General features: G+C 65.0%; 48 protein-coding genes. 13 read left to right on the top strand and 35 right to left on the bottom strand.

What is annotated here, in order from left to right; all coding sequences use genetic code 11:
- Positions 1-152 precede the first annotated feature (152 nt).
- Genes ACE3QM_RS17715 through ACE3QM_RS17700 form a run of 4 tightly spaced genes read right to left on the bottom strand, consistent with a single transcriptional unit; the run spans position 153 to position 3,978 of the window.
- Positions 153-1,229: a sulfate/molybdate ABC transporter ATP-binding protein gene (locus ACE3QM_RS17715; protein ID WP_374423717.1), complete on the bottom strand. Its 1,077-nt coding sequence runs from the start codon at positions 1,227-1,229 to the stop codon at positions 153-155.
- Positions 1,226-2,122 carry a sulfate ABC transporter permease subunit CysW gene (cysW, locus tag ACE3QM_RS17710; RefSeq protein WP_048408326.1) on the bottom strand — a complete coding sequence of 299 codons (897 nt, stop codon included), beginning with the start codon at positions 2,120-2,122 and terminating at the stop codon, positions 1,226-1,228. The genes ACE3QM_RS17715 and cysW overlap by 4 nt, the downstream gene beginning before the upstream one ends.
- 1 nt (position 2,123) lies before the next feature.
- Positions 2,124-2,978 carry a sulfate ABC transporter permease subunit CysT gene (cysT, locus tag ACE3QM_RS17705; RefSeq protein ID WP_048408327.1) on the bottom strand — a complete coding sequence of 285 codons (855 nt, stop codon included), beginning with the start codon at positions 2,976-2,978 and terminating at the stop codon, positions 2,124-2,126.
- A gap of 7 nt (positions 2,979-2,985) precedes the next feature.
- Complete coding sequence (locus ACE3QM_RS17700) at positions 2,986-3,978, bottom strand: sulfate ABC transporter substrate-binding protein (RefSeq protein WP_048408328.1); 993 nt, start codon at positions 3,976-3,978, stop codon at positions 2,986-2,988.
- Between the two features lie 233 nt (positions 3,979-4,211).
- Between ACE3QM_RS17700 and ACE3QM_RS17695 the strand changes: the two genes are divergently transcribed.
- The 7 genes from ACE3QM_RS17695 (at position 4,212) to ACE3QM_RS17665 (ending at position 12,476) form a co-directional block, all read left to right on the top strand.
- Complete coding sequence (locus tag ACE3QM_RS17695; RefSeq protein WP_048408329.1) at positions 4,212-5,471, top strand: glutamate-5-semialdehyde dehydrogenase; 1,260 nt, start codon at positions 4,212-4,214, stop codon at positions 5,469-5,471.
- A gap of 115 nt (positions 5,472-5,586) precedes the next feature.
- Positions 5,587-6,063: a WbuC family cupin fold metalloprotein gene (locus ACE3QM_RS17690; protein ID WP_374423713.1), complete on the top strand. Its 477-nt coding sequence runs from the start codon at positions 5,587-5,589 to the stop codon at positions 6,061-6,063.
- Positions 6,064-6,158: 95 nt separating this feature from the next.
- Positions 6,159-6,581, top strand: coding sequence for a DUF2214 family protein (locus tag ACE3QM_RS17685; RefSeq protein WP_374423711.1), 423 nt, complete (start codon positions 6,159-6,161; stop codon positions 6,579-6,581).
- A 104-nt stretch (positions 6,582-6,685) separates the two neighbouring features.
- On the top strand, positions 6,686-7,069 hold the full coding sequence (locus ACE3QM_RS17680) for a hypothetical protein (RefSeq protein ID WP_048408331.1): 384 nt from the start codon (positions 6,686-6,688) through the stop codon (positions 7,067-7,069).
- A gap of 423 nt (positions 7,070-7,492) precedes the next feature.
- Positions 7,493-8,884 carry a DUF2252 domain-containing protein gene (locus ACE3QM_RS17675; protein WP_231462165.1) on the top strand — a complete coding sequence of 464 codons (1,392 nt, stop codon included), beginning with the start codon at positions 7,493-7,495 and terminating at the stop codon, positions 8,882-8,884.
- A 352-nt stretch (positions 8,885-9,236) separates the two neighbouring features.
- Positions 9,237-10,844, top strand: a complete 1,608-nt coding sequence (locus ACE3QM_RS17670; protein WP_048408333.1) for a methyl-accepting chemotaxis protein — start codon at positions 9,237-9,239, stop codon at positions 10,842-10,844.
- A gap of 282 nt (positions 10,845-11,126) precedes the next feature.
- Positions 11,127-12,476: a glutamine synthetase family protein gene (locus ACE3QM_RS17665; protein ID WP_374423708.1), complete on the top strand. Its 1,350-nt coding sequence runs from the start codon at positions 11,127-11,129 to the stop codon at positions 12,474-12,476.
- A 67-nt stretch (positions 12,477-12,543) separates the two neighbouring features.
- Here the strand turns inward: ACE3QM_RS17665 and ACE3QM_RS17660 are convergent, their stop codons facing one another.
- Complete coding sequence (locus ACE3QM_RS17660) at positions 12,544-12,864, bottom strand: hypothetical protein (protein ID WP_048408429.1); 321 nt, start codon at positions 12,862-12,864, stop codon at positions 12,544-12,546.
- A gap of 306 nt (positions 12,865-13,170) precedes the next feature.
- Here ACE3QM_RS17660 and ACE3QM_RS17655 point away from each other — a divergent pair, with 306 nt between their 5' ends.
- On the top strand, positions 13,171-13,647 hold the full coding sequence (locus ACE3QM_RS17655; protein WP_374423705.1) for a universal stress protein: 477 nt from the start codon (positions 13,171-13,173) through the stop codon (positions 13,645-13,647).
- Positions 13,648-13,710: 63 nt separating this feature from the next.
- Here ACE3QM_RS17655 and ACE3QM_RS17650 read toward each other — a convergent pair whose 3' ends face one another.
- On the bottom strand, positions 13,711-14,457 hold the full coding sequence (locus tag ACE3QM_RS17650; protein WP_374423703.1) for a TlyA family RNA methyltransferase: 747 nt from the start codon (positions 14,455-14,457) through the stop codon (positions 13,711-13,713).
- A gap of 172 nt (positions 14,458-14,629) precedes the next feature.
- Here ACE3QM_RS17650 and ACE3QM_RS17645 point away from each other — a divergent pair, with 172 nt between their 5' ends.
- Complete coding sequence (locus tag ACE3QM_RS17645; RefSeq protein ID WP_231462162.1) at positions 14,630-15,271, top strand: YceH family protein; 642 nt, start codon at positions 14,630-14,632, stop codon at positions 15,269-15,271.
- Positions 15,272-15,363: 92 nt separating this feature from the next.
- A complete protein-coding gene (locus ACE3QM_RS17640) occupies positions 15,364-15,897 on the top strand; it encodes a YfaZ family outer membrane protein (RefSeq protein WP_048408338.1) in 534 nt (177 codons plus the stop codon).
- 57 nt (positions 15,898-15,954) lie between these two features.
- Here ACE3QM_RS17640 and ACE3QM_RS17635 read toward each other — a convergent pair whose 3' ends face one another.
- Positions 15,955-16,326: a cupin domain-containing protein gene (locus ACE3QM_RS17635; RefSeq protein ID WP_374423701.1), complete on the bottom strand. Its 372-nt coding sequence runs from the start codon at positions 16,324-16,326 to the stop codon at positions 15,955-15,957.
- 69 nt (positions 16,327-16,395) lie between these two features.
- Complete coding sequence (locus ACE3QM_RS17630) at positions 16,396-17,568, bottom strand: MFS transporter (protein ID WP_374423699.1); 1,173 nt, start codon at positions 17,566-17,568, stop codon at positions 16,396-16,398.
- 95 nt (positions 17,569-17,663) lie between these two features.
- Here ACE3QM_RS17630 and ACE3QM_RS17625 point away from each other — a divergent pair, with 95 nt between their 5' ends.
- The gene (locus ACE3QM_RS17625) at positions 17,664-18,440 is read left to right on the top strand and encodes a helix-turn-helix domain-containing protein (RefSeq protein ID WP_374423697.1); all 777 of its coding nucleotides are present in this window, start codon (positions 17,664-17,666) and stop codon (positions 18,438-18,440) included.
- Between the two features lie 26 nt (positions 18,441-18,466).
- On the opposite strand, the gene ACE3QM_RS17620 is transcribed toward ACE3QM_RS17625, so the two are convergent.
- From ACE3QM_RS17620 to dsdA, 4 genes are all read right to left on the bottom strand, one after another.
- Positions 18,467-20,491: a M13 family metallopeptidase gene (locus ACE3QM_RS17620; protein ID WP_374423695.1), complete on the bottom strand. Its 2,025-nt coding sequence runs from the start codon at positions 20,489-20,491 to the stop codon at positions 18,467-18,469.
- A 195-nt stretch (positions 20,492-20,686) separates the two neighbouring features.
- Positions 20,687-21,388 (bottom strand): glutathione S-transferase family protein, encoded by a 702-nt coding sequence (locus ACE3QM_RS17615; RefSeq protein ID WP_374423692.1) that lies wholly within the window; start codon positions 21,386-21,388, stop codon positions 20,687-20,689.
- 102 nt (positions 21,389-21,490) lie between these two features.
- On the bottom strand, positions 21,491-22,417 hold the full coding sequence (gene dsdC / locus ACE3QM_RS17610) for a DNA-binding transcriptional regulator DsdC (RefSeq protein ID WP_374423690.1): 927 nt from the start codon (positions 22,415-22,417) through the stop codon (positions 21,491-21,493).
- Between the two features lie 14 nt (positions 22,418-22,431).
- On the bottom strand, positions 22,432-23,790 hold the full coding sequence (gene dsdA, locus ACE3QM_RS17605; RefSeq protein WP_374423688.1) for a D-serine ammonia-lyase: 1,359 nt from the start codon (positions 23,788-23,790) through the stop codon (positions 22,432-22,434).
- A 169-nt stretch (positions 23,791-23,959) separates the two neighbouring features.
- Here dsdA and ACE3QM_RS17600 point away from each other — a divergent pair, with 169 nt between their 5' ends.
- Positions 23,960-24,913: a bile acid:sodium symporter family protein gene (locus tag ACE3QM_RS17600; RefSeq protein ID WP_374423685.1), complete on the top strand. Its 954-nt coding sequence runs from the start codon at positions 23,960-23,962 to the stop codon at positions 24,911-24,913.
- Positions 24,914-24,934: 21 nt separating this feature from the next.
- On the opposite strand, the gene ACE3QM_RS17595 is transcribed toward ACE3QM_RS17600, so the two are convergent.
- The 23 genes from ACE3QM_RS17595 to gatC form a co-directional block, all read right to left on the bottom strand.
- The gene (locus tag ACE3QM_RS17595) at positions 24,935-25,216 is read right to left on the bottom strand and encodes a type II toxin-antitoxin system RelE/ParE family toxin (RefSeq protein ID WP_374423683.1); all 282 of its coding nucleotides are present in this window, start codon (positions 25,214-25,216) and stop codon (positions 24,935-24,937) included.
- On the bottom strand, positions 25,217-25,447 hold the full coding sequence (locus ACE3QM_RS17590) for a CopG family ribbon-helix-helix protein (protein WP_048408346.1): 231 nt from the start codon (positions 25,445-25,447) through the stop codon (positions 25,217-25,219). It lies immediately after the preceding gene.
- A 75-nt stretch (positions 25,448-25,522) separates the two neighbouring features.
- A complete protein-coding gene (gene moaC / locus ACE3QM_RS17585) occupies positions 25,523-26,002 on the bottom strand; it encodes a cyclic pyranopterin monophosphate synthase MoaC (protein ID WP_231461618.1) in 480 nt (159 codons plus the stop codon).
- 23 nt (positions 26,003-26,025) lie between these two features.
- Positions 26,026-26,208 carry a hypothetical protein gene (locus ACE3QM_RS17580; protein ID WP_019102328.1) on the bottom strand — a complete coding sequence of 61 codons (183 nt, stop codon included), beginning with the start codon at positions 26,206-26,208 and terminating at the stop codon, positions 26,026-26,028.
- Between the two features lie 2 nt (positions 26,209-26,210).
- The gene (gene lpxC / locus ACE3QM_RS17575) at positions 26,211-27,122 is read right to left on the bottom strand and encodes a UDP-3-O-acyl-N-acetylglucosamine deacetylase (protein ID WP_048408432.1); all 912 of its coding nucleotides are present in this window, start codon (positions 27,120-27,122) and stop codon (positions 26,211-26,213) included.
- Between the two features lie 111 nt (positions 27,123-27,233).
- Positions 27,234-28,424, bottom strand: a complete 1,191-nt coding sequence (ftsZ, locus tag ACE3QM_RS17570; RefSeq protein WP_048408349.1) for a cell division protein FtsZ — start codon at positions 28,422-28,424, stop codon at positions 27,234-27,236.
- A 130-nt stretch (positions 28,425-28,554) separates the two neighbouring features.
- Positions 28,555-29,766 carry a cell division protein FtsA gene (gene ftsA / locus ACE3QM_RS17565; protein WP_197081372.1) on the bottom strand — a complete coding sequence of 404 codons (1,212 nt, stop codon included), beginning with the start codon at positions 29,764-29,766 and terminating at the stop codon, positions 28,555-28,557.
- Between the two features lie 46 nt (positions 29,767-29,812).
- Positions 29,813-30,538: a cell division protein FtsQ/DivIB gene (locus ACE3QM_RS17560; RefSeq protein ID WP_231461617.1), complete on the bottom strand. Its 726-nt coding sequence runs from the start codon at positions 30,536-30,538 to the stop codon at positions 29,813-29,815.
- Positions 30,528-31,439, bottom strand: coding sequence for a D-alanine--D-alanine ligase (locus ACE3QM_RS17555; RefSeq protein ID WP_374423719.1), 912 nt, complete (start codon positions 31,437-31,439; stop codon positions 30,528-30,530). Before ACE3QM_RS17555 ends, ACE3QM_RS17560 begins: the two co-directional genes overlap by 11 nt.
- A 23-nt stretch (positions 31,440-31,462) precedes the next feature.
- Positions 31,463-32,854 carry a UDP-N-acetylmuramate--L-alanine ligase gene (gene murC / locus ACE3QM_RS17550; protein WP_048408352.1) on the bottom strand — a complete coding sequence of 464 codons (1,392 nt, stop codon included), beginning with the start codon at positions 32,852-32,854 and terminating at the stop codon, positions 31,463-31,465.
- Between the two features lie 37 nt (positions 32,855-32,891).
- Positions 32,892-33,974, bottom strand: coding sequence for an undecaprenyldiphospho-muramoylpentapeptide beta-N-acetylglucosaminyltransferase (gene murG / locus ACE3QM_RS17545; protein ID WP_374423679.1), 1,083 nt, complete (start codon positions 33,972-33,974; stop codon positions 32,892-32,894).
- Positions 33,975-33,979: 5 nt separating this feature from the next.
- Positions 33,980-35,137, bottom strand: a complete 1,158-nt coding sequence (gene ftsW / locus ACE3QM_RS17540) for a putative lipid II flippase FtsW (RefSeq protein ID WP_048408353.1) — start codon at positions 35,135-35,137, stop codon at positions 33,980-33,982.
- Complete coding sequence (gene murD, locus ACE3QM_RS17535) at positions 35,134-36,513, bottom strand: UDP-N-acetylmuramoyl-L-alanine--D-glutamate ligase (RefSeq protein WP_374423676.1); 1,380 nt, start codon at positions 36,511-36,513, stop codon at positions 35,134-35,136. The genes ftsW and murD overlap by 4 nt, the downstream gene beginning before the upstream one ends.
- Before the next feature lie 8 nt (positions 36,514-36,521).
- Positions 36,522-37,607, bottom strand: a complete 1,086-nt coding sequence (gene mraY / locus ACE3QM_RS17530; protein ID WP_048408355.1) for a phospho-N-acetylmuramoyl-pentapeptide-transferase — start codon at positions 37,605-37,607, stop codon at positions 36,522-36,524.
- A gap of 1 nt (position 37,608) precedes the next feature.
- A complete protein-coding gene (murF, locus tag ACE3QM_RS17525) occupies positions 37,609-38,970 on the bottom strand; it encodes a UDP-N-acetylmuramoyl-tripeptide--D-alanyl-D-alanine ligase (RefSeq protein WP_374423673.1) in 1,362 nt (453 codons plus the stop codon).
- On the bottom strand, positions 38,967-40,448 hold the full coding sequence (locus tag ACE3QM_RS17520; RefSeq protein WP_374423671.1) for a UDP-N-acetylmuramoyl-L-alanyl-D-glutamate--2,6-diaminopimelate ligase: 1,482 nt from the start codon (positions 40,446-40,448) through the stop codon (positions 38,967-38,969). The genes murF and ACE3QM_RS17520 overlap by 4 nt, the downstream gene beginning before the upstream one ends.
- 7 nt (positions 40,449-40,455) lie before the next feature.
- A complete protein-coding gene (locus ACE3QM_RS17515) occupies positions 40,456-42,204 on the bottom strand; it encodes a penicillin-binding protein 2 (protein WP_048408358.1) in 1,749 nt (582 codons plus the stop codon).
- The gene (ftsL, locus tag ACE3QM_RS17510; protein ID WP_048408359.1) at positions 42,204-42,476 is read right to left on the bottom strand and encodes a cell division protein FtsL; all 273 of its coding nucleotides are present in this window, start codon (positions 42,474-42,476) and stop codon (positions 42,204-42,206) included. Before ftsL ends, ACE3QM_RS17515 begins: the two co-directional genes overlap by 1 nt.
- Positions 42,473-43,435, bottom strand: a complete 963-nt coding sequence (rsmH, locus tag ACE3QM_RS17505) for a 16S rRNA (cytosine(1402)-N(4))-methyltransferase RsmH (protein WP_374423668.1) — start codon at positions 43,433-43,435, stop codon at positions 42,473-42,475. Before rsmH ends, ftsL begins: the two co-directional genes overlap by 4 nt.
- The gene (gene mraZ / locus ACE3QM_RS17500; protein ID WP_043635472.1) at positions 43,432-43,878 is read right to left on the bottom strand and encodes a division/cell wall cluster transcriptional repressor MraZ; all 447 of its coding nucleotides are present in this window, start codon (positions 43,876-43,878) and stop codon (positions 43,432-43,434) included. The genes rsmH and mraZ overlap by 4 nt, the downstream gene beginning before the upstream one ends.
- Positions 43,879-44,408: 530 nt before the next feature.
- Positions 44,409-45,836: an Asp-tRNA(Asn)/Glu-tRNA(Gln) amidotransferase subunit GatB gene (gene gatB, locus ACE3QM_RS17495; protein ID WP_374423665.1), complete on the bottom strand. Its 1,428-nt coding sequence runs from the start codon at positions 45,834-45,836 to the stop codon at positions 44,409-44,411.
- Between the two features lie 144 nt (positions 45,837-45,980).
- Complete coding sequence (gene gatA, locus ACE3QM_RS17490; RefSeq protein ID WP_374423663.1) at positions 45,981-47,432, bottom strand: Asp-tRNA(Asn)/Glu-tRNA(Gln) amidotransferase subunit GatA; 1,452 nt, start codon at positions 47,430-47,432, stop codon at positions 45,981-45,983.
- Positions 47,433-47,545: 113 nt separating this feature from the next.
- The gene (gene gatC, locus ACE3QM_RS17485; RefSeq protein ID WP_048408435.1) at positions 47,546-47,833 is read right to left on the bottom strand and encodes an Asp-tRNA(Asn)/Glu-tRNA(Gln) amidotransferase subunit GatC; all 288 of its coding nucleotides are present in this window, start codon (positions 47,831-47,833) and stop codon (positions 47,546-47,548) included.
- 298 nt (positions 47,834-48,131) lie between these two features.
- Between gatC and ACE3QM_RS17480 the strand changes: the two genes are divergently transcribed.
- On the top strand, positions 48,132-48,663 hold a 532-nt coding region (locus tag ACE3QM_RS17480; protein WP_374423660.1), incomplete at its 3' end, for a rod shape-determining protein.

Here is a 48,663-nt window from a genome sequence, read left to right as displayed (position 1 = left end):
GCTCGGTTTCAACGCCGTATCGCCGACGCGCAGCAGATCGTAAACAGGTTCTTAGCAAAGGCCATAAAAAAACACCGTTCCCCCTTATCGGGACGAACGGTGCTTTTCTCTTTCCAACGAAACGGACTCAGCGCCAACGCTGGCCGCAACACTCAAATCACGTAATCCTGACCTTCCGGCTTGGCAAACACCGACAACTTCTTCGGCGTCACATACAGGCTGTCGCCAGGCACTACCGCCAACTCGCGGTAACGCTCCTTGCTCACCGCCGCCTCAATGCTCCGGCCGTCGGCCTGCACCAGCTCCACCCGCACGATGGGCCCCACCGCGTGGATATGCTCCACCCTGCCCTGCGCCAGCGCGCCGTCGGCCTGACGCGACAGGTCCAGATCATGCGGGCGCACATAGGCCACCGCCTCGTCGCCGCTGGCCAGGCTCAGCCCTTCCAGCGCATGGGCGTAGCCGCCGATCTGCAGCTGACCGCGCTCGATGCGGCCGTGGAACAAATTCACATCGCCCAGGAACTGGGTGACGAAGGGCGTGGCCGGGTTTTCGTAGATATCGTCCGGGCGGCCCACTTGCTCGATGTGGCCGTGGTCCATCACCACCACCCGGTCCGACACTTCCAGCGCTTCTTCCTGATCGTGGGTGACGAACACGCTGGTGATGTGCATATCGTTGTGCAGATCGCGCAGCCAGCGGCGCAGGTCCTTGCGCACCTTGGCGTCCAGCGCGCCGAAGGGTTCGTCCAGCAACAGCACCTTGGGCTCCACCGCCAGCGAGCGCGCCAGCGCGATGCGCTGACGCTGGCCGCCGGACAGCTGGCCGGGATAGGCGTCCGCCAGCCAGTCCAGCTGCACCATTTTCAGCAGCTGCATCACTTTGTCGCGGATCTCGTCCTTGCCGGGCCGGCTCTTGCGCGGCTTGACGCTGAGGCCGAAGGCCACGTTGTCGAACACCGTCATGTGACGGAACAGCGCGTAATGCTGGAACACGAAGCCCACTTCGCGCTCGGCCACATGGGTGTGGGTGGCGTCGGCGCCGGAAAACAGCACTTGCCCGGCATCCGGCCGTTCCAGGCCGGCGATGATGCGCAGCAAGGTGGTCTTGCCGCAGCCGGACGGCCCCAGCAGCGCCAGCAGTTCGCCGGCTTCCACGTTGAGGCTGACATTGTCCAGCGCGACGAAGTCGCCGAACTGTTTGCGGATATTGCGGATTTCTATGCTCATGCGGGCTGGTCCTTGGCTATGGCGCGGCCGGCGGCGGCCAGGCGAGCGGCCGCGCTGCGTTCCGCGGCGGCGTCGCTCTGTCGCGCCATCCGCCACTCCACCAGGCTCTTGACGCCCAGGGTGACCAGGGCGAGGAAGGCCAAGAGCGAAGCGCAGGCGAAGGCGCCGACGAAGTTGTACTCGTTGTACAGGATTTCCACATGCAGCGGAATGGTATTGGTCTGGCCGCGGATATGGCCGGACACCACGCTGACCGCGCCGAATTCCCCCATCGCGCGGGCATTGGTCAGAATCACGCCGTAGAGCAGGCCCCATTTGACATTGGGCAGGGTCACGCGCCAGAAGGTCTGCCAGCCGGAGGCGCCCAGAACCAGCGCCGCCTGCTCCTCGTCCGCGCCCTGGGCCTGCATCAGCGGGATCAGTTCGCGGGCCACGAAGGGGAAGGTGACGAAGACGGTGGCCAGCACGATGCCGGGCACGGCGAAGATCACTTGCAGGCCGTGCTGCTGCAACCAGCCGCCCAGCGCGGTGTTGACGCCGAACAAAAGCACGTACATCAGGCCGGCCACCACCGGCGACACCGCGAACGGCAGGTCGATCAGCGTGGTCAGGAAGCTCTTGCCGCGGAATTCGAAACGGGCGATGGCCCAGGCCGCCGCCACGCCGAACACCAGGTTCAGCGGCACGGCGATGACGGCGGCGGTCAGCGTCAGCTTGATCGCCGCCCAGGCGTCCGGCTCCACCAGCGCGGCCAGGTACAAGTCCCAGCCCTTGCGGAAGGCTTCCCAGAACACCGCCAGCAGCGGCACCAGCAGGAACAGGAACAGGAAGGCCAGTGCCAGGCCGGTCAGCAGATAGCGCACCGTGCGCGATTCAGTGGTCAGGCTTTGCATGTTATTTACCCGCGCCGTGGCGGCGCGCGGCCCACCATTGGATGAGGTTGATGGCGAACAGGAACAGGAAGGAGATGGCCAGCATCACCAGCGCCACCGCCACCGCGCCGTTCTGGTCGAACTGGTCCAGCTTGGCGGCGATGATCAGCGGGGCGATCTCCGACACCATCGGGATATTGCCGGCGATGAAGATCACCGAGCCGTATTCGCCGGTGGCGCGGGCGAAGGCCATCGCGCCGCCGGTGATCAAGGCCGGCAGCGCCGCCGGGAAGATCACGCGCCGGAAAATGTCCCAGCGCCCGGCGCCCAGGCAGGTGGCGGCTTCTTCCAGCTCGCGCTCCAGGTCTTCCAGCACCGGCTGCACCGTGCGCACCACGAAGGGCAGGCCGATGAAGGTCAGCGCCACGATGATGCCCAGCGGGGTGAACGACACTTTGAGGCCCAGCGGCTCCAGGTATTGGCCTATCCAGCCATTGGGCGCGTACAGCGTGGTCAGCGCGATGCCTGCCACCGCGGTGGGCAGCGCGAACGGCAGGTCCACCAGCGCGTCTATCAGCCGCTTGCCGGGAAAGCGGTAGCGCACCAGCACCCAGGCCACCAGGAAACCGAACAGCAGATTGATCAGCGCGGCGATGCCGGCGGAAACGAAGGACAGGCGGATGGCGGCGGCCACGCGCTCATGGGCCACCGCGTCGACGAAGGCCGCCCAGCCCATGCCGTGCGCCGACCACAGCAGCGCGGCGAAGGGCAGCAGCACGATCAGGCCCAGCCAGAACAAGGTGATGCCGAAGGACAGGCCGAAGCCGGGCAGCACCGAGTGGCGCTTATTGATCAGATTGAAGCCGCTGGCCGCCATCACGCGCTCATTTCTTGCTGAAGATCTGGTCGAAGCTGCCGCCGTCGGCGAAGTGCTTCTGATTGACCGCGGCCCAGGAGCCGAACACGCTGGCCACGGTGAAGGTTTTCACCGCCGGGAAGCGGGCGGCGAACTGCTTGGCCACCGCCGGATCTTGCGGACGCAGGTAGTTGTCGGCGGCCAGCTTCTGGCCTTCCGGGCTCCACAGGTATTGCAGATAGGCTTCCGCCTGCTTGCGGCTGCCCTTGCGGTCCACCACCTTGTCCACCACCGACACCGGGTTCTCGGCCAGCACCGACACGCTGGGGTAAACCACTTCGAAGCCGCCGCGGCCGAATTCGCGGGCGATCATTTCCGCCTCGTTCTCGAAGGTCACCAGCACGTCGCCGATCTGGCGCTGCATGAAGGTGGTGGTGGCGGCGCGGCCGCCGCCGTCCAGCACCGGCACGTTCTTGAAGATCTTGCCCACCAGCTCGCGGGCCTTGGCTTCGTTGCCGCCCGGCTGTTTCAACGCATAGCCCCAGGCCGCCAGATAGCTGTAGCGGCCGTTGCCGGAAGTCTTGGGATTGGGGATCACCACTTTCAAGCCCGGCTTGGCCAGGTCGCTCCAGTCGCGCACTTGCTGCGGATTGCCCTTGCGCACCAGGAACACGATGGTGGAGGTGAACGGCACCGCGTGGTTGGGCAGGCGGCTGGCCCAGTTGGCCGGCACCAGGCCCTTGCTCGCCAGCAGGTCGATATCGGTGGCCTGGTTCATGGTGATCACGTCGGCGGCCAGGCCGTTGGCCACCGCCAGCGCCTGCTTGCTGGAGCCGCCATGCGACTGTTGCAGGGTGACGGTTTCGCCGGTCTTGGCCTTATAGGCTTTCTGGAAGGCCGGGTTGTAGTCCTTGTAGAAGTCGCGCATCACGTCATAGGACACATTGAGCAGGGTGGCATCGGCCAGCGCGGAGCCGGACGCGGCCAGCAGCAGGGCGGCCAGGGCGAGACGGAGCTTCATGGACAGACCTTTTCTTAATGGATGATCGGCGATGTTCCCGACTATACCCAAGGACTGTTATATCCATAAATAATATTGTGAAATACCCTTATCCCTCAATCATCTAATAAAACCGCCTTATTCCCCGCGCATCCGCGCGCTCCCCGGCGCCATGCGCTCCATGCTGGCTCCCCTTCCCGCTTTGGTTTACTCTCAGAGTCAACTCTCTATTCTGGCTCTTGGAAGTTTCCACGATGAACGTCAAAGACTATATGCAACAGGCGGGCAAGGCCGCCCGCAAGGCCAGCCGCGAGCTGGCCCGCGCCGATACCGCGCAGAAGAACCGCGCGCTGCTGGCGATGGCGGACGCCATCCTGCGCGAGCAGGCGCAGCTGCTGGCCGCCAACGCCCAGGACATGGAAGCGGCGCGCAAGGCCGGCCTGGAGCCGGCGCTGCTGGACCGGCTGGCGCTGAACGAAAAAACCATCGCCGGCATGGCCGAAGGCCTGCGCCAGATCGCCGCGCTGCCGGACCCGGTGGGCGAGGTCAGCGAAATGGCCTATCGCCCGTCCGGCATTCAGTTGGGCAAGATGCGGGTACCGCTGGGCGTGGTGGGCATCATTTACGAGGCGCGGCCCAATGTCACCGCCGACGCCGCCGGCCTGTGCCTGAAATCCGGCAACGCCGCGCTGCTGCGCGGCGGCTCCGAGGCCTTCCACAGCAATCAGGCCATCGCCGCCTGCGTGCACGAGGGCTTGCGCGAAGCCGGCCTGCCGCCGGAGGCGGTGCAGGTGCTGGCCACCACCGACCGCGCCGCGGTGGGCGAGCTGATCACCATGCCGCAATACGTGGACGTGATCGTGCCGCGCGGCGGCAAGGGCCTGATCGCCCGCATCAGCGCCGAGGCGCGGGTGCCGGTGATCAAGCATCTGGACGGCAACTGCCATGTCTACATCGACGATACCGCCAGCCCGGACAAGGCTTTCGACATCGCCTTGAACGCCAAGACCCACCGCTACGGCACGTGCAACACCATGGAAACCCTGCTGGTGCACACCGCCTTCGCGGAATTCATCCTGCCGCGCCTGGCCGAGGCTTATTGGGAAAAAGGCGTGGAACTGCGCGGCTGCGAGCGCACCCGCGCCATCCTGGGCGACAAGGTATGGCCGGCCAGCGATGAGGACTGGGCCAGCGAATACCTGGCGCCCATCCTGGCCGTCAAGGTGGTCAAGGACCTGGACGACGCCATCGAGCACATCAATCACTGGGGCAGCCACCACACCGACGCCATCGTGTCCGAGGACTACGGCCGCACCCGCCGCTTCCTGCGCGAGGTGGATTCCGCCAGCGTGATGGTCAACGCCTCCACCCGCTTCGCCGACGGTTTCGAATACGGCCTGGGCGCGGAAATCGGCATTTCCACCGACAAGATCCACGCGCGCGGCCCGGTGGGCCTGACCGGCCTGACCAGCCAGAAGTGGATCGTGCTGGGCGACGGCCAGATCCGCTCCTGATCCCCCCGCATCGAAGGCCGCTTGCTTGACCGGCTTTCGCTACGCCGCCGGCCTCGCTGCCGGCGGCGTTTTCATTGATAATCCGCGCTATCACATCTTTCTCATGGCAACCCCGATGCTGACCCTGAAGCAACAAGACCTGGCCGAATTGTCGGCCAAAGCCGCCTGTGCGCCGCGCTTGCGCGCCAACCATAACTTCCACCAGCAACTGGAAGACCCGATCCAGCGCCTGGCCATCGCCATGGAGCCGGACACCTATGTCCGTCCGCACCGCCACGACCACAGCTGGGAGATGCTGATCGCCCTCAGCGGCGCCTTCGAGGTGATCGTGTTCGACGAGGCCGGCGTGGTGCAAAGCCGCCACCGCCTGGGCGAAGACGGCGCCAAGGTGTTCGAAATGCCGGCCAATACCTGGCACTCGGTGGTGTCCTTGCTGCCGGGCAGCGTGGTGTTCGAAGTCAAGCACGGCCCCTACCTGCCCTTGCAGCCACAGAACCAGGCGGCCTGGTCGCCGGCGGAAGGCGCGGAGCAGGTGCCTGCAATGCTGGATTTCCTGCGCCGCGCCCAGCCAGGCCAGCGCTTCGGCGACTGAGCCCGCGCGCGCTCAAGCGGCCGACCGAATAAGCTTGCCAGCCGCTGCGCCCCTGTTTACCGTGTAGGGCATCTCTTGGGGGCGGGAGGCAAACCATGTTTTGGCATTGGCTGCTGGCAAGCTTGCATCTACTGGCGCTGGGCGCCGGCCTGGCCGCGCTCTGGAGCCGCGCCGGCCTGCTGCGCCAGCAGCAGTTCCCCAACCAGACCCCGCAATTGTTCCGCAGCCATCGCTGGTGGCTGCTGGCGCTGGCGCTGTGGACCGTCAGCGGCCTCGGCCTGCTGTCGCTGGACCCCGCCCGCCTGCAACAACCGCTGTTCCTGCTCAAACTGCTGACCCTGGCGCCGCTGCTGCTGCTGGAGATTCGCGCCTCGCGCGGCCTGCTGCGCTGGCAAAGCCAGCTGCGTATCCAGCGCAGCCTGGAACTGCGCGGTGCCGACTCGCTGGCGCGCAGCAGTTATTGGCAAATCTGGCTGCTGCTCGCCATCGTCGGCGAATCCGTGGCGCTGCACGGCTGAGCCGCTGTCTCAAACTCCTTAACACCTGCAACTGGCCTGACTAGAACTTGCGCGCGGCACCGCGTTTCCAAGCTTGGTACCGTAGTCCTTCCCGCAAGAAAGCCATGCCCAATCTGATCGAACACTGCAAATCCCTATTACTCCAAGCCACGCTGGGCGTCGCACTGAGTTGCGCCGTGATGCCGGCCCTCGCCAGTCTGAACGACCCCGTCGCCACGCTGAAATCCAAGGCCGAGCCGCCAGCGGTGGCGCGCTGCCTGGAGGACAGCATGCGTAAACTGCGCATTCCCAGCGAATACATCGAGCGCGAGCGTGGCGCCAACGGTGGCGAAGTCGTGCGTCTGACCAACCCCGCCACCAATAAGGACGGCCTGGAAATCAAGATCAAACCGGATGGCGACGCCAGCAAACTGACGGTGAACACCCATGGCCTCAGCTATAGCAAGGCTTGGCGTAAATTGGTCAATAGCTGCGCCCAATCCGGCTAAGAGCCTGTTTACGATCTCGCGAGCTAAGGCGAGACAAGGCGAAAATGGCTGAGAAAGCGGAATGTACAAGCGGTACATGAGCATTTCGAAGACGTTTTCAACGCCGTATCGCCGACGCGCAGCAGATCGTAAACAGGTTCTAAGCCCCCGCGCTGTGGATAGCGCTGGCGGCCAGGCCAGTGCTTGTGGATGTTGTGGACAGTCTGTGCACAAAGCTGTGGATAAATGACGTAAATAGCGAAAAACCGCCTGTCACGCCAAGGACTAGCCTCCGAAGCGCCCTGTGCATAACTTAAATGGACCTGCCCTGCTTGTGTGCAATGTGGATGAACAGGGGACAACTCTGTGGATAAGCACGAGTTCCATGACAAATCCGCCGCAGCGGTTAAACTGGACAAAAAACCTCTGTCGCCAGGAGTCCGCATGGCCAATTACCACCCCAAGTATGAACTGCACTACGCCGCCGGCAAGGCGCTGCGCCAGGCCTGCTCCCGCACCCTGCAAGCGGAAAACCGTCTCAGCGCGCCGCGCGACGTGGTCGCGATGGTGGAGCAGACCTCGCAAGGCCGCGTGCCCGGCCTGATTCCGCTGCGCTATAGCCGGATGCAGGTGTCGCCGTTTACTTTCTTCCGCGGCTTCGCGATGATCCAAGCCGCCGATCTGGCCGCCAATCCCAGCAGCGGCCTGAACTTGCAGATCTGCGGCGACGCCCATCTGATGAACTACGGCTTCTTCGCCTCGCCGGAGCGGCAGCTGATCTTCGACATCAACGACTTCGACGAAACCCACCACGGCCCGTGGGAATGGGATTTGAAGCGGCTGGCCGTCAGCCTGGTGCTGGCCGCGCGCGGCCAGGGCTTCAGCGAAAGCCAGGCCCGGGACATGGTGTGCCGCGCCAGCGAGGTCTACCGCCGCCGTGTCAACGAGTACGCGCGCATGGGACAGCTGGAGCTGTGGTACACCAAGGTGGGCTTCGAGCAATTGCTGGAACGCGCGCCCACCGACGCCATTCGCCAGCAAATGCTCAAGCTGTCGGACAAGGCCAGGCATCAGACCCAGGAAAAACTGCTGCCCAAGATGACTGAGCTGGAAGACGGCACGCTGCGGCTGCGCGACAACCCGCCGGTGATCTTCCATCTGCACGACAAGAACACGCTGCTGGACAACGACGACAGCTGGCTGTCCACCAGCGATGCCGAGGCCCTGGTCAAGCCGATGCTGGACAACTACATCACCACCTTGAAAGAAGACCGCCGCCAGTTGCTGGAGCGCTTCCGGTTGGTGGATTGCGCGTTCAAGGTGGTGGGCGTGGGCAGCGTGGGCACCCGCTGTCTGGTGATGCTGTTGCAAGACAATTTCGACCAGCCGCTGTTCCTGCAATTGAAAGAAGCACGGCCCTCGGTGCTGGAGCCCTACACCCAGGCCTGCGTGCACGGCCATCAGGGCAAGCGCGTGGTGTTCGGCCAGCGCCTGATGCAGGCGGCCAGCGATTTGTTCCTGGGTTGGACCACCGGCCCCGCCGGCCGCCATTTCTATGTGCGCCAGTTGCGCGACATGAAAGCGGCACCGTCGCTGGAGGCCTTCACCGCGCCGGAGGCGCTGACCGCTTACGGCCAGGCCTGCGCCTGGGCGCTGGCGCGCGCGCACTCCAAATCCGGCGGCCAAGCCGCCAAACTGGCCGGCTATGTCGGCGACAGCGACAAGCTGGACCAAGCCATCGCCAGCTACGCGCTGGCCTACGCCGACCAGGTGGAAGCGGATTACCAGGTATTCAAGGCCGCCATCGCCAGCGGCCGCCTGCAGGCCCACGACTAAGAACGTGTTTACGCTCTCGCGAGCCAAGGCGAGACAAGGCGAAAACAGCTGAAGAAGCGGAGTGTACAAATGGTACTGAGCATTCTGAAGGTGCTTTCAACGCCGTATCGCCGACACGCGGCTGATCATAAACAGGTTTAAGCCCAAACCCTCGCAAGCGCGCCGCCAGCCCCCCGCTGGCGGCGCGCTTTATTTCGTATTAATACCAATTAATACCAAACCCTTGATCTTGTTGCTTGTAATGTCATAAAACCATACTAGAACAGGCGATAATGCCGGTCCTCTATTTGCCGCCGGCAAAAGCAGGGCCTATAGCCCAAAATTACACATCCACCTTCGAAAAGCGAACATCATGCGGGTCAATACCAGACTGTTCATCATCATGGCGGCCAGCCTGCTGGCCTTGCTCAGCATCGCGACCGTGGCGCTGCTGTCCACCCGCGCCACCCTGGGCCAGGAAAAGCGCGAGCAAATCACCCACCTGCTACGCATGGCCGAAGGCACCATGAGCCACTTCCAGAAACTGGAGGAAAAAGGGCTGCCGCGCGCGGAGGCCCAGAAACAGGCCATCGCCGCCCTCAATGCGCTCAAGGTGGACGATATCTATTTCTTCGGCCGCAATCCGCAGAACGTGGTGATGTTCCACCCAAGCAAGGACCGGGTGGGCAAGGTGGACATGGGCAGCACGCTGCCGGACGGCCGCACCACGGTGGCGGTGTATGAAGAAGCGCTGCAGAAGGACCATTACGGCCTGGTGACGATCCAGACCTCGCGCAAGGGCAGCAAGGAAGAGTTTCCCAAGCTCAACGGCGTGGTGCGCTTCGAGCCCTGGGGCTGGATGGTGGGCACCGGCATCTTCATCGATGACATCGACCAGTTGTTCTGGAGCCAGGCGCGCACGCTGCTGATCATCGCCGTCATCGGCATGATCACGCTGGCGGCGCTGATCTTCCTGGTGTCGCGCAGCATCATGCAATCGCTGGGCGGCGATCCCAATTACGCGGCGCAAGTGGTCAAGGCCATCGCCGACGGCGATCTGGGCACCGACATCGCGGTGCAGGGCCCGCCGCACAGCCTGCTGGCGGCGATGCGTGAGATGCAGTTGAAGCTGCGCCAGATGATAGAGGAAATCCGCCTGGCCGCCTCCAACATCAACCAGGCCAGCCGTCAGCTTTCCAGCGATATGGACAAGGTGCACGACGTGTCCGGCGTCGCCAGCTCTTCCACCAGTTCCGCCGCCGCCGCCATCGAGCAGCTGTCGGTGAGCATCGATCACGTCACCGCCAGCGCCCGCGACACCGAATCCGGCTCGCGCGACACCGTGGAGCTGGCGCGCCAGGGCGAGGCGCTGGCCGCTCAGGCGGCCGACGGCATCCGCAATATCGCCGGCCAGGTGCATAACGCCAGCGATATGGTGGGCAAGCTGGCTGAACGCACGCGCAATATCAGCGGCATCGCCGAAACCATACGCGACATCGCCAACCAGACCAATCTGCTGGCGCTGAACGCGGCGATCGAGGCGGCGCGCGCCGGCGAGATGGGCCGCGGCTTCGCGGTGGTGGCCGACGAAGTGCGCAAGCTGGCGGAACGCACCGCCACCGCCACCGATGAGATTTCCACCATCGTGCAGGCGGTGGTCAGCGAAACCGGCAGCGTGTCCAGCCAGATGGACGACATCCGCCCGGCGGTGGAAGGCGGCGTCGAACAGGTGCAGCAGGCGGCCCAGACGCTGGACGCCATCAGCAAACAGGCCAGCCAGGCGCTGGAACATGTGCACAATGTGGTGGTGGCGATGGGCGAGCAGAGCCAGGCCGGCACCAATATCGCCGGCAACGTCGAGCAAGTGGCCGGCGTGGTGGAAGAAACCCAGAACTCGGTCAGCAACGCGGTGCAAGCGGTGCGCGCCATCGACCAGCAGGCCGATACCCTGCAGCAGACCGTGGGCCGTTTCCGCCTATAAACGTTCTCCCGCCTCGCATCCCCAAGCCCCGGTCCGCCGGGGCTTTTTGCTGCGCCAAGAGCGTGTTTACGATCTCGCGCGCTTGGGCGCGACTAGGCGTTGCGGCGGGGAAAACCGAGCGCGCGCACCGCAGCTGAGCATCTCGAACGCCGGGCTTGCTCTCCCGCCCCTCCCTGATGGCATAATGGCCGCAGAGCAAACGCTCCAAAAAATAAAACAAAGCCACGGACAGACAGACCCAAACATGCAAACAATAATGCGCAAGCGCATCGGGAGAGACTCATGTCCCAGGCCACCATCCCGGCGGAACTCGCCGAATGGCTGATCCAGCAGAATGTTCGTGACGTAGAACTGGCGTTCGCCGACGTGCACGGTTTTGCCCGCGGCAAGACCCTGCCGGCCAAGGCCTTCATCAAGGGGCAGCCGCTGCGCATCGCGCGCGCGGTGCCCATCCAAAGCTGCGTTGGAGAATTCCCGGACTACCGCTACTACGGCGAGCACGATCCGGACGTGACCCTGGTCCCCGACTTCGCCACCCTGCGCCAGGTGCCGTGGGCCACCACGCCGCGCGCCAGCGTGATCTGCGATTGCGTGGACCACGACGGCAGCCTGGCGCCGCTGGCGCCGCGCTCGGCCCTCAAAGCGGTGCTGGCGCGCTACGCCGCGCGCGGCTGGACGCCGGTGGTGGCGCCGGAGCTGGAGTTCTACATCTTCGCCGCCCACGGCGACCCGCAACAGCCGTTTCAGCCGCCGACGCTGCGCAGCGGCCGCCGCGAGGCCGGCTTCGACTCCTTCAGCTTTTCCTCGCTCAACGATCTGGAAGCCTATTTCGACGACCTGTACCGCGCCTGCGAAATGCTGGGCATCGCCACCGATACCTTTGTCCACGAGATGGGCCCCAGCCAGTTCGAGATCAACCTCAAGCACGGCGATGCGCTGGCGCTGGCCGACCAGACCTTTCTGTTCAAGACCGCGCTCAAGGAAATAGGCAACCGCCACGGCCTCAGCGTGGTGTGCATGGCCAAGCCGCTGCCGGGTCAGCCAGGCAGCTCGATGCATTTGCACCAGAGCGTGGTGGACTCGCACGGCGACAATGTGTTCAGCCGCGCCGACGGCGAGGCATCCGAAGAGTTTCACGGCTTCATCGCCGGCCTGCAGCGCTATCTGCCGGAACTGATGCCGCTATTCTGCCCCAGCCCCAATTCCTACCGCCGCTTCGTCAAGGGCATGGCCGCGCCGGTCAATCTGAGCTGGGGTCTGGATAACCGTTCGGTGGGCCTGCGGGTGCCGGTGTCCGGTCCGGAAGGGCGCCGCGTGGAAAACCGGCTGCCCGGCTGCGACGCCAATCCCTATCTGTCGCTGGCCGCCAGCCTGGGCGCCGGCCTGCTCGGCATGGAAGGCCGGCTGCGGCCCAGCGAGCCCGCCTGCGGCAATGTGTTCAAGAGCGAGCGCGCCAGCCTGCCGAGCACGCTGGACGCCGCCTGCGAGGCGATGGCCGCCGGCGAAGCCGCCAAGCAGTTGTTCGGCGCCGAATTCAGCGCCGCCTATCTGGCGGTGAAGGAGGTGGAGCTGACTCACTACCATAGCCAGATTACGCCGTGGGAGCGTCAATACCTGGGCCTGCTGGCCTGAAAACCCGTTGACCAATGCCAACAGGCCCGCTGACGCGGGCCTGTTTGATTGCCTCGCGCCAAGCGCCTCAGTTGCGGCTCAGCAGCAGCCGCCGCGCCAGCAACTCTATCGCTTCTTCGCGGCTGACCGGCACGCTACCGCGGTATTGTTCCGCCACGATCCACTTCTCCACCGCGGCGCGGTCGCCGCGCGCGGCTTTCAGCAAGACCCCGAACGCCACCCCGGTGGTGTGCTCGGGCGGCTCCACGCTGCGGATCTGGGTGTTCAGCGCATACACCTTGTCCTCGGCGCGCGCGCGTTTTTCCGGACGCGGTCCGCGGCGCGAATACAGCACCCAGGCCAGCAAAGCCAGCAGACAGCCGCCGATGATCAATAGAAATACCGCCATTCCCATCAAACCTTTAATCAGATAATCGAATTGTAAAACGCCGTCCCGCCCCATCGTCAACGGCCGCGCGCCAAGCGGCGGCGCGGCTGGGACCGCGGCTTGCTTCAAGTCAAACCCCAACCAGGCAAACTTGGCCTATATCGCCGGCCGCGATATGCTGTCCCAATAAGAGCGGCTAACCAAGCCCTGATGCTGCGTTGCGCCGGCTTGCCGCACTCGAGTGCTGCCTGCGTCGGAGCGCCTTGCCTGAGGTTTTGTTAGCGGCGCCAAGCCCCATCGTCTCACTGCCACAAAGGACATAAGAACATGTACCAACACATCATCGCCGCGCTGGACGGCAGCAGCAATTCCGATAAGGCGCTACAAGAAGCCATCCGCATCGCCAAGTTCTGCAAAGCCAGCCTGACCCTGTTCCATATCGCCAGCCTGCGCGACCTGGCGGTGGAAGGCGTCGGCCTGCTCGGCACCCATGAGCTGCACGACCAAGCCTTCCGCGACGGCAACCGTGTGCTGGAGCAGGCGCGCAAGCAAGCGGTCGAAGCCGGCGTCGCCCAAGTGCAGATCCACATGGCGGAAAGCTGGGACGGCGGCACCGATATGGCGGAACTGCTGGTGCGCTACGCTGACAGCCACCAGGCCGGCTTGATCGTGCTCGGCACCCATGGCCGCAGCGGCATCGCGCATCTGCTGTTGGGCAGCTTCGCCCAGAACCTGCTGCGCCGCGCCAACTGTCCGGTGATGGTGTTGCGCAGCGAGCAGAGCGAATTCGGCCAAGTCGAATGATAGACGCCGCGCGCGGGTTTGGCGATGCCCTTGTCATCCGACATCGCCCCGCGCCGGCAGGTATCAGCGCTTGAGCGCGTAGACGAAAAATTCGCGGTTGCCGTCGCCGCCGGTGATCGGGCTGTCAAACCACTTCAGCACTTCGAAGCCCTGTTCCCCCACCGCTTGGCGGATCTTGTCCTGCACCCGCGGGTACAAGCTCTCGTCACGGACGATGCCGCCCTTGGCCAAGCCCTCGCGGCCCACTTCGAACTGCGGCTTCACCAGGCTGAGCAAATGCCCGCCCGGGCGGATCAGCGGCAAGGCCGATGGCAGTACCAGGGTCAGCGAGATGAAGGACACATCGCACACCATCAGATCGAAGGGCAGGCCGTCGTTGGCCGCCAGCAAGGCGGCATGGTCCAGCGCCCTGGCGTTCACCCCTTCGAAATAGCGTATCCGCTCATCGGCGCGCAGCCGCGCATGCAATTGATCGTGGCCGACATCCACGCCCACCACCCGCTGCGCGCCCTGCTGCAACAAGCAATCACTGAAACCGCCGGTGGACTGGCCCACGTCCAGCGCCAGCGCGCCGCGCGGGTTGAAACCGGAAACCTCCAGCGCGCCCAGCATCTTCAAGCCACCGCGCGACACGAAGCGGTCGGCCGGGTCGGCGGCGATGTCGAAACGGCTGTCCGGCGCGCACTTCTGGCTGGGCTTGCTCACCGGCGCGCCATCGCAACGGACCCGTCCGGCGGCGATCAGATTCTGCGCCGCCGTGCGCGACGCCGCCAGCCCCAGTTCCACCAGCAATACATCCACTCGCGTCATCGCTCCCTCCCACGCAAAGCCAAAAACCGCACAGACTGGCAAGCGCTCCGCCCGCTGTCAAGCCGTGGCCATGATCTCACCGTGCGGTCATGGCGCCAACCGCGCTAGAATCGCTACATGCCAATCCGGCCCGCCGTCGCTCCAGGCGCCGGCAGCCTCTAGCGGAGACATGATGGATACACATCAACTGGAAGCGCGCGAAGTGCGCGCGCTGGGCGCCCTGGTGGAAAAACAGGCGCTGACCCCGGACGCCTATCCGATGACCCTGAACGGTCTGGCCTCGGCCTGCAATCAACTGACCAGCCGCGAACCGGTGATGCAGTTGTCCGAAGCCGACCTCAGCGCGGCGCTGGACAGCCTGATCGCCAGGAAACTGGTGGCCGAGCGGCTGCCGGCCGGCAGCCGGGTGGCCAAGTACGAGCACAGGCTCAATTATGAATGGAATATAGAAGGCGCGCGGCTGGCGGCGCTGGCGCTATTGATGCTGCGCGGGCCGCAGACCGCGGCGGAGATCCGCACCCGCTCCGGCCGCATCTACGGCTTCAGCGGCGTGGAGGAAGTGGAAACCGCGCTCAATGCGCTGGCCGACAAATATCCGCCGCTGGTGCTGAAACTGGAACGCCAGCCCGGCGAGCGCGAAGCGCGCTGGGCCCATTTGCTCAGCGGCGAGCCGCAGCTGTTGCCCAGTGCCGTCGACAATGGTTGCGGGGTGATCGAGGTGGGCATTGCCGGCCGCGTCGCCGCGCTGGAAGCGGAAGTGGCCGCCCTCAAGACCCGGCTGCTGGAGCTGGAAAATCTGCTGGCCAGTGAATAATTCACCTGCGAATATTTGCTTGCGCGCAGAACTTGTTATTTAAATAGCGGTCACTTCCCTTATTGTCGAACTCACCCAAGAGAAGTGACCCTATGAAAATCCTGTCCTTCAGCGCCGCAGCGCTGCTCGCGCTGACCGCCACCGCCCACGCCGCCGATTACAACTTCATCGCCGGCAAGGATTTCCAACAGTTCAGCCGCACTCCGCAAGGCGCCGGCCTGGGCCTGTCCATCGATTACCTGAACAGCGACCACAACGGCAATGCCGGCGGCGCCGGCCTGGAGTTTGCGTTTCCGCTGGGCCCGGTGACCCTGGCCGCCGGCGGCAAGTTGATGGGGCTCAACCCCAGCAGCGGCTCCGGCACCGCCGCCCTGCTCGGCGGCCGCGCCAATATCCAGCTGGCGCCCAAGGTCAGCCTCTACGGCCAGGCCTATTACGGCGGCGACAGCATGGCCAGCGGCAGCGTCAAGAATGTCAGCGACCTCGCCGCCGGCGTGCGCTGGAACCCTATCGGCCCCTTCACCGTGGAAGCCGGCTACCGTTATTTCGATATCGAGCGCAAGAATAGCGACCGCAACCGCCGCCTGGCGGACGGCATGTATATCGGCGCCGGTTTCACCTTTTAAACCAGCACTGCGCCACGAAAAACAGCCCCGCATTGCGGGGCTGTTGTTTGTTGCGGCTCATTCGGCGCGGCTCGCTTCGAACACCGCGTAAGTCTTGCACGCCGGCTCCAGCACCTGCCAGGTGCCGACGAAGCCGGCGGGAATCACGAAGTGATCGCCCTGCGTCAACTCCACGCTGTGCCCGGCCTCGTCGCTGACGCGCACCCGGCCCTGCAGCAGCGTGCAGAACTCATGCTCGCTATAACGCACTTTCCAGCAGCCCAGCCCGCCGCTCCAGATGCCGGCGTGGAACTGACCGCTGGGATCGGAATAGTGGTTGGCCACAGTTTGCCGGCATTCGCCGGCGACGCGGCGATCCTCGGCCGCCACAAAAGATTCCACCGCCACATCGTGGCGCTGGAACACAATGATATCGCTGGCCTGCTTCATCGCTCTACCCTCCATTTCTGTTTGATATTTTTAACACAATGCCATGAAGCAGACAGGATATTCAACTCCCTACCGATTCAATCGCCGCGCCGCCGGCCACATCGCCGCGCACAGCAACACCATCGCCAAGGGCTGGTACCAGGCATGCGGCTGATACGCCGCGCCAAGCAAGCCCAGGCCGCCGGCGATCAGCAGGTAGTACATCAAGCCCAACACCGCGCCGGCTGTGCCCTGCACCTGGCGGTAATCCCGCAAGGCCCCGGCCAGCAGCGGCGGAATCGCGCAGCCGAAGGCCGCGGAAATCGCCAACTGGCTGGCCAGCAGCACGCCGGCCGCCAGCGCCGGCCACAAACCCGGCCAGGCGCTGAACATCTGGACCAGGGCCGCCGCGCCGGCGGCGATCAAGGCCAGCCGTGGCAAGTGCTCGGCGCCGCCGCGCGCCGCCAGCCGGCGGTTGACCGCGCCGCCGAACAAACCGCCGACGGCCACCAACAAGCCGCTGACGCCGAACAACCAGGCCGGCATGCCCAGCAATTGCAGCGTGAACGGCGCCAGCGTGTAAAAGCCGAACAGCAGCAGATTGAAGCCAGCCACCAGCCATACCGTGGCCAGCACCCGCGGATCTCGCGCCATGCTGGCCGCCACCGCGCCCAAGGCGGCCGGCGGCGGCAGGTCCGCCGGTCGGGTCTCGCCGACAAAACGCCACGACAGCGTCAGCAGCAGCAAGGCCAGCGCGCCCAATGCGGAGAACACGCCCAGATGGCCGAAACCGGCCACCAGCAAAGCGCCCAGCGGCGGGCCCAGCGCCGGCGACAAGGACAGCACCGCGCTGACCGTGGCGAACACCGCCAGCAGCGCCGGTCCCTGGTAACGGTCGCGCAGCATGGTTTGCACCACCACCGAGCCGGCGCTGGCGCCGAAGGCCAGCAATAGCCTGGCCAGCAGCAGCACGGTGAAATCGCGGCTCAGCCAGGCCAAGCCCGCCCCGGCGCCGTAACACAGCAAGGCCGCCAGCAAGGCCGGCCGCCGTCCGTATAGATCTGCGCAACGTCCCCAGCACACCACCCCGAAGGCGAAGGCCAGGAAATACACGCTCATCGTCAACTGCGCCTGGCCGGCGCTGACGCGGTAAGCCTGGGCGATCTCGGTCAAGGCCGGCGCGTAAATGGTTTCACTCAATTGCGGAAAACCCAGCAATAAAATCAGCAGCGCCAGCGGCGCCGCCCGGATCGCGGTTTTCATTTCGTCCTCCCTAAAACAATTGAGCACGGATTGTAGGAGGATGAAAGCCCGTCTATTATCGATGGATAGCCATAAAACATTGAGAATCGGACAAGATGCCGCGCTACCTGCCCGCCACGGCGCCGGACCCGGACCAGCTCGCCGATCCCATCGTCGGCATGGCCATAGACGCGCCGGCGCCGCATGACTCCGGCCTGCACCGTCACCGGCGCGCGCAACTGATGTACGCGGTCAGCGGCGTGCTGCAGATCCGCATCGGCCACACCCGCTGCGTGCTGCCGCCGACGATGGCGGCCTGGATTCCCTCCGGGCTGTGGCACCAGGCCGAAACCGGCAAGCCTTTCGCCTATCGCAGCCTGTATTTCGACCCCGCGGTCTACCCCGCGCTGCCGCAACGGCCGCAGGTCATCGCCGTCGGCCCGCTGCTGCGCGAGTTGATCGTGCGGGTGGCGGAATGGCCGCTGACGCCGCTGGAGCCGGCGCGGCAGCGACTGGTGGAGGTGTTGCTGGACGAGGCCGGCCGCGCGCCGGAGCAGGCGCTGAGCCTGCCCTTGCCGCAGGATAGGCGGCTACTGCGCATTGCCGAGCAGCTATTGCAACAGCCCGGCGACGAGGCCACGCTGGAGCAGTTGGCCGCCCAGGCCGGCGCCAGCGCGCGCACCGTCAATCGGCTGTTCCAGCAACAGACCGGACTCAGCTTCAGCGCCTGGCGGCGGCAATTGAAAATGATGGAGGCCAGCCGGCTGCTGGCCGAGGGGGAAAGTGTCAGCCGGGTGGCGGCGGAATTGGGCTATGCGCAGGACAGCGCCTTCATCGCCATGTTCCGCCGCCATGCCGGGCTCACGCCCGGCCGGCTCAAGCGCTCAGTCTGAGCAACGCTTCACGCTCCGCTAACGGCTCACCACCACAGATGAAAACGCTGCTTGGGCGATAGATACATCTTGTCGCCCGGCTTGACGCCGAAGGCCTGGTAGAAGGGCTCCATATTGCTGGCGGTGCCGATGGGCCGCCACAGGTCCGGCGTGTGCGGGTCCGACACCAGCTGCTTGAGCGTGGCTTCGTCGCGGCTCTTGCTGCGCCAGGATTGGGCGAAGGCGATGAAGAAGCGCTGATCGCCGCTCATGCCGTCCAGCACCGGCGCGTCCTTGCCGGCCAGCGCCAGATGATAGGCCTTGTACGCCACTTCCAGGCCGGCGTTGTCGGCGATGTTCTCGCCCAGGGTCAGCTCGCCGTTGACATGATGGCCGGGCACCGGCTGGTAGCGGCCGTACTGCTTGACCAGCTTGCGCGTGGCCGCCTTGAAGCGCGCCTTGTCGCTGGCGGTCCACCAGTTGCGCATATTGCCGTCGCCGTCGAACTGGCTGCCCTGATCGTCGAAGCCATGGCTGATTTCGTGGCCTATGGTGGCGCCTATGCTGCCGTAGTTGACCGCCGGATCAAAGCCGGGGTCGAAATACGGCGCTTGCAGAATCGCGGCCGGGAACACGATCTCGTTATTCGCCGGGTTGTAATAGGCATTCACCGTCTGCGGCGTCATGCTCCATTCCTTGCGATCCACCGGCTGGCCCAGCTTGCCGCTCATATAGCGGTAATTGAAGCTCGCGATGCGCCGCACATTGCCGACCAGGTCGTCCGGCGCCAGCTGCAGGCCGCCGTAATCGCGCCACTTGTCCGGATAGCCTATCTTCAGCGTGTACTTGGACAGCTTGATATGGGCCTGGCGCTTGGTGGCGGCGCTCATCCAGTCCAGGGTGTCGATGGACTGGTCGTAGGCCTGCAGCAGATTGCGCACCAGTTCGTCGGCCTGGCGCTTGGCCTCCGGCGTGAAGTAGCGCGCCACATAGAGCTTGCCCAGCGCCTCGCCCAGGCCGTTTTCCACCATGCCCACACCGCGTTTCCAGCGTGGCCGGTTCTGTTTGCGGCCTTCCAGGGTCTTGCCGTAGAAATCGAAATGGGCGTCGACAAAGGCCGGCGTCAGGCTGGGCGCATAGGCGTCCAACGTGCGCGCCAGCAGATAATTACGCAGCGTGGCCGCCGGCGTGGCCCGCAATAGCGGCGCCAGCTTGAGCAGATAGCTGGGCTGGTCCAGGTTCAGATGCTCGGCCGCGCCCAGGCCGGCATCGCTCAGCAAGGCCGGCCAATCGTAGCCGGGCTGCCGGCGCGCCAGTTCGGCCCGGCTCAGCTTGTTATAGGTTTTCTGGATATCGCGGTTCTCGACATTGGTCCACTGGATTTTCGCCAGCCGAGTCTCGAAGGCCAGCACGTCGCGGGCGCGGCTTTGCGGCTGGTCCAGTTCCGCCAGCGTGAACAGCCGTTCCAGATAGGCCTGATAAGCTTGGCGCGCGGCGGCGAAGTCGGCGGACTTGCCCAGGTAGTAGTCCTGGTCCATCGCCAGGCCGGACTGGCCGACACCGGCCAGGTAGGCGGCGGAATTCTTGGAATCCTGGCTCACGTAGAAGCGGAACGGCGTATCCACCGGCTGATCCTGCAAGCGGCCCATATAGCGCACCGCCTCCGCCGCCGAGCCCAGGCCGGCCACCGCCCGCAGCGATTCGCGCAGCGGCTCCAGCCCGCGCCGGACAATGGCGTCCTCGTCCATGAAGCTGCGGTATAGCGCGGAGATCTGCCCCGCTTCCGCGCCGCCGTCCGTACGCTGGCCGGCCTGTTCGATCAACTGGCGCAGCCGTTCCAGATTGCGGTCCACCAAGGTTTCCGCCACGCCCGCCGAGGAGCGCTCGGCCGGAATCACCGTGTTCTGGATCCAGCGGCCATTGGCGTGCAGCGACAGATTATCCTGCACCCGCACCGCCGGATCGATGCCGTTCAAATCAATGCCGTAGCGGCCATAATCCGGCGCGGCGTCGGCCCAGGCGCCGGCCGCGCACAATGAAGCCGCCAAGGGCAGCAGTCTGCTCATCTTCATGTTTTCCCCTTTGTTTTTGTCTTAGAGCCTGTTCAAAGTCTCGCGAGCTAAGGCGAGACAAGGCGAAAACGAGCGAAAAAGCGGAATGTACTCGTGGTACATGAGCATTTTGAGCTTGTCCTCACCGTGCAACGCTTCACGACGCGCAGCAGATCGTAAACAGGTTCTTACCGCGGCGCTGTGGGCCCAGCCAGCCTATCCACTGTAAAACTCGGCCCTCAGTCTTTCCGCATAGGCCACCAGATTCGGCCTTGCCAGCATCAGCGCCCGCGACGGGGTTTCCCCCATCGCGTCGGTCAGCGCGCTGCTGACGAAGGCGTAGACGCTGGCGTCTATCCAGGTGGCGGTGTCGCCCATGAAATAACGCTGCTCGCCCAACAAGGCTGACAGCGCCGCCACGTCCGCCTCCAGCAGCCGCAGGCGCTCCGCCACGCTGAAACGGCCCATGCCCTGCCCCTGCAGATTGGCGCGCACCTTGCGCCGCACCAGCCTCGTCACCAAGCCGCGCAGCAAGGCCGGCACGCCCTTGAAGAACACGCTGGGACCGCGCTCGAAATACGCGTCCACCATCCAGCGCTCATGCACGATGCCCCAGTAGAAATGCTCGCCCAGCATGCAATCCACGCTCCAGGCCAGCGCCTTCTGCTCCTCGCTGAGGCCAGCGTCCAGCGTGATGCCGTGCTTGTCCGCCAGGTGCAGGCGGATCAGCGTGGAGTCCGGCACGATCTGGCCATCGTCGTCGATGCAGGGCAGCTTGCCCTTGGGCGCCTTGCGCATATCGCCGCGCTCGCGGCGGTAAGGCAGGCCGGACAGCTTCAACAGCAAATCCGCCTTCACCACGAAGGGGCTGGGGTCCATCAGGCCCAGGGCCGGGCCGAACTGGTACAGGGTGATCATCAAGCGCCTCCGGCAATCTTCATGACATTGAACTGGAGCAGACTAGCATGCCGCCGGGAACCCGCGCGAGAGGCCGGGAATGAAAAGAGGAAGTCGGGCCGCCTAATCCGCCGCGCAAGCCCGTAGCCAGTCCATCACCGCGCGCACCCGCGGCGATGGCGCCTGCGGCGGGCGCACCAGGTAATAAGCTTGCGGCCCCAAGGGTTGAAACGGCCCCAGCGGCAGCATCAGTTCGCCGCGATCCAACAACGCTTGCACCAGCCGCCGCCGCCCCAGCGCCACGCCGGCGTGATGCGCGGCCGCCTGCGCGCACAGCTCGGAGCGGTCGAAGCTGATGCCCCGCGCCGGCAGCGCCACGCCATGACACCGCGCCCACTCCCGCCATTCGGCATCGTGAGCCGCCCGCTCCCAGGCCTGGGCGTCGTGCAAGAGCAGGCATGCGGCCAAGGCCGCCGGATTGTCGCGCAGGCCGTGCCTGTCCGCGTACTCCGGGCTGCACACCGGCGCCACTTGCTCATCCATCAGGCGCTGCGCGTCCAGGCCGGGAAACTCGCCGGCCGAGTAATACAGCGCCAGGTCGATATTCCAGCTGCGAAAATCCACCATTTCGTTGCCGCTGCGGATGTCCAGCGCGATGCGCGGATGACGCGCGGCGAAGTCCGCCAGCCGCGGCGCCAGCCAGCATTGCGCCAGCGAGGGCCGCGCGTACAAGGCCACCGCGCCGGCCGGCTCGGCTTCCTCCTGCGGATTCAGCGCGGCCTCCAGCTGAGCTTGACCGGCCAGCCAGGCCTGATAGATGCGTGCGCCGTCCTCGCTCAGCCTCAGGCTGCGGGTCAACCGTAGGAACAGGCGGGTGCCCAGCGCCCGTTCCAGCCGGGCGATGCGATGGCTGACCGCGCTGGCGCTCAGACACAGCTCTGCCGCGGCGCGGGCGAAGCTCAGATGCCGCGCCGCCGCCGCGAAGGTGTGCAGATTGGACCATTGCGCGCCGTCCAGGCGGACACCGGCGCGCGGAGGAAGATTCAGCATATCGCCAGCATCGTTCACGCCGTCAGCCGTCGCCGGCCTTCCGCCAGATAGGCGTCCATTTCCGCCGGCGGCACCATGCCGCCGCCGGTGCCCCACACCAGATGGCTGGCGCGCGCCAGCCGCTCCGGGCTCAAGCCCAGCCGCTGGCGGTAACCCTGGGTCTCGCTCAACACCCGCAGCGGCCCCGGCATGCCGGCCAGCGCCGACGGCTCCAGCCGCAAGCCCTGCTCGCGCTCCAGCAAGGCCAGCAAGCGGTAGAGCTCGGCATCGTCCACCGTGTAATAGCCGTCTATCAACCGCTGCATCGCGCGGCCGACGAAGCCGGACGGGCGGCCCACCGCCAGGCCGTCGGCGGCGGTCAGATTGTCGATGCCGAAATCCTGCACCGCCACCTCATCATGCAGTCCGGTGTAAACGCCCAACAACATGCAGGGCGCGTGGGTGGGTTCGGCGAACAGGCAATGCACCGCGTCGCCGAAAGCCAGCTTGAGGCCGAAAGCAACCCCGCCCGGCCCGCCGCCGACGCCGCAGGGCAGATACACCAGCAGCGGGTGTTCCGCGTCCACCCGGACGCCCTGCTCCGCCAACTGGCCGCGCAGACGCTCCGCCGCCACCGCGTAACCAAGGAATAGATTGACCGAATTCTCGTCGTCGACGAAATGACAGCGCGGATCGGACGCCGCCTGTTTGCGGCCTTCGGCCACCGCCACGCTGTAATCGGACGGATACTCGACCACCTCGACCCCATGGCTGCGCAGCAAATCCTTCTTCCACTGCCGCGCGTCCGCCGACATATGCACGCTGGCCTGGAAGCCCAGCTTGGCGCTGATGATGCCTATGGACAGGCCCAGGTTGCCGGTGGAGCCCACCGCCACCCGGTAGCCGCCGAAGAAGGCCCGCGCCTCGGCGCTGTCCAGCCCGGCGTAGTCGTCCCCCTCCCGCAGCAGGCCATGACTCAGCGCCAAGCTTTCCGCGTGCTTCAATACCTCGTAAATGCCGCCGCGCGCCTTGATGGAGCCGGAAATCGGCAACAGATTATCCGCCTTCAGCCACAGGCCGCCGCCGTCCGCCAACCCGGCCTCGGCCCACAAGGCCGCGCGCATCGCCGGCAGCGGCAGCAGCGGCGATTCGATGATGCCGCCGCTGGCGGCCGCGTCCTGAAACACCCGCGCCAGATAGGGCGCGAAACGGCGCAAACGCGCATCGGCGTCCGCGACATCGGCCCGGCTCAAGCCCACGTCGGCCAGCGCTTCCGCCGCCGGCGCCAGCGCGGGGTTGAACCAGCTCAAAGGCCGCAAGGCCATCAAGGACGTCAATAAGGGGTGGCTGGCCTGCCAGTCGGCCACGGTCTTGCCGGCAATCGTCGCTTGCATCGCGCGCTCCATGGAATCGAAGACCCGATTAAACCGCGCCGCGCCGCCGCTGGCAAAAGACGATTGCGCAGCCGACGGCTGACGCTGGATCAGCCATGCGCGCGCGGACTTGCCAGACACCGGGGCGCATCGCCTATGATGGGCGCATCGTCCGCCGCCAGGAGTCGCCGTGCTCGCCACAATCACCCGCCTGTTCCCGCTATGGGCCCTGCTGCTGTCCGCCGTCGCTTACCAGCGGCCGGCGGCGTTCACCCCGCTGCTGCCGCATACCGGGCTGCTGCTGGCGGTAATCATGTTCGCGATGGGGCTGACGCTGACGCTGGACGATTTCAAGCGGGTGCTGAGCCGGCCGGCGCCGGTGCTGGCCGGCCTGGGTCTGCACTATCTGGTGATGCCGCTGGCGGCCTGGGCGCTGGCGCGGCTGTTCCAGATGCCGCCGCAGCTGGCCATCGGCATGATTCTGGTGGGCAGCGTCGCCAGCGGCACCGCGTCGAATGTGATCATCTATCTATCGCGCGGCGACGTGGCGCTGTCGGTCACCATTTCCTCGCTGTCGACGCTGGTCGGCGTGGTGGCCACGCCGCTGCTGACCCGGCTGTACGTGGACGCGGCGATCAAGGTGGAAGTGGCGGCGATGCTGCTGAGCATTCTGCAGATCGTCATCCTGCCGATAGGCCTGGGCCTGCTGGCCCATCGCTTCTTCACGCCCCAGGTCCGCCGGCTGGAGCCGCTGCTGCCGCTGTTGTCGATGCTGGCCATCGTCGCGCTGATCGCCGCCATCGTCGCCGGCAGCAAGAACCACATCGCCACGGTGGGCTGGCTGACCATTCTGGCGGTGATGCTGCACAACGCCATCGGCCTGTTGGGCGGGTATTGGGGAGGACGCTTGCTGGGCTTCGACGAATCGGTGTGCCGCACGCTGGCGATCGAGGTGGGCATGCAGAACTCCGGCCTGGCCGCCCAGCTGGGCAAGGCCTACTTCAGCCCGCTGGCGGCCTTGCCCGGCGCGCTGTTCTCGGTCTGGCACAATATTTCCGGCTCGCTCTTGGCCGGCTATTGGCGGGACAAGCCAACCGAACGTAGGCGTCAAGCGTCGCGGGCCGGCGCGGAGCAAACGCCGTAAACTTCCAACCAGCGCCAATACTCACCAACGTTTGGGCGGCCGACGGCGGGTATGGAATATGCGGAGAATTTGAACCTGATCGTCCTTGACCCGATAGGGAATCAGGTAGGGGTAGCCTTCCAGCACCAGTTCGCGCGTGCCAGGGACGCGTCCAGGTCTGCCTGTCTCGGGAAAATCCGCCAGATGCTTGGTTGCGGCTCTGACCGCCCTCACCAGGGCGGCCGCGGCGGGGTTTTCCTCGGCGATGAACTCTGCCTCTTGCTGGAGATTTTGCAGCGCGCTCCGCAGCCAGACGAGCCGCACTTATGCTCCATGCTTGGCGAAGAATGCGCTCACTTCGTCGGAGGAAGCGAAATCGCCGGCATCCGCTTCCTTCAAGCCCGCCTCAATAGCCTGCACCTGCCAAGCCTCACGCTCCAGATAATCGCCGATGGCTTGCGTCACCAGGAATGATTTGCTGCGACCGGTCGCATGCGCCAAAGCTTCGAGTTGCTGGGCGACATCATCGGCCACTCTCACGGACATGACACTCATGGCAACTCCTCCTGAAACCACAATGTATACACAGCATACAAGGTAAGGCTCTTGTTTGCCGCCCTGCGTGGACCGTCAGCCTTCCACCCGCCAATGCCCGCTCTTGCCGCCCTCTTTCTCCAGCAGCCGCACGCCCTCGATGACCATGCCGCGATCCACCGCCTTGCACATATCGTAAATGGTCAGCAGGCCGACATTGGCGGCGGTCAGCGCTTCCATTTCCACCCCGGTCTGGCCGCTACATTCCGCGGTGACTTCGATGCGCACGGCGCTATCGGCCTCCAGTAGTTCGAAGTCCACCGCCACGCGGGTCAGCGCGATCGGATGGCAGAGCGGGATCAGGTCCGCGGCCTTCTTGGACGCCATGATCGCGGCGATGCGGGCGATGCCGAGCACATCGCCTTTTTTATGGCCGCCATCCTTCACCAGCGCGAAGGTGGCGGGCAGCATGCGGATGCGGCCTTCGGCCACCGCGCGGCGGCGGCTGTGCGCCTTGGCGCCGACGTCGACCATATGGGCCTGGCCGCCGGCGTCGAAATGAGTCAATTCGGACATGGGTTCATCACTCCTCCGGCCTGCTAGGACAGCAGCCGGTAAATCAGCCAGAAGGCGCTGACCAGCACCACCAGGCCGCCGCTCCAGCGGGCGATGCGGCCGAGGTAGCGCAGGTAGAGCGGATTGCGGGTCAATAGATAACAGACGCCTGCCCAGCCCAGCAGCAGGATGGTGACGAGCAGCCACAGGCGCCAGAAACCAAACACCGCTAGGCCACCTCCGGCAGCCGGTGGAAGCTGGACGGCGCGTCCAGCGGGTCGTCGTAGCTGACGTATTCCCACGCTTCCGGCGTCTCCAGCAGCTTGCGCAACAGCTTGTTGTTCATCGCGTGGCCGGATTTGTGGCCGGAGAAGGCGGCGATCAACGGGTGGCCGATGATGTAGAGGTCGCCGATGGCGTCCAGGATTTTGTGGCGAACGAATTCATCGGGGAAACGCAGGCCTTCCGGATTCAGCACGTATTCGTCGTCGATGACGATGGCGTTGTCCAGGCTGCCGCCGCGGCCCAGGCCGTGGTTGCGCATGTACTCCACCTCGTGCATGAAGCCGAAGGTGCGCGCGCGGCTGATCTCGTCGGTATAGGAATGGCGCGCGAAATCCACCGCCACCGTCTGCGGCGCCAGATTGAAGGCCGGATGGTTGAAGTCTATGGACAACGTGACCTTGAAGCCCTCGTGCGGCTCCAGCTTCACCCACACGCCGCGCTCTTCCACCTCCACCGTCTGGGTGACGCGGATGAAGCGCTTCTTGGCGCCCTGCTCGACCACGCCCGCGGTCTGCAGCAGGTAAATGAAAGGGGCGGCGGATCCGTCCATGATGGGGATCTCCGCCGCCGTGACCTCAATCACGAGGTTGTCGATGCCAAAGCCCGCCAGGGCCGACATCAAATGCTCGATCGTGCCGACACGCACGCCGGTGTCTGTCACCAGCGTGGAGGAGAGTCGCGTGTCGTTGACGAGCGATGGATCCACCTTCACCTCCACCGGCTCGGGCAAGTCGGTGCGGCGAAAGACGATCCCGGTGTCGGGCGCGGCCGGCAGCAGGGTGAGCTTCACCCGCTCGCCGGAGTGCAAACCCACACCCGTGGCGCTTATCGCTTGTTTCAGCGTGCGCTGCAATATCATGTCGGGCATCTCGAACAAATGGGAATGCCCGATTCTAGCACAGTCAAAAACCGCACTTTATTGATTGATTTGCAGTACGAAATAGCTTTCTTCTATAGCGGCTCCGCCTCAGTCCGCCTGCTTGCGCAGGAAGGCCGGGATGTCATAGCTTTCGCTCACTTCCGGGTTGGAGAAGTCCATGGACGGCGCGGCGCGGCGACGGCCCTGGCGCATGATGGCCGGGGTATCGAAGTCGTCGTAGCTGACCACTTCCACCGCGCGGTCGTCGGTGCCGGTCTTGACGATCTTGATGTATTCCGGACGCTCCTCGGTATTGCGCGCGGTCTTCTTCTGGCCCAGGCCGGTGGCGATCAGGGTCACGCGGATGGTGTCTTCCGGCATGTCTTCCACTTCGGCGGTGCCGAACTTGATCTGCGCGTCTTCATCCGCGTACTGGCGCACGATGCCCATGATTTCGCGATACTCGCTCATCTTCAGGCAGCCAGGCGCGGTGGAGATGTTGACCAGCACGCCGCGCGCGCCTTCCAGCGTGATGTTGTCCAGCAACGGGCTGGCCACGGCCTGCTCGGCGGCCACGCGAGCGCGGTCGATGCCGGAGGCGTAGGCGGAACCCATCATCGCCAGGCCCATTTCGCTCATCACGGTGCGCACGTCGGCGAAGTCGACGTTGATCAGGCCCGGGCAAGTGATCACTTCGGCGATGCCGGCCACCGCGCCCTTGAGCACGTCGTCGGCGGCGCGGAAGGCTTCGCGCATGGTCACGTCGTCGCCCAGCACTTCCATCAGTTTTTCATTGGGGATCACGATCAGCGAATCAACGTGCTTTTTCAGATCCTCGATGCCGTTCTGCGCCACTTTCATGCGCTTGCCTTCGTGCTCGAACGGACGAGTGACCACGCCCACGGTCAGGATGCCCATTTCCTTGGCCACTTCGGCGACAACGGGCGCCGCGCCGGTACCGGTGCCACCGCCCATGCCGGCGGTGACGAACACCATATTGGAGCCGCGCAGCATCTCGGCGATGCGTTCGCGGTCTTCCAGCGCCGCGCTGCGGCCCACTTCCGGGTTGGCGCCCGCGCCCAGGCCACGGGTCAGGTTGTTGCCCAGCTGCAGTTTCTGCGGCGACTTGTTGCGCAGCAGCGATTGGGCGTCGGTGTTGGCGCAGATGAATTCCACGCCGTGCACATTGCCTTCAATCATATTGTCGATGGCGTTGCAACCGCCGCCGCCGACGCCGATGACTTTGATGATCGCCACATTGGCGGTTTCTTGCATAACTTCGAAGACCATTCCGCTCATTTTTCTCTCCTCAATAAAGATGAGCTACCTACTTCAGATACATCTGCCCGATCGCTATCGTGGCCAGCGAGTGCGCCGGCCGCGTAGCGCTTAGTACAATGTTCACGATCCGCGGATCGTCAACAAACTCTTAAAAATTGCCAGCAAACCACGCCTTCATGCGCGTGAACATCTGGCCCACACCCGCCGTCTCCACCTTGGGGCCGGCATGCGTTTGAATCTGGTCCTTGCCGTACAACAGCAGGCCGACGCCGGTGGAGAAGCGCGGGGTCTTCACCACTTCCGCCAGGCCGCCCACATACTTGGGCACGCCGACGCGCACCGGCATGTGGAATACTTCTTCCGCCAGCTCCACCATGCCCGGCATCAGGCTGGCGCCGCCGGTGAGCACGATGCCGGAGGACAGCAAATCCTCGAAACCGCTGCGGCGCAGTTCCTGCTGCACCAGCTGGAACAACTCTTCCACCCGCGGCTCCACCACTTCGGCCAGCGTGGCGCGCGACATCTGCCGCGGCCCGCGCTCGCCCACGCCCGGCACTTCTATCATCTGGCTGGGGTCGGCCATCGCCACCAGCGCCACCGCGTGCTGGATCTTGATGTCCTCGGCTTCCTTGGTCGGGGTGCGCAAGGCCATGGCGATGTCGTTGGTGATCTGGTCGCCGGCGATCGGAATCACCGCGGTGTGGCGGATCGCGCCATTGGCGTAGACCGCGATATCGGTGGTGCCGCCGCCGATGTCGATCAGGCAAACGCCCAGGTCTTTTTCGTCTTCCGACAGCACCGCGATGGCGGAAGCCATCGGCTGCAGCACCAGGTCGGACACTTCCAGGCCGCAGCGGCGCACGCACTTGGTCACGTTCTGCGCGGCGGACACCGCGCCGGTGACGATGTGCACCTTGGCTTCCAGCCGCACGCCGCTCATGCCCAGCGGCTCGCGCACGCCTTCCTGGCCGTCGATGCTGTATTCCTGGGTCAGGATGTGCAGCACCTGATGGTCCGGCGGAATGGTCACCGCGCGCGCGGTTTCAATCACGCGGTCGATGTCCATCTTGGTGACTTCGCGATCCTTGATCGCCACCATGCCGTGCGAGTTCACGCTCTTGATGTGACTGCCGGCGATGCCGGCGAACACCTCGTGAATCTTGCAGTCGGCCATCAGTTCCGCCTCTTCCAGCGCGCGCTGGATGGCCTGCACCGTGGATTCGATGTTCACCACCATGCCGCGCTTCAAACCGCGCGACGGGGTGTGGCCCATGCCGACGATATTGAGTTGGCCGTCCTCCAGGACTTCTGCGACGATCGCCACAATCTTGGATGTGCCGATGTCGAGGCCAACCAGCATGTTCTTGCTTTCCTTTGGTTTGCTCACCTGTCGCTCCAACTGCTAATTACTTGTTTCCCTTGGCCGGCGGCGCCTTGTAATCGGGCATCCGCACGGCGAATCCATTCGGGTAGCGCATATCAACGTACTCAATGGAGTACGGCAGCGCCGCCAATTTGCTCTTCCAGTACTGGGCGAAGCGGCGGGCGCGCGGACTCACGTCGTTGCGTCCCAGCTCCAGCTGCACCTGGTTGTCCAGCCCCACTTTCCAGGCGCGGCGGCTGGACAGCCACAGCGCCGCCGGCTTGACACTCGCCGGCGCCAGATCCTGGCGCAGCCCTCCCAGCATTTCGCTCATGTCCTTCTCTGCCCCCGCCGGCCCGTAAAACACCGGCAGGTCCTGGTCGCTGGCGGCGTCGAACCGCTCTCCTCGGGTATTGACCAGGCCGTTCTCTCCCCAGCGCGCAAGCGCCACATGCTCTTCCACCGAGATGTCCAGCGCGTCCGGCCAGCGCCGCCGCACCTGGGCATCCCGCACCCACGGCAATTTGCCGAAGGCCGCCCGCGTCTTGTCGATGTCCAGCGTGAAGAAGGTGCCGGACAACTCGTGCTCGGCAATGAACTTCAGCTGTTCCGGCGTCACGCGTTTCATGTCGCCGCGAATCTGGATCTTCTTCACCGGAAACACCGGCGCGTGCGTCAACCAGAACCCTCCTGCGTACAGCAACATCAGCGCGGTGGCGGCCAGCATCAAGTTGGCCAGGCCTCTAAGCAGCTGATGGTTATCCCACATGCACCATATCCAGAACCTTGAGGCACAAGTCCTCGTAACTGATGCCCATCGCCCGCGCCGCCATCGGCACCAGGCTGTGGCTGGTCATGCCCGGATTGGTGTTGGCTTCCAGCAGGTAAATGCCGCCGGCCTCGTCCATCAGGAAATCCACTCGGCCCCAGCCGCGGCCGCCCAGCACGCGGAATGCGGCCAGCGACAATTCGCGCGCGCGCCGCTCAATGTCTTCGCTCAGTCCGGACGGGCAGCGGTAAACGGTGTCGTCGCGGAAATACTTGGCGTCGTAGTCGTAGAACTCGGTCGCCGGCTCGATCTTGATGGTCGGATACGCCGTGTCGCCTATCACCGCACAGGTGTATTCGCCGCCGCCGATGAAACGCTCGGCGATCACGATGCTGTCGTATTTGCGCGCTTCCTCGAACGCCGCCTTCAGTGCGCCCGGCTGCTTGACCTTGGTCACGCCGATGCTGGAACCCTCGGTGGCCGGCTTGACGAAGATGGGCAGGCCCAGCTTGGCCTCCACCGCGGCGAAATCGCTGTGTTCGTCCAGCAGCTCGAATTCCGGAATCGGCAGGCCGGCGCCCTGCCACAACAGCTTGGTGCGCCATTTGTCCATGCAGATCGCCGATGCCATCACGCCGCAGCCGGTATACGGCAGGCCCATGCTTTCCAGCACCCCCTGCAAGGTGCCGTCTTCGCCGAAGGGCCCATGCAGGATGTTGAACACGCGGTCGAAGCCTTCTTCCTGCAACGCGCTGAGCGGCTGTTCCGACGGATCGAACTTATGGGCGTTCACGCCACGGGACTGCAGGGCCGCGAGCACGCCGGCGCCGCTCATCAGCGACACTTCGCGCTCGGAGGAACTGCCGCCCATCATCACCGCCACCTTGCCGTACTGCTTCATTGCCTTGTCCTTGTCATTCATCATCACGCGCCCGCCGCCACTTTGGCTGGCACCGCGCCGATGGAACCCGCGCCCATGGTCACCACCACGTCGCCGTCGCGAGCCTGATCGAAAATGGTCTGCTGCATCTCGGCGATGTCCTCGACGAACACCGGCTCCACCTTGCCCAAAACCCGCACCGCGCGCGCCAAGGCGCGGCCGTCGGCGGCGACGATGGGCGCTTCACCGGCGGCATAGACTTCGGACAGCAGCAGCGCGTCCACGCCGGACAACACTTTGACGAAGTCCTCGAACAGGTCCCGGGTGCGGGTATAGCGGTGCGGCTGGAAGGCCAGCACCAAGCGCTTGTCCGGGAAGGCGCCGCGCACCGCGGCCAGCGTGGCGGCCATTTCCACCGGGTGATGGCCGTAATCGTCCACCAGGGTGAAGCTGCCGCCGGCCTTGGCCGGCACTTCGCCGTAACGCTGGAAGCGGCGGCCGACGCCGGCGAATTCGGCCAGGCCTTGCTGGATCGCTTCCACGCTGGCGCCGCACTCCAGGCCGATGGCGATGGCGGACAGCGCGTTGAGCACGTTGTGACGGCCCGGCATGTTCAGCACCACCGGGAAGCGCACTTCCTTGCCGTTCTTCACCACCACGTCGAAATGCATCTGGCCGGCGGCGGCGCGCACGTTCTCGGCGTAGATGTCGGCGGAGTCGTCCAGGCCGTAGGTGGTCACCGGCTTGGTGATGCGGCCGCGGATCTCGCGCACATTGGGGTCATCCACGCACAGCACCGCGCGGCCGTAGAACGGCAGCCGCTGCAGGAAGTCGACGAAGGCCTGCTTGAGCTTGTCGAAGCTGTGGTCATAGGTGTCCATGTGATCGGCGTCGATATTGGTCACCACCGCCATCACCGGAGTCAGATGCAGGAAGGAGGCGTCCGATTCATCGGCCTCGGCCACCAGGAACTCGCCAGAGCCCAGGCGCGCATTGGTGCCGGCCGCGGTCAGCTTGCCGCCGATGACGAAGGTGGGATCCAGGCCGGCCGCGCCCAGCACCGAGGCGGTCAGGCTGGTGGTGGTGGTCTTGCCGTGGGTGCCGGCGATGGCGATGCCCTGCTTGAAGCGCATCAGTTCCGCCAGCATCATCGCGCGCGGAATCACCGGGATCTTGTTGGCGCGCGCTTCCAGCACTTCCGGGTTGTCGGCCTTGACCGCGGTGGAGGTCACCACCACGTCGGCGCCGTGCATATAGGTGGCGTCGTGGCCGTAGAACACACGGATGCCCTGATCGATCAGCCGCTTGCTGGTGGCGCTTTCCGCCATGTCGGAACCGGACACGGTAAAGCCCAGGCCGTGCAGCACCTCGGCGATGCCGCACATGCCGACGCCGCCGATGCCGACGAAATGTATGTGTTTGACCCTGTGTTTCATGTCTGTGTCTCTGCTTGAGCGCTCGTATGACGCCCTGTCATTCCCTGGCCAGCTGCTGGCACAGGTCGGCCACCCGGCCGGCCGCGCCGGAACGAGCCAGCGCGCGCGCGCGTTCGGCCTTGTCCAGCAACTGGTCTCGATCCAAACCCGCCAGCAGGCTCGCGAGCCCGTCGGCGTTCAATTCCTTCTGCGGCAGATGCCAGGCCGCGCCGGCCTGCGCCATCCACTCGGCGTTGTCGCGCTGATGGCCGGTGGTGGACACCACCAGCGGCACCAGCACGCTGGGCACGCCGGCCGCGCACAATTCGCTGACCGTGATCGCGCCGGCGCGGCAGATCACCAGATCGCATTCGGCCAGGCGCTGCGGCATATCGTCGACGAAGGGCAGCAGTTCAACCTGCTCCCGCAGGCCCGCGGCCTGATAAGCCGCTTCGACCGCGGCGAAATTCGCCTCGCCGGTCTGATGCGTCAGTCGCGGCCGCTTGTCGGCCGGCAACTTGGCCATCGCCTGCGGCAGCGTTTCGTTCAATGCCTTGGCGCCCAGGCTGCCGCCCACCACCAAGACCTTCAGCGGACCGCTGCGGCCGGCGAAGCGCTCCGCCGGCGCGGCGATGCTCTCGATCTCGCCGCGCACCGGATTGCCGGTGACCAGCGCCTTGCCGTTGCGCGCCGCGTCGCCGTCGAAGCCGCAGGCCAGTTTCTTGGCGAAGGGCAGCAAGGCCTTATTGCTCAACAACAGACCGGCATCGGCGTTGACCAGGACCAGCGGCTTCCACAGCAGGCCCGCCATCACGCCGCCGGGCAGGCAAACATAACCGCCCATGCCCAGCACCACGTCCGGGCGATGGCGGAAAATCTGCGCCGCGCTGCTGAAGAAAGCGCCGACCAGCTGCAGCGCGCCCTTGAGCGAGCCCAGCAAGCCCTTGCCGCGCACGCCGTGGAAGTTCAGTCGCTCCAGCGGAATGCCGGTTGGCGGCACCAGCTTGTTCTCCATGCCGCGGCGAGTGCCCAGCCACACCACCTTCCAGCCCCGGCTTTGCAATTCCTTGGCCACGGCGAGACCGGGGACGATGTGTCCACCCGTGCCAGCCGCCATCACCATGACCGTGCGATTCGCCATCTTCATCAAACCTTGTAGCCGCGCATGATGCGGCGATTTTCATAATCAACTCGCAGCAGCACCGCCACCGCGATCAAATTCATCAACATCGCCGAGCCGCCGAATGACATCAGCGGCAAGGTCAAACCCTTGGTCGGCAGCAGGCCCATATTCACCCCGATGTTGAAAAACACCTGGATGCCGAGCCAGATGCCCAGACCCTGCGCCACCAGCGATTGGTAGTAGCGCTCCAGCTTTTTCGATTCCACGCCGATGTGAAAGGCGCGGCGCACGATCCAGGCGTACAGGCCTATCACCACGCAGATGCCAATGAAGCCGAACTCCTCCGAAATCACCGCCATGATGAAGTCGGTGTGCGCCTCCGGCAGGTAAAACAATTTCTCTATGCTGCCGCCCAGGCCGACGCCGAACCACTCGCCGCGCCCGATGGCGATCAAGGAGTGAGACAGCTGGTAGCCCTTGCCGTACGGGTCGTCCCACGGGTCCATGAAACCCAGCACCCGCTTCAAGCGATACGGCGAGGAGATGATCAGCACCACGATGGCGCCCACCGCCATCACCGCCAGCCCGCTGAAGATGCGCATATTGATGCCGCCGAGGAAGAGCACGCCCATCGCGATGCTCATCACCACCATCAGCGCGCCGAAGTCCGGCTCGCGCAGCAGCAAAAAGGCCACCACCACCATGGCGGCGAACATCGGCGCGAAGCCTTCCTTCAGGCTGTGCAGCAAATGGCTCTTGCGCACGGTGTAATCCGCCGCGTACAGCACGGTGGCGAACTTCATCACTTCCGACGGCTGCAGGTTCAGCACGAACAGATTGATCCAGCGCCGCGAGCCGTTGACCATCTTGCCGATGCCGGGCACCAACACCAGCACCAGCAGCACCAGGCCAATCAGGAAAATCTTGCCCGAATACTTCTGCCAGAACGCCGTCGGGATCTGGAAGGCGATATAGGCCGCGCTCAGCCCTATCGTCATGAAGATCAGGTGACGAATCAGGTAGAAGTAACGGTTGTGCGTGGCCGCGTCGGCCTCGGCATAGGCGATGGACGCCGAATACACCATCACCAGGCTGATCGACAGCAGCAGGGCCAGCGCCCAGGACAGCGCTTCGTCGAACGGCTTGATGGCGGCGTAGCGCCGGGCTCCGTGCACGATCATGGCCGCGTCGCCTCCGCTTGCCGCGCCTTCCACTCGGCCACGGTGTCGATGAACACCTGGGCGCGGTGCGCGTAGTTGCGGAACATGTCCAGGCTGGCGCAAGCCGGCGACAGCAACACCACATCGCCCGGCCGCGCCAGTTCCGCCGCGCGGCGGGTGGCTTCTTCCAGCGTCTCGCAGTCGTGCAAGGGCAAGCCGGTGGCGGACAGCGCGGCGCGGATCTTGCCGGCGTCGCGGCCGATCAACAGCACGGCGCGGGCGATGCGGCGGCAGGCCGGCGCCAGCGGCGCGAAGTCCTGGCCCTTGCCGTCGCCGCCGGCGATCAACACCACCGGACGCGTCATGCCGTTCAACGCCGCCTCGGTGGCGCCGACATTGGTGCCCTTGGAATCATCGATAAACGCAACCGAGCCGATTTCGTCTACCAGCTCGACGCGATGTTCAAGGCCACGGAAAGTTTTCAGCCCATTCAACAGCGCGGCGCGCGGCGCGCCGACGGCTTCGCACAAGGCCAGCGCGGCCAGCGCGTTGGCGGCGTTGTGCAGACCCTGCAAGCTCATCTCGGCGCAATCGAAGGCCCGCTCGCCGTCCAGGCTCAGCCAGTAGCGGCCGTCATCCTGCCGCAACGCGTATGCGGCATCCTGTGTCAGCGAGAACCACCGGACCGCGCGGCCGGGCCGGACCATCGCGCGCACCAGCGCGTCGTCGCGGTTCAGCACCTGGGCGCCGGCGCCGTGGAACACCCGGGTCTTGGTGTGGGCGTAGTCCAGCAGATCGTCGTAGCGGTCCAGGTGGTCCTCGGAAATATTCAGCACCGTGGCGGCATCAGCCTCCAGCGTGAATGTGGATTCCAGTTGAAAACTGGACAGCTCCAGCACCCATACGTCCGGGCGCTTGCCGCTTTGCTCGCGCTCCAGCTGCGCTTCCAGCACCGCTAGGCCGATATTGCCGGCCACCACCGCGTCCAGGCCGGCGGCGGCGCACAAATGGCCGACCAGGCTGGTGACGGTGCTCTTGCCGTTGGAGCCGGTGATGGCGATCACCTTGCTGCCATCGCCGCGGATCGCGCGCGCCAGCACTTCGATATCGCCAATCACCTCGCCGCCGGCTTGGCGGAAAGCGGCGACGGCCGGATGCTTCAGCGGCACGCCCGGGCTCAGCACCAGCAGGTCGGCGTCGGCGAAGGTCTGGGCGCTGAAGTCGCCGCTGCGCACTTCCGCCTGCGGCAGGAAGGCGCGCAGCTCGGCCACGCGCTCGGCCGACGGCTTGGCGTCGGCCACGCTCACGCGCGCGCCGTGCGCGGCCAGGTAGCGCGCGGCCGCCAGGCCCGAGCCTCCCAAGCCCACCACCACGACGTGACGATTCGCGTAGTCCATAGTCTTCCTCAACGCAACTTGATGGTGGACAGGCCGACCAGCACCAGCATCATGGTGATGATCCAGAAACGCACCACCACTTGCGTTTCCTTCCAGCCTTTCAACTCATAGTGATGGTGCAGCGGCGCCATGCGGAACACTCGCTTGCCGGTGAGCTTGAAGGAAGCCACTTGGATCATCACCGACAGCGCTTCCATCACGAACAGGCCGCCCATGATCAAGAGCACGATTTCCTGACGCACGATCACCGCCACGGTGCCCAGCGCCGCGCCCAGCGCCAGCGCGCCGACGTCGCCCATGAACACTTGGGCCGGATAGGCGTTGAACCACAAAAAGCCCAGGCAGGCGCCGCACATCGCCGCGCAAAACACCACCACCTCGTGGGCGCCGGGGATAAAGGGCAGGCCCAGGTATTTGGAAAACACCGCGTGGCCGGCGACATAGGCGAAGATGGACAGGCCGGCGGCCACCAGCACGGTGGGCAGCGCCGCCAGGCCGTCGAGGCCGTCGGTCAGGTTCACCGCGTTGGAGGTGCCGACGATGACGAAATAGGTGAGCACGCAGAAACCGATCGCGCCCAGCGGGTAGGCGACGGTCTTGACGAAGGGCACGATCAGCTCGGTGGACGCCGGCAGCTTGGCGGTGGCGATCAGGAACACGCCGGCGCCGATGGCGATGGCGGACTGCCAGGCCATCTTGAACTTGGCGGACACGCCTTTCGGGTCCTTGTACACCACCTTGCGCCAGTCGTCGTAAAAGCCCAGCGCGCCGGTGCCGAACATCACCGCCAGCAGCAGCCACACGTATTTATTCGACAGGTCCGCCCACAGCAGCGTGGTCAGGCCGATGGCCAGCAGGATCAGCGAGCCGCCCATGGTCGGGGTGCCGGCCTTGACCAGATGGGTCTGCGGCCCGTCCTGACGCACCGCCTGGCCCACCTTGAGTTCGGTCAGCTTGCGAATCACCCACGGTCCCAGCAGCAGCGAGATCGCCAACGCGGTCAGCGCCGCCATCACCGCGCGCAGCGTGATGTAGTTGAAGACATTGAAGGCCCGGATGTGGGAGCCCAGCAATTCAGCCAGCCAGAGCAGCACGTTATTGTTCCTCTCTAAATTGTTGCATCAGGTGTTCCACCACCCGTTCCATGCGCATGAAGCGCGACCCCTTGACCAGAACGGAGGCACCCGACGGCAACTGCCGGTCGAGAAACTCGTACAACTCGTCAATCGAATCAAAATGTTTGCCGCGCGCGCCGCAAGCGGCGGCGGCGTGGCGCGAAACCTCGCCCAGCGTCAGCAACAGGTCGATGCCGCGCGCCCGCGCGTACTCGCCCACTTCCGCGTGCAAGGCGTCGGCGCTATCGCCCAGTTCGCCGATATCGCCCATCACGAAGCAGCGCGGCGCCGGCAAACGCGTCAACACATCGATCCCGGCCTTCATCGAATCCGGGTTGGCGTTGTAGCTGTCGTCGATCACGCTCAGGCCGCGCGGGCTTTGCTTCAGCTGCAAACGGCCCTTGGCGCCGCCAAAGGCGGCCAGACCGGCGGCGATGTCGGCCAGCGGCACGTCGGCGGCCAAGGCCAGGCTGGCGGCGGCCAGCGCATTGCGCACATTGTGCTCGCCCGGCGCCGGCAATTCGATACGCTGTTCGCCGTTGGCGCAGCGCAGCGTGAAGCGGCTGCTCAAGGCGTCCAGCTCGATGTCGGCGGCGCGGACCTCGGCTGCGGCGCCCAGGCCGAAGGCGATCTGGCGATGGCCGTCCGCCGCGCGGCGGAACAGCGCCAGATTGGCGTCGTCGGCGTTGAGCACCGCCACGCCGTCGGCGTCCAGGCCTTCGAAGATTTCCGCCTTGGCGCGCGCCACTTCCTCGGTGGAGCCGAAGTAGCCGAAGTGGGCGCGCATCGCGTTATTGACCAAGGCGATGCGCGGCCGGGCCAGGCCGGTCAGATAGCTGAGCTCGCCGTGATGGTTCATGCCCATCTCCAGCACCGCGTAGCGATGCGCCGGCGTCAGCCGCAGCAGGGTCAGCGGCAGGCCGATGTCGTTGTTGAAGTTGCCGGCGGTGGCCAGCACCGCGTCCGCGCCCGCATATTGGCGCAGAATGGCGGCCAGCATTTCCTTGACCGTGGTCTTGCCGTTGGAGCCGGTGACGCCGATGCGCAGCGCCGGCAGACGCTGCGCCCAGCCCGACGCCAGCCGGCCCAGCGCCAGCCGGGTGTCGTCCACACGGATCAGGCTGGCGCCGGACAGCTCGAAATCCGCGCGCACCAGCGCGGCCGCGCCCTTGGCCGTCACCTCGGCGACGAAATCGTGGGCGTCGAAGCGTTCGCCCTTCAGCGCGACGAACAGATCGCCGGCACCGGCCTCGCGGCTGTCGGTCACCACGCGCAGGATGTCGCCGTCCGGGCCGCTCAAAGCGCCCCGGGCCAGTTCGGCGGCCAGCAGCAGCGTCATCATGCGCGTTCCCCCCAGGCGGTCAGCGCCTCTTCCGCCACGCGGAAGTCGGAAAACGGCCGCTTGACGCCGGCGATGTCCTGGTATTCCTCATGCCCCTTGCCGGCCACCAGCACCACGTCGCCGGCGCGCGCCTGGCTCACCGCCCAGTGGATGGCGGCTTCGCGGTCCGCCTCGACATGGATGCGCGCGGCGTCCATGCCGGCGAGCACGTCGCGCAGAATGGCTTGCGGGTCTTCGGTGCGCGGGTTGTCGCTGGTCAGCACCGCCACGTCGGCGATTTTCTCGGCGATGGCGCCCATCATCGGGCGCTTGCCCGGATCGCGGTCGCCGCCGCAGCCGAACACGCAGAACAGGCGGCCGCCTTCCGGACGGATCTCGGCCAGCGTGGACAAGGCTTTTTCCAGCGCGTCCGGCGTGTGGGCGTAGTCGATCACCACCAGCGGCTCATGCGCGCCGCCCACGCTCTGCATGCGGCCGCGCGCAGGCTGGATGCGCGCCATCACCGCGGCGGCGTCGCGCAGGCTGACGCCGTTGACGCACAGCGTGGCCAGACAGGCCAGCAGATTGGCGGCGTTGAAGCGGCCCACCAGGCCGGTGCGCACATCGGTGACGCCCCAGGGCGTGGTCACCGTCAGTTGCAGGCCGTCCAGCGTGGCGGCCAGCGCCAGCGGGCGCACATCGCCCTGCTCCAGGCCGTAAGTCACCACCTGAGTCTGAGCCGGGTCGATTTCGGCGGCCAGTTGGCGGCCGAAGGCATCGTCGGCATTGATCACCGCGTGCTGCAGGCCTTCCCAGAAGAACAGCTTCTTCTTGGATTCGCCGTAGGCTTCCATCGAGCCGTGGTAGTCCAGATGGTCGCGCGTCAGATTGGTCAGCACCGCGGTGGCGAAGTCCACGCCGTTGACGCGGCCCTGGTCCAGGCTGTGGCTGGACACTTCCATGGTCACCACGTGCGCGCCCTGGCGGCGGTATTCGGCCAGCTTCTGCTGCACCGTCACCGGGTCCGGTGTGGTGTGGGTGGTTTCGGTCAGTTCGCCGTAAAAGCCGTTGCCGACGGTGCCGATCAGCGCCGCCTTCTGGCCCAACAGCGAGAAGGCCTGCGCCAGCCAGTGCGAAATCGAGGTCTTGCCATTGGTGCCGGTGATGCCGATCACGCGCAGCGCGCGGCTGGGGTGGCCGTAGACCTCGGCCGCCAGCATGCCGATGCGCTCGCGCAGATTCGGCACCGCCAGATTGGGCGCCTGCCACAGCGGATTCCAGGCGAAGCCGTCGGCGTCGTCCCACAACACCGCGGCCGCGCCTTTCGCCAGCGCGGCCTGGATGTAGTCGCGGCCGTCGGAATGCAGGCCGGGACACGCCAGGAACACGTCGCCGGGCAGCACGCGGCGGCTGTCGGTCTCCACCCGCTTGACGGGCAGTCCCAGTTGTTTGATGTCGTCCGGATTCCAGTCCGGCAATGGGGTCAAACGGCTTTTCATGATCTGATCAAAAATCCACCGGCACCGGGGTGGATTCCGGCAATAAAGTGTTGTTGGAGGGTTCGTCCGGCTGCACGTTCAATACTCGCAGCGCGCCGCCGGCGATCTGCGAGAACACTGGCGCAGCCACCGCGCCGCCGTAATATTTGCCCGCGGAGGGCTCGTCTATCATCACCGACACGATCACGCGCGGCGATTTGCCCGGCGCGAAGCCCATGAACAGCGCGCGGTGCTTGTTGGCCACATAGGTGCGGCCTTCCAGCTTGCGCGCGGTGCCGCTCTTGCCGCCTATGCTGTAGCCGATGATGCGGCCGCCGACGGCGCCGCCGCCCGGCTGGCTGTTGGCGATCAGCAAATCGCGCATCTCGTGCGCGGTCTTTTCCGCCAGCACGCGCTTGCCCGGCATCGGCGTGGCGGTCTTGTACAGCGAGATCGGCAGCATCACGCCATCGTTGGCGAACACGGTATAGGCGCGCGCCATCTGGATCAGGCTGACCGAGATGCCGTAGCCGAAGGACATCGTCGCCTGCTCGATGGGCCGCCAGTTGTGCCAGTCGCGCAGCCGGCCGCCGGCTTCGCCGGGGAAGCCGGTTTCCGGCGCGCGGCCGAAGCCCAGCGCGTCGTAATGCTTCCACGACTGTTCCGGCGAGCTCATCAGCGCCAGCTTGCTGGTGCCGACGTTGGACGATTTCTGGATGATGCCGAGGATGTCCAGGCTAGGGCGCGGCGCCACGTCGCGGATGGTGGCCGGGCCTATCATGTAAGTGTGGGTGTCCAGCACCGTGTTGAGGCCGGCCTTGCCGTTTTCCAGCGCCAGCGAGATCGACAGCGGCTTCATCGTCGAGCCCGGCTCGAACAGATCGATCACGCCGCGGTTGCGCATCATTTCCGGCGTCACGCCGCTGCGGTTATTCGGATTGAACGAGGGGTAATTGGCCAGCGCCAGCAATTCGCCGGTGTGCGCGTCCAGCACCACCACGCTGCCGGCCTTGGCCTTGTTCAATTCCACCGCGGCCTTCAGTTCGCGATAGGCCAGGTACTGGATGCGGTGATCCACCGCCAGCGCCAGCTTCTGGCCGTCGCGCGGCGGCTCGATGGCGGCGACGTCTTCGATGATGTGGCCGCGGCGGTCCTTCAGCACCACGCGGCGGCCGTCCTTGCCGGCCAGCATCTTCTCGCGCGCCAGTTCCACCCCTTCCTGCCCCTTGCCGTCCACTCCGGTGAAACCGATGATGTGGGACACGATTTCCCCGGCCGGGTAGAAGCGGCGGAATTCCTGCTGCTTGGCGATGCCGGGCACGCCCAGCGCCATCACCTTGTCCGCCAGCTCCGGGCTGATCTGGCGTTTGACATAGACGAATTCCTTCTTGCGGTCGGACAGCTTGGCCGACAGTTCTTCCGGCGACAGGTCCAACAACGCCGCCAGCTCGCGCAGCTTGGCCGGCTGCACCGGCTCCATGTCCGCCGGGCTGGCCCAGATGGTCTGCACCGGCGAGCTGATCGCCAGCGGCTCGCCGTTGCGGTCGGTGATCACGCCACGGTTGGCTTCCAGCGTCAACGCGCGGCGGAAACGCGCCTCGCCCTGGTTTTGCAGGAAATCCTGTTGCACCACTTGCAGGTAGACCGCGCGGCCGATCAAGGCCAGGAACAACAGCGCCAGCATCAGCAATACGAAACGCACGCGGCCCGGCTTCATGCGCAGCGCGGGGCTGGCGTCCGGGATGCGTTGCTGGTGGCGCGGGGAGTAAGTGCGCATCACATCCCCTTTCCAGGCGAAATCACCTGGATCTGACGCGGATCCGGGGTATGCATGTCGAGGCGGCTGGACGCGGCTTTCTCAATCACCGCGTGCGCGCCCCAGGTGCTCTGCTCCAGTTGCAGCTGGCCGAACTCGATCTCCAGCTGCTGGGCGGATTTGCGCTCCTTCTGCAAATCGCTGTAGAGCTTGCGCGACACGTGGGTCGAGGTGACCACCGACCAGGCGGACAACACCACGATGACCAGCAGTATCGCGTTGAGCTTGTTCATGCGTCGATCTCCCGCCACGGCGCGGCGGTGCGCTCGGCCACGCGCATGATGGCGCTGCGGGAGCGCGCGTTGGCGCGCACTTCCTCATCGCTGGCGCGCACCGGCTTGCCCACGGTGGACAGCGGCGGCTGCGCCATGTCGGCGGCGCGCACCATCGCCCAGGCCGGCAGCTTTTCCTCGCTGCTGGCGTCGCGCAGGTATTGCTTGACGATGCGGTCTTCCAGCGAATGAAAGCTGATCACCGCCAGGCGGCCGTTTTCCGCCAGACGGCGCGCCGCCTGCGGCAGCACCGCCTTGAGTTCGTCCAGCTCGCGGTTCACAAAGATCCGGATCGCTTGGAAGGTACGCGTTGCGGGGTCCTGACCCGGTTCCCGAGTACGGACGTTTTGCCCAACGAGCAAGGCGAGCTCACGCGTGGTCTGGAGGGGGGCGTCAGCCCTTTGCGCAACAATGGCTGCTGCGATCTTGCGAGCAAACCGCTCTTCACCATAAGTCTTGATGACCTCTCTGATATCGGCCTCGTCTGCCGTCGCCAACCATTCGGCCGCGGTGATGCCGCGGGTGGTATCCATACGCATGTCCAAGGGCGCGTCGAAGCGGAAGCTGAAACCGCGCCGCCCGTCGTCGATCTGCGGCGATGACACGCCCAGATCCATCAACACGCCGTCCACCTGGGGAATGCCCAGGCGCTCCAATTCCTGTCCCAGCGTTTCGAAACCGTTGTGCACGATTTGAAAACGCGGGTCTTCCTCCGCCAGCCGCGTGGCCACGGCGATGGCTTCGGGATCCTTGTCGAAAGCGACCAGACGGCCTTGCGGCCCCAGTCGCGACAGGATCAAGCGGCTGTGGCCACCTCGACCGAAAGTGCAATCGACATAGGTGCCATCCGGCCGGATGGCAAGCGCGTCGACCGCCTCGGTCAAGAGCACCGTCAGGTGCACGAAGGGGGTGGTGCTCACAGCGTAAAGTCTCCAAGGTGTTGGGCCAGATCGGTTTGATCGATGGCCAGGGCGTCAGCGGTCTGACTGTCCCATTCCTCGGCATTCCACAGCTCGAAGCGGTTGCCCATGCCCACCAGCGCGACGTCCTTGTCGAGTCCGGTGAGATCGCGCAGGCGCGCGGGCAGCAGAATGCGTCCGGCACTGTCCATTTCCAGCGTTTCCGCGTGGCCGAGCACGAGGCGCTGGTAACGTTTCAGAGTGGGATTGCCGGTGGGAAGGGCTAGCAGGCGGGCTTCGACCGGACGCCAGTTGGGTTCGGGGTAGATCAGCAAGTGGTCTTGGGACTCGAGGGTGACGATCAGTTTGTGCCCGAAAGCGGACAGCAGTGTCTCGCGGTGTTTGGCCGGAATAGCCAAACGCCCCTTGCTATCGAGAGACAAGATGCTGACGCCACCAATCATGATTTCGAGCCCGCTGACCGAATAAACCTAAGGGGCCGTCGCCCCCTGGGGCAAATGCCCCACTTTCACCCACTTCGCCCCACTTTCCGCCACTATAAGAAAGAACTTCCCCACGGTCAACATCGAGAAGTTCTAATTCACCTTTTGAGACAATGACTTAGCGGGCTGGGCAAAAAGCGGATTCCTTGTCAAATCAGAGGCTTAAAAACATCAGTCAAAGTGAGCTGTTAACACTCGAACCATTACGAAAACACCACATGTCAAGCCTGGGAATATTTCCAAGGACAATCCAGGGCAAGACAACTTGTCGCGCCGCAACACAAAAACAGGGCGGCGGCGCCATAATCGGCGCCGCCGCCCTGGAGTTCCGTTGGCTCAGAACCTGTTCCAAGTCTCGCGAGCTAGAGCGAGACAAGGCGAAAACGGCTGAGAAAGCGGAATGTACATACGGTACATGAGCATTTCGAAGACGGTTTCAACGCCCTTTTCTATCCATCCTGCCGACGCGCAGCAGACTTTGGAATAGGTTCTCAGGCCAGCTTCTGTCGCAGGATATCCTGCACCTGAGCCGGGTTGGCCTTACCCTTGGAAGCCTTCATCACCTGGCCGGCCAAGGCGTTGAGCGCCTTCTCCTTGCCTGCGCGGAATTCTTCCACCGCCTTGGGATTGGCGGCGATCGCTTCTTCCACCATCTTCTCGATGGCGCCGACGTCGGACACCTGCTTCAGGCCATCACGCTCGATGACGGCGTCGGCGGACAGTTCGCTGTCCCACAAGGCGTCGAACACCTGCTTGGCTAGTTTGCTGGACAGGGTGTTGTCGGCGATGCGCGCGATCAGACCGGACAGACGCTCGGCCGAGATCGGACATTCCGCAATCTCCTTGCCGTCGCGGTTCAGCCGCGCGGCGATCTCGCCGTTGATCCAGTTGGCGGCCAGCTTGCCCTGGCCGGAGGCCTTGGCCGCGGCTTCGAAGTACTGCGCCTGGGCCAGGCTGGACGTCAGCAGCGCCGCGTCGTAGGCGGACACGCCGTAGCTGTCGGCCAGACGAACTTGCATCGCCGCCGGCAGTTCCGGCATCTCGCCGCGGATGCGAGCGATCTGTTCGTCGGAGATGCGCACCGGCAGCAGGTCCGGGTCCGGGAAGTAGCGGTAGTCATGCGCGTCTTCCTTGCTGCGCATCATCCTGGTTTCGCCAGTATCCGGGTCGAACAGCACGGTGGCCTGTTGCACCTTGCCGCCGTCTTCCAGGGTGTCGATCTGCCACTGGATTTCGTACTTGGCGGCCTGCTCCAGGAAACGGAAGGAGTTGAGGTTCTTGATCTCGCGGCGGGTGCCGAATTCCTTCTGCCCCTCCGGGCGCACCGACACGTTGACGTCCATGCGGAAGCTGCCTTCCTGCATATTGCCGTCGCAGATGCCCAGCCAGGTCACCAGCGCGTACAAGGCCTTCACATAGGCCAGCGCCTCGTCCACCGAGCGCATGTCCGGCTCGGACACCACTTCCAGCAGCGGCGTGCCGGCGCGGTTGAGGTCGATGCCGGACAGGCCGTGGAAGTCTTCATGCAAGCTCTTGCCGGCGTCCTCTTCCATATGGGCGCGAGTCACGCCTATCACCTTCTCCTGCTCGCCGACCAGAATCTTCAGCTGACCGCCCTCGACGATGGGCAGATCCATCTGACTGATCTGGTAGCCCTTGGGGAGGTCGGGATAGAAGTAGTTCTTGCGCGCGAACACGTTCTTCTGGTTGATCTTGGCGTCCAGCGCCAGGCCCAGGCGGATGGCCTTCTCCACCACCGCCTTGTTCAATACCGGCAGCACGCCGGGAAAGGCCAGCTCCACCGCGGAGGCCTGGGTGTTCGGCTCCGCGCCGAAAGCGGTGCTGGAACCGGAAAAAATCTTGGAGACGGTATTGAGCTGCACATGCACCTCGATACCGATGACGACTTCCCATTTCATGGTTGGAAAATCCTTCTATTATTTTTTGCCACGGAAGCACACGGAAAACACGGAAGAAAAACGGCGCCCCCCTAGCTCACCCACTTCTTGGGAGCCGGGGTTTGTCCATATCCTTCCCTGCGCTTCCGCGGCTAATTCATTCAATTACAAAACCGGCGCGCGGCTGTGCCAATCGGTGGCCAGCTGGAACTGATGCGCGACGTTCAGCATCTTGGCCTCACCGAAGTAGTTGCCGATGATCTGCAAGCCGATCGGACGGCCGCTGGCGCTGAAGCCGGCCGGCACGCTCATGCCCGGCAAGCCGGCCAGGTTCACCGACAGAGTGTAGATGTCGGACAGATACATCTGCACCGGATCGTCGTTCATCGCGCCGATGTCGAAGGCCGCGGTCGGCGCCACCGGCCCCAGGATCACATCACACTGCTCGAAAGCGGCTTTGAAATCGTTGGCGATCAGGCGACGGATTTTCTGGGCCTTCAGATAGTAGGCGTCGTAATAGCCGTGCGACAGCACATAGCTGCCCACCAGGATGCGGCGCTTGACCTCGCTGCCGAAGCCTTCGGCGCGGGTCTTCTCGTACATGTCCACCAAGTCCTTGTACTCGGCGGCGCGATGGCCGTAGCGCACGCCGTCGTAACGCGACAGATTGGTGGAGGCCTCGGCCGGCGCGATCACGTAGTAGGCCGGGATGGACAGCTCGGTATTGGGCAGGCTGATGTCCACCACCTGCGCGCCCTGTTTTTTCAGCACCGCCACCGCCTCGTCCACCGCGCGCGCCACGTCGGCGCTCAAGCCGGCGGCGAAGTATTCGCGCGGCAGGCCCACCTTGAGGCCGGCCAGCGGCTGATTCAGATCGCGGGCGTAGTCTTCGCGGGCGCGTTCCAGGCTGGTGGAGTCGCGCTGATCGAAGCCGGCCATCACGTTCAACATCAAGGCGCAGTCCTCGGCGGTCTGCGCGATCGGGCCGCCCTGATCCAGCGAGGAGGCGTAGGCCACCATGCCGTAGCGCGACACCACGCCGTAGGTCGGCTTGATGCCGGTGACGCCGCAATGGGAAGCCGGCTGGCGGATGGAGCCGCCGGTGTCGGTGGCGGTGGCCACCGGCGTCAGCCGCGCGGCCACGGCGGCGGCGGAACCGCCGGAGCTGCCGCCCGGCACCGCGTTCTGATCCCAGGGATTTTTCACCGCGCCGTAGAAGGAGTTCTCATTGGACGAACCCATCGCGAACTCGTCCATATTGGCGCGGCCCAGCGTCACCATGCCGGCGGCCTGGCACTGCTCGACCACGTGGGCGCTGTACGGCGACACGAAATTGTCCAGCATCTTGGAGCCGCAGCTGGTCTTCCAGCCCTGCTGGCAGAACAAATCCTTGTGGATGATGGGCACGCCGGTCAGCGCATGGGCGTTGCCGGTGGCGATGCGCGCATCGGCGGCGGCGGCCTCGGCCAGGGTCTTGGCGCGGTCGACGGTGACCAGCGCGTTGAGCGCCGGGTTCAGCGCCTCGATGCGCGCCAGGTACTGCGTGGCCAGCTCGACGCTGGAGACTTCCTTGGCCGCTAGCTGTTGCGACAGTTGCTTTAAAGTAGACTGTGTCATTTGAAATGGAATCTTTAGCTATCCGGGAAGAGCGCCGCCGTCCTTTCAGACAGCGGCCAGCACCGGCAGCCCCCGCGAGCGGGAACCTACGACCGGCACAGGCAATCAGAGCATCACTCGATGACCTTGGGGACCAGGAACAAGCCCTTTTCCACTTGCGGGGCAACGGCCTGGAAAGCTTCGCGCTGATTGGTTTCGGTAACGACATCTTCGCGCAAACGCAAAGAGACATCCTGCGGATGGGCCATCGGCTCGATGCCGTCGGTGTTCACCGCCTGCATCTGTTCGATCAGGCCGAAAATATTATTGAGTTGCTTGCTTGTCGCGGCAATTTCCGCTTCATTGACATTGATGCGGGCAAGCTTGGCAATTCGTGCGACATCCTGATGCGTCAGCGACATGGTGTCCTCGTTCAAAACCTTTAATATTTCAAGCGTTATAGGGTATCATAGCCCGCTTGATTCTCCCAAGATCGACATCGCGCCACGGCATTATTTCGGCAGCGCTTTCACCACGCGGCCGACGGGCGGCAAGCCGCCGCGCCGGGGCTGGATCGCACGGACCCGATCGACGCGGGCCCGCGTCGGAAAATGATGCGCAAGCGGCCTTCCGGCCGCCGCGCGCCAGGTAACAAACAACAGATAAACGCGGACGCGACGGCGCGTCCGCCACATGACGAAAACTGACCAGGATCGCCCAATGTTTCGTTCGCTGACCGGATACTTCTCCAACGACCTCGCCATTGACCTTGGCACAGCCAACACCCTCATCTACATGCGCGCCAAAGGCATCGTGCTGGACGAGCCCTCGGTTGTCGCCATTCACAGCGACGCGCCCACCAACAAGAAATCCATCCTGGCCGTGGGCCTGGAAGCCAAGCGCATGCTGGGCCGCACTCCGGGCAGCATCCAGGCGATCCGCCCGATGAAGGACGGCGTGATCGCCGACTTCACCGTCACCGAACAGATGCTCAAGCAGTTCATCAAGAAGGTGAACCCCAACCGCTTCTTCGCCGCCAGCCCGCGCATCGTGATCTGCGTGCCCTGCGGCTCCACTCAAGTGGAACGCAAGGCGATCCGCGATTCGGCGCTGGCCGCCGGCGCGCGCCGCGTGGAACTGATCGAAGAGCCGATGGCAGCCGCCATCGGCGCCGGTCTGCCGGTGGAAGACCCGACCGGCTCCATGGTGGTGGATATCGGTGGCGGCACCACCGAAGTAGGCGTGATCTCGC

This window comes from Chromobacterium sp. (assembly GCF_041912965.1).
In the GTDB taxonomy this organism is placed as follows: domain Bacteria; phylum Pseudomonadota; class Gammaproteobacteria; order Burkholderiales; family Chromobacteriaceae; genus Chromobacterium; species Chromobacterium aquaticum.
This window is presented reverse-complemented; position numbering and strand designations above follow the sequence as displayed.

Coding starts and splice junctions, on each gene's coding strand:
- ACE3QM_RS17715 (WP_374423717.1), bottom strand. CDS start 1,229: ATGAGCATAGAAATCCGCAATATCCGCAAACAGTTCGGCGACTTCGTC.
- cysW (WP_048408326.1), bottom strand. CDS start 2,122: ATGCAAAGCCTGACCACTGAATCGCGCACGGTGCGCTATCTGCTGACC.
- cysT (WP_048408327.1), bottom strand. CDS start 2,978: ATGGCGGCCAGCGGCTTCAATCTGATCAATAAGCGCCACTCGGTGCTG.
- ACE3QM_RS17700 (WP_048408328.1), bottom strand. CDS start 3,978: ATGAAGCTCCGTCTCGCCCTGGCCGCCCTGCTGCTGGCCGCGTCCGGC.
- ACE3QM_RS17695 (WP_048408329.1), top strand. CDS start 4,212: ATGAACGTCAAAGACTATATGCAACAGGCGGGCAAGGCCGCCCGCAAG.
- ACE3QM_RS17690 (WP_374423713.1), top strand. CDS start 5,587: ATGCTGACCCTGAAGCAACAAGACCTGGCCGAATTGTCGGCCAAAGCC.
- ACE3QM_RS17685 (WP_374423711.1), top strand. CDS start 6,159: ATGTTTTGGCATTGGCTGCTGGCAAGCTTGCATCTACTGGCGCTGGGC.
- ACE3QM_RS17680 (WP_048408331.1), top strand. CDS start 6,686: ATGCCCAATCTGATCGAACACTGCAAATCCCTATTACTCCAAGCCACG.
- ACE3QM_RS17675 (WP_231462165.1), top strand. CDS start 7,493: ATGGCCAATTACCACCCCAAGTATGAACTGCACTACGCCGCCGGCAAG.
- ACE3QM_RS17670 (WP_048408333.1), top strand. CDS start 9,237: ATGCGGGTCAATACCAGACTGTTCATCATCATGGCGGCCAGCCTGCTG.
- ACE3QM_RS17665 (WP_374423708.1), top strand. CDS start 11,127: ATGTCCCAGGCCACCATCCCGGCGGAACTCGCCGAATGGCTGATCCAG.
- ACE3QM_RS17660 (WP_048408429.1), bottom strand. CDS start 12,864: ATGGCGGTATTTCTATTGATCATCGGCGGCTGTCTGCTGGCTTTGCTG.
- ACE3QM_RS17655 (WP_374423705.1), top strand. CDS start 13,171: ATGTACCAACACATCATCGCCGCGCTGGACGGCAGCAGCAATTCCGAT.
- ACE3QM_RS17650 (WP_374423703.1), bottom strand. CDS start 14,457: ATGACGCGAGTGGATGTATTGCTGGTGGAACTGGGGCTGGCGGCGTCG.
- ACE3QM_RS17645 (WP_231462162.1), top strand. CDS start 14,630: ATGGATACACATCAACTGGAAGCGCGCGAAGTGCGCGCGCTGGGCGCC.
- ACE3QM_RS17640 (WP_048408338.1), top strand. CDS start 15,364: ATGAAAATCCTGTCCTTCAGCGCCGCAGCGCTGCTCGCGCTGACCGCC.
- ACE3QM_RS17635 (WP_374423701.1), bottom strand. CDS start 16,326: ATGAAGCAGGCCAGCGATATCATTGTGTTCCAGCGCCACGATGTGGCG.
- ACE3QM_RS17630 (WP_374423699.1), bottom strand. CDS start 17,568: ATGAAAACCGCGATCCGGGCGGCGCCGCTGGCGCTGCTGATTTTATTG.
- ACE3QM_RS17625 (WP_374423697.1), top strand. CDS start 17,664: ATGCCGCGCTACCTGCCCGCCACGGCGCCGGACCCGGACCAGCTCGCC.
- ACE3QM_RS17620 (WP_374423695.1), bottom strand. CDS start 20,491: ATGAAGATGAGCAGACTGCTGCCCTTGGCGGCTTCATTGTGCGCGGCC.
- ACE3QM_RS17615 (WP_374423692.1), bottom strand. CDS start 21,388: ATGATCACCCTGTACCAGTTCGGCCCGGCCCTGGGCCTGATGGACCCC.
- dsdC (WP_374423690.1), bottom strand. CDS start 22,417: ATGCTGAATCTTCCTCCGCGCGCCGGTGTCCGCCTGGACGGCGCGCAA.
- dsdA (WP_374423688.1), bottom strand. CDS start 23,790: ATGCAAGCGACGATTGCCGGCAAGACCGTGGCCGACTGGCAGGCCAGC.
- ACE3QM_RS17590 (WP_048408346.1), bottom strand. CDS start 25,447: ATGAGTGTCATGTCCGTGAGAGTGGCCGATGATGTCGCCCAGCAACTC.
- moaC (WP_231461618.1), bottom strand. CDS start 26,002: ATGTCCGAATTGACTCATTTCGACGCCGGCGGCCAGGCCCATATGGTC.
- ftsZ (WP_048408349.1), bottom strand. CDS start 28,424: ATGAGCGGAATGGTCTTCGAAGTTATGCAAGAAACCGCCAATGTGGCG.
- ftsA (WP_197081372.1), bottom strand. CDS start 29,766: ATGCTGGTTGGCCTCGACATCGGCACATCCAAGATTGTGGCGATCGTC.
- ACE3QM_RS17560 (WP_231461617.1), bottom strand. CDS start 30,538: ATGTGGGATAACCATCAGCTGCTTAGAGGCCTGGCCAACTTGATGCTG.
- ACE3QM_RS17555 (WP_374423719.1), bottom strand. CDS start 31,439: ATGAAGCAGTACGGCAAGGTGGCGGTGATGATGGGCGGCAGTTCCTCC.
- murC (WP_048408352.1), bottom strand. CDS start 32,854: ATGAAACACAGGGTCAAACACATACATTTCGTCGGCATCGGCGGCGTC.
- murG (WP_374423679.1), bottom strand. CDS start 33,974: ATGGCGAATCGCACGGTCATGGTGATGGCGGCTGGCACGGGTGGACAC.
- ftsW (WP_048408353.1), bottom strand. CDS start 35,137: ATGATCGTGCACGGAGCCCGGCGCTACGCCGCCATCAAGCCGTTCGAC.
- murD (WP_374423676.1), bottom strand. CDS start 36,513: ATGGACTACGCGAATCGTCACGTCGTGGTGGTGGGCTTGGGAGGCTCG.
- murF (WP_374423673.1), bottom strand. CDS start 38,970: ATGATGACGCTGCTGCTGGCCGCCGAACTGGCCCGGGGCGCTTTGAGC.
- ACE3QM_RS17520 (WP_374423671.1), bottom strand. CDS start 40,448: ATGAAAAGCCGTTTGACCCCATTGCCGGACTGGAATCCGGACGACATC.
- ACE3QM_RS17515 (WP_048408358.1), bottom strand. CDS start 42,204: ATGCGCACTTACTCCCCGCGCCACCAGCAACGCATCCCGGACGCCAGC.
- ftsL (WP_048408359.1), bottom strand. CDS start 42,476: ATGAACAAGCTCAACGCGATACTGCTGGTCATCGTGGTGTTGTCCGCC.
- mraZ (WP_043635472.1), bottom strand. CDS start 43,878: ATGATTGGTGGCGTCAGCATCTTGTCTCTCGATAGCAAGGGGCGTTTG.
- gatB (WP_374423665.1), bottom strand. CDS start 45,836: ATGAAATGGGAAGTCGTCATCGGTATCGAGGTGCATGTGCAGCTCAAT.
- gatA (WP_374423663.1), bottom strand. CDS start 47,432: ATGACACAGTCTACTTTAAAGCAACTGTCGCAACAGCTAGCGGCCAAG.
- gatC (WP_048408435.1), bottom strand. CDS start 47,833: ATGTCGCTGACGCATCAGGATGTCGCACGAATTGCCAAGCTTGCCCGC.